The following is a 52,879-nucleotide window of genomic DNA, read 5'->3' on the forward strand; positions in this document are numbered from 1 at the left end:
ATGCCGTAAGTGAATAGAAGATCCAGGTCGATAGAAACCCCGGGATGAGGTACTGCAACAGCGGAATGATGTCCTTGACCAGATCATCCATGATCCGAGACTCCTTTCAGTCATGCCGATCCCGTCACGGGCCGACATTCAAAGCCTAGTCAAGGATCCTGCTGCGCCTCGCGGGCAACTGTCACAGCTCATTGCGAGCGTTTGGCGGGAGTCTCCATCCAATGAAAAAAGGCAGACATCGAACTTCGGTGTCTGCCTTTTTTGAGATCCGGGCGCCCGGTTACAGGCAGTCACGCACCGATTGGCGCAGCGATCCGGACTTGGCCCAAGGCGGCCCCTGATAGAGGGACACTTTGCTGCCGTCCTTGTATTTGACGATATCGAGAATCTCATCCGCCGTGATAATGCTCGGCGCGGTAATCCGGTAGCCGTTGGAAATAGACGTCTGCGAAGTCTTGGCCACGTCCTTCTGCCACAACGGTAACAAACACGCGGCATATTCTTTGGGAGGCTTGTCACTGGTCTTGCTGAGGTTTGGCTCGCCCGGCACCAGCGATGCTGGTAACGAGCAACCCGTCAACAGGGCCAGTGCCAAAGTGCCGATCCATACGCGCATGCTGTTTACCTGTTCCGAAAAAACGTGAATGTACCGTTTAACGGCGTGCACATCCATCGTGGCACCCCGCCGTTACCGGGGTTTGGACAATTTTTTACATCGGTTCAGCCGGGCGTCAGATGGCCTGGCCCCAGGTGGAAAAATGCGACTACTCTTTTCTACCGAGAATGTTCTGGAGGTGATCATGCGGCTCAATGAATACGAACACGAACTTCAACGGGATTTGCAAAGCGTGGCGTCGGACCTGAGATGGTCGGCGGTCGACCTCAAGCGCATTGCCGAACAATTGCGCAAATCAGGTAACGAGGCAGACGCCCAGACTGTGTTGCGATCTTGCACAATCCTGCAAAACGACGAGGAGAGATTGCAGATCTATGCCAGGGAGGTAAAAGCCCGGACCATCAGCCGAATCAAGGTGCACTGACTCCTGATCCAAACAAGAAGCCCCGGTCGAAACCGGGGCTCTTTCGTTATAACGCGTCAACTCACGTTCTGGCTTTGCACCCGCTTGCCGCGTTGCTTGTAACCAGGAAGCGCCGCCGCATAGGCCATCGCTTCCTCCCTGCTGGTGAATGACGCCAACCGGTCGCCCTGAGTGCAAACCCGCCATGGGCCGTTGTTCACGCTGAGCACGTCATAACCGTTCATGTGCAGCTTGTTCAGCATTGGAATGCTCATGAGCACCTCCATTTCGTCAACGGTGTTTTCGGTGTACGGGCTTACCTTACACCCGCTCCCCGCTGCGGTGTAAACCGGATTCGCCCTGGCACATGTCAATTCACTGGCACTTTTTGCTACGCAAATGGCTCCGAATCAAGAGGGAACCTTTAAATCCGCTTGCGGCTCGAATATTGCAGATTGATTACGGATTTATGACACGCATCAACAGGGCAATCATCAAAGCACGCGCCACCGTCATTTGCGAACAGGATCGCCATATCCTCCTGGTACGCAAACCCCGCCATCACTGGTCATTGCCCGGCGGCAAGGTCGAACCCGGGGAAACCCGTGCGGCGGCAGCCGTGCGCGAGTTGCAGGAGGAAACCGGGCTCAATGCGGAGGACGTCCTGTACCTGATGGATTTTCAGGCGGGCAGTACGCGGCATCATGTGTACGAGGCTTCGGTGGTCAACCTCGACGATGTGCGCCCGCAGAACGAAATCGTCGATTGCATCTGGTACCCGCTCGATGCCGTGCACAATCTTGAAACCAATGAAGCGACAAGGCGCATCGTGCAGGCCTTTCAACGGCGTTTATAACGATCAGCCAGCGAACGCCCGGCGACCGGCGCTGATTTCCGTGCGCAACTCACCAATGAAATTGGAAATATCGCGAATCGTCACCAGATGCTCGGGAGAAACGCCGTCTAGCAACAACTCGACACGCCCACTGCCCGGCTCATACACCTTGATCCGCAACAGACCTTGTCCGGTCGGTGTGCAATCACACTTGAACGTGGGGAAGCCTGACTCGACGATCCGGCAGATATCGGCAATGGCAAGCATGGACGGGCGCCTCGCAGGCGGAGAATCGATCCATCGAGCATAGACCCACGGTGTGTTTATTGCCCGCTAGAGAATGCCAAGCCGATCACAACTCACTCATGCCATTCAATGCGCGTCGTGATCCCAGATCCAGTTCCACATTCCGGGCAGATTCACCGGCTCAGCGCTTTGCTGAACCGTACGCGCCAACGCAGCTTTTTCCAGTGCGGCCTGATTGTCGTAGAACGGCTTGTCCGCCAGTCTGACCCCGGTCGCCGCCGCGCTATCGAGCAGAATCTGCAGATATTCGCGAGTGTGGCGCGCGGTGTAGCGATTGAGGTCATGGAACGTCACCACGACCGGAATAACGCCATCCACCGTCGGCAATTGACCCTCGGCGATGCGCTCGCGCACTTCCGATAACTGCCGCAGCATGTTCGCCCGACGCCGAGGGCTGGCGTTGAAGCCCCAGATCTTGCCGTCGTTGGCACTCAGGTCCGTGAGCAAGACGTGCAAGCCGTGTTTTTGATAGGCCGCAAATGTGCGCTTGTCGTAGTTCCAGAACGGTGGGCGCAACAGCTTGGGCGGCGCTCCGGTAATAGCGGCGATGTCAGCACTACCATCGGTCAGCGACTGCTCCAGTTCTTGCGGGTCGAGCGAGCGATGGTTGGTGTGCCAATGAGTCGCGGTGTGGAAAGCGAGAATATGTCCCTCGGCGTGTTCACGACGCATCAGGCTGCGACCGATCTCGCTGTTGCCTGCCCTGGGTGCTCGGGTCTGCACGAAAAACACGGCTTTGATGTCTGCCTGCAGCGGATTGCTTTTGAGGCTGTCGAGCACCGTCGCCGTGGGATTCCAAAACCCTGAAGCGCTGGGGCCATCGTCGAACGTCAGGAGAAAACGTACGGGGGCCTGGGCCATCAGGCGCGTTTCGGTTTGCGTGGTCATTTCAATCGGCGCGGCGATGCAACCGGCCAGACCGAGCGCGATGAGCGCAACACAAAGAAATTTGCATCCGGATGTCATGTCTTGCCCTGAGGCCGAGGCCGTCGTGTTGTCGAATGGCAAAACTCCATCGCCTTTGTCCATCCCTGCGCGGCTATCCGCGAGCGCAGGTTGGATAAGGTACACAGGGTTTGGTTCCGGTGCTGGTTTCAGTGCGTCATCGGCCGGCACATTGGCAGGTCCGACTAGACTCAAATTTCCTCAAGGAGATTTCAGCCATGTGCGGAAGACTCACGCAGTACCGTGGGATTCACGATTTCGTTGCGGTGCTGAGCATCCCCGATGCGTTGATCAATCACGTCGGCGATGCGCCACTGGATCGCTACAACGCAGCGCCCACCACTGCGCTGGCGGTTCTGCACCAGCACGAACAGGCCATTCATGCCGATAATTTGCGTTGGGGCTGGCGCCCGCATTGGGCCAGGGATCGCGCCCCACCTATCAACGCTCGGGTAGAGAAAGTCGCCCACGGCGCGTTCTTCCGGGCGATCTGGCGGCAGCGGCTGATCGTGCCGGTCGACAATTGGTTTGAATGGGTTGATAGCGGGGAAAAATCCCGACAGCCCTGGTTGATTCGTCGGGCGGATCAGGCTCCGGTCTTCTGTGCCGGTATCGGCCAGTTTCCGGCACCGGGGGTTGCGCCAAGGGAGGACGACGGGTTCGTCATCATCACCGCTGACAGCCTGGGCGGCCTGCTCGATATTCACGATCGCCGCCCGGTGGTCTTCGATTCGGCGCGAGCTCGGGAATGGCTTGATCCGGCTACGCCACTGGAGCGCGCCGAGCAGATGCTGCTGTTTGAAGGCGAGCCCAGTGAGGCCTTCGAATGGTACAAAGTCGGCAAAGCGGTCGGCAATACGCGTAATCAGGGTGCGCAATTGATAGAACGAGTCGACTAAATAATTACTTCACTGCTGCGTTAATCAAGCGAGCCCGTCATTGAATCCCGCGCGTTACAAAAAGTGTTTCAACCGCGATACACCCCCCGTAAAACAGCCGTTTGAGCGAATCAACCGCCTGTCAGACATTTCGACAGTCATACATACATTTCCCCGCGCTGCGGATAGCATGCGCGCCGCCTTTCCGATTGGTATACCAGTTGACCAAAGAGTCAAAGAAATCAGGAATCCATCAACAACTTTCAAGCCTTGCAGAGAAATAAGTGAGCGACGATTTTGCAATCAAACAGGTCAGCGGCCTGAAGTGTGTCCATCTGTCCAAGACAGAACGCCTGGAACTCGACTGTTTTATCGGCCATTACATCAAGACCCGAAACCTGCACAGCGTGCCCGATATCGAACGCACCCTGCGCAGCACCCTCGAGGGTTATCCCGGCCATCCGCCGGTGATGGTCAATGAGCTCAATGCGTGGATCGATCGAACGTTGGGGTATCGCGCGACCTACCCGGATTTCACGCAGCTGGCAGACCTCTGAAACGCGAAGAGCCCCGCTGCTGCGGGGCTCTTCGTATGGGTTGTTCAAGGTTTCAGCGGACGCTCCTGATCGCGGTCCGACAGCTCGCGGCTGTCATCATGCTTCCAGGTTTTTTCCTGCCTCTTCTGCTGCTCGATTTCTTCTTCCGTTGGCTCATCATCTTCCGCACGCGTTTGCTCAGTTGCCATGTGCACCTCACCTCAGAACAGTTGATGATCGTTAAAGGCTAGAACACTTTTGCGCGCCCAGATTCACCAACGCATTTTGTCCCGCGCGGCGTACCATAGCGCCATCCACCCTTACGTCAGGAAGACGCCATGCTTTACCGAATCGCCGCCGACGGGCTGGTGCTGTTTCACTTGTGTTTCATCTTGTTCGTACTGTTCGGCGGGCTGCTGGTGCTGCGCTGGCCAAGATTGATGTGGCTGCACTTGCCGGCGGCCGCATGGGGCGTGGCGGTCGAGGTATTGCACCTGACCTGTCCGTTGACCTACTGGGAAAACCTCATGCGCCACGCGGCCGGGCAGACCGAATACGCCGGCGGCTTCATTGAGCATTACATCTGGCCGATCATCTACCCGGCCGGTCTGACGCCGCAGATTCAACTGGCCCTCGGCAGCGTGGTACTGGCGGTCAACCTGTTGGTGTACGCACGACTGCTGCGCTCGTGGAAACTGCGCCGGGCCCGGCGCATTCCGTTTTAACGCGAGGCCGGTTTCAACGTTTCCAGCCACTGCGGATCGAAGCGTGGCTGGTCAGAATCAAGTCCCTGCGCCTGCATCCGCGCCTTGTGCTGTTCGACTTCATCACGCAGTTGTCCATGATCGCTGGAGTTGCCGTCCAGCTCATGCATTTGCAGCAATCCGAGGTGATAGAAACGCAACACCTTCATCGCCGTCGGATCGTTGTTCTGCACCGCCGCTGTCACCTGGTGCATGACATTGGTGATGCTCATCAGATTGCGCTTGAGGCGCCAGCTGTACACCGCCGGGGCCATCCAGGTCTGATGCCAGAAACGCCCGCGCAACAGCGCCGCCGTCAGCAGAAACGCCACGAATACGCCGCCGACATTGAAACGCAGGTTATCCCCGTCGGGTTCACCGAACACTGCCACCGCAACCGACGAAAACAGCATGGCCAGCAGCAGAAACAGCACGGCGATGATGATCGTGCTGCGGCGGGTCTGCTGACGAAAGGTAGCGGGGTCCATCGGCTGAATCTCGAACATCGAAAATGACTTCCTTGAGTGGCAAAACGCGCAACGGAAAAAACTCGCCAGCGCATTATCGCATCGCACCGGGTTTTAGCTATGCTGGGGCTCCTTTTCATCTTTTCAGCGTCCAACGGGGACATGGCGGTATAGCGCAGATCGTGCCATCTTCATTCATGGATACACACTATTCGGATGCCATCCGCTGCGTTGTGGATGACATCGTTTTAAGGATCACTGCATGACCCAACGACACGTAATCAATGCCTCGGTCAGCCCGAAAGGCAGTCTGGAAACCCTTTCTCAACGTGAAGTCCAGCAACTGAGCGAAGCCGGATCCGGCAGCACCTATACCCTCTTCCGCCAGTGCGCCCTGGCCATCCTCAACACCGGCGCGCATGTCGACAATGCCAAGACCATCCTCGAAGCATACAAGGACTTCGAAATCCGTATTCACCAGCAGGATCGCGGTGTACGCCTGGAGCTGCTGAACGCTCCGGCTGACGCGTTCGTCGACGGCGAGATGATCGCCAGCACCCGCGAAATGCTCTTCAGCGCCCTGCGCGACATCGTCTACACCGAGAACGAACTCGACAGCCAGCGCATCGACCTGAGCAATTCCCAAGGCATCAGCGACTACGTGTTCCACCTGCTGCGCAACGCGCGCACCCTGCGCCCGGGCGTCGAGCCGAAAATCGTGGTGTGCTGGGGTGGCCACTCGATCAACACCGAAGAATACAAATACACCAAGAAAGTCGGCCACGAACTGGGCCTGCGCAGCCTCGACATCTGCACCGGTTGCGGCCCTGGCGTGATGAAAGGCCCGATGAAAGGCGCGACCATTGCCCATGCCAAACAACGCATTCACGGCGGTCGCTACCTCGGCCTGACCGAGCCAGGCATCATCGCCGCCGAAGCGCCGAACCCGATCGTCAATGAGCTGGTGATCCTGCCGGACATCGAAAAGCGTCTGGAAGCCTTCGTCCGTGTCGGCCACGGCATCATCATTTTCCCGGGCGGCGCCGGTACGGCCGAAGAGTTCCTCTACCTGCTCGGCATCCTGATGCACCCGGACAACGCAGGCCTGCCGTTCCCGGTCATCCTCACCGGGCCGAAGCATGCCGCGCCGTATCTGGAACAGCTGGATGCGTTTGTCGTCGCGACCCTCGGCGAAGCGGCGAAGCAGCATTACGAGATCATCATCGACGACCCGGCCGAAGTGGCGCGGCAGATGACTCAAGGTCTGAAAGCGGTGAAGCAGTTCCGCCGCGAGCGTAACGATGCGTTCCATTTCAATTGGCTGTTGAAGATCGATGAGGGCTTCCAGCGCCCGTTCGATCCAACCCACGAAAACATGGCCAACCTGAAACTGCATCGCGACCAGCCACCCCATGAACTGGCGGCCAATCTGCGTCGGGCGTTTTCCGGGATCGTCGCCGGTAACGTCAAGGACAAGGGCATTCGCCTGATCGAAGAGCACGGGCCGTATCAGATCCGTGGCGATGCGGCGATCATGCAGCCGCTTGATGCACTGCTCAAAGCCTTCGTCGCCCAGCACCGGATGAAGTTGCCGGGTGGCGCGGCGTATGTGCCTTGCTATCGCGTGGTTGCGTAATTTCAAGTCGTAACGCACACCCAATGTGGGAGCTGGCTTGCCAGCGATAGCGGTCTTTCATTCAACAGAGACGTTGAATCAGATGACGCTTTTCGCGAGCAAGCTCGCTCCCACAGGATTTATGGTGTGGCGCAAATTGTAGTCACAACCTCAATCCCCCTGTGGGAGCGAGCCTGCTCGCGAAGAAGCCCGAAAGAACACATCAATCTTTCGGGCTATCTACCAACCGCCGAGCCAACGCTTTAGCCTGCGCAGCGACGTCCGTCACCGCCGTACTTTCCCACCACATCCCGCGCAACGGCGGGCCCATGGCAAACAACCGAGCGCTCACCTGCCCTTCGGCATTTACCACTGCGCCGTCCTTTGCTGTGATCCCCAGCGCCAGCGGCCCCGGTTGCACCAGTCCCCGCGCCAGCAATTGCTGCGGCAACGGTCGTGCGACTCGCCGCCAATCGTATTCAATGCCGCTGGAGTTGATCAGCGCCGCACCGCTCACTGTAGATGTTTCAGTCTCACCCCGCGGACGGATGCGGATGGTCACAGCATCGCCCGCGCCGGGCTCAATGCCCTTGAAAGACGCGGCGTGAATGTGCAAGCGCCCTTGCTTGTGCAGCCGTTCGATCAACTCGGCGCTCAGTGGCGGCGAACGATGGTGATGACTTTCCCACCATGGCCGTACATGCCGTACGAATTGTCGACGCTGCACGTCAGTCGCCTGACTCCACAACCGCGCGATGTGCGCGCGAACCGTATCCAGCGGCGCCTGCCAGTCGATGCCTTGGGCGACTGCGTCGCGACAATGTCGACGCAACTCGCGCAGCAACTGGCGTGGCGTGCGAATGCTGTGATCTGCTGCCAGAAAATCCACCCACGCCGGCGGTTGACGGCGCACGTGCGGCAGCAGGCCATGCCGGGAGAACACCTCGATCGGCCCGCGATGCCCGGCCTGCTCCAGCGATACCACGGCATCGACCATGGTCAGACCGGAGCCGATGATCAGCACGGTGGATTGCGGGTCGAGTTCGCGCATGGCCGCCACATCCCAGGGATCGAGCGCTGCAGCGTTAAGGCCACTGGATTGCGTCTGCGGCGTGCGAGCGGCGGGAAACATGCCGGTGGCCAGCACCGCCTGCGATCCACGCAGAGTCTGGCCATCGCTCAAGGTGAGCTGCACTGAACCAGCATCAACTTGCAGGTCGACGACCTCGGCACAGAAATGTTCAACGGTCGAAACTTGCAGCGCACCCACTGCCCTGGCTTCGGCCAGACGCTGTTGCACATAGACCCCGAACAGGCCACGCGGCGGAAACAGCTCACTGACCGGCACGTCCTGCTCGGCAGATTCCGGCCAGCCGCCGCCGGCAATATGCGCGGTCAGCCACTGCGTCAGATCATCAGGATTATCCGGGTCGACGCTCATCCGCGCCGCGTTGCCGTTCAGCGTATGTCCCAACTCGACGGCGCTGTAAGCCTCACCACGTCCCAGTTCAGCACGCGGCTCGATGATCGCAATTCTTCGTTGCCCAGGCAGGCGTAACAATTGCACCGCCAGCATGGTGCCACTGAGGCCGCCGCCGATGATCAGGATGTCCGCAGGCTGCTCCATTCAGATCACCACATTACGCACGAACCGCGCAGCCACATCGCCATCGTTGCGGTAGGCATGCGGCTGATTGCTGGCGAACATGAAAAACTCTCCTTTATTGATGTGCTGCGCCTGATCGCCGAGCATCAGTGTCAGGCATCCTTCAAATACGTAGATCTGCTCGCTCCAGCCATCGGCGTCCGGTTGCGACGGGTAGACCTCGCCCGGTTGCAGGCACCACTCCCATTGCTCGACTTCGCGGCTCGCGGTAGCTTTGGACAGTAGCACGGCTCTGCTGCCGGGAATCGTGCCCGCCCAGGCAACCTCGTTGATCCGGCTCGGGTCGCGCGCATCGTGCGCCTGGATCAGATCGCTGAACGCAACGTCAAGCGCTTCGGCGACGCGATCAAGCGTGGTCAGGCTGACATTCTTTTCGCCTGCCTCGATGGCTACCAGCATCCGTCGGCTCACCCCGGATTTTTCCGCCAGTGCGGTCTGGCTCATATCCGCAGCATGGCGCAAGCGTCGAACGTTCTGGCTGACGTGTTGCAGAACGGAGGCTCGCTGAGTCAAATCTTTGTGCACTATATTGCTCACTCGGTGGGGTTGGGCAGTATACTGCGCAACGTTGGCGGCATTGTGCGGCCTCCCTTTTAATGTGCGCAAGGTCATGATGTCGCCAAACAATTCTGCGTCCCCAATCCGCTTCTCCCGCTTCAGCAAAGCCGAGTGCGTGCTGGTGCTGATCACCATGATCTGGGGCGGCACGTTTCTGATTGTGCAACATGCCATGACGGTCAGCGGCCCGATGTTTTTCGTCGGGCTGCGCTTCGCCGCAGCGGCGGCGATTGTCGCGATGTTTTCCTGGCGGCACTTGCGCGAGTTGACCTTGTTCGAAGTCAAGGCAGGGTCGTTCATCGGTGTAGCGATCATGCTTGGTTATGGCTTGCAGACGGTCGGGTTGCAAAGCATTCCGAGCAGTCAGTCGGCGTTCATTACCGCGCTGTACGTGCCGTTTGTGCCGCTGCTGCAATGGCTGGTGCTGGGACGGCGTCCGGGGTTGATGCCAAGTATCGGCATCATGCTGGCGTTTACCGGATTGATGTTGTTGTCGGGTCCTTCGGGGGCGGCGCTGAATTTCAGTCCGGGAGAAATTGCGACATTGATCAGCGCCGTTGCGATTGCTGCTGAAATCATTTTGATCAGCACTTTCGCCGGGCAGGTGGATGTGCGGCGAGTGACGGTGGTGCAACTGGCGGTGACGGCGGTGTTGTCGTTCTTGCTGGTAGTCCCGACAGGTGAAGTGATTCCGGATTTTTCCTGGTTGTTGCTGGCGACCGCTTTGGGCCTGGGCGCGGCGAGTGCGGCGATTCAGGTAGCGATGAACTGGGCACAGAAGAGTGTTTCGCCGACTCGGGCGACGTTGATCTATGCCGGTGAACCGGTGTGGGCCGGGATTGTCGGACGGATTGCCGGAGAGCGCTTGCCGGCAATTGCGCTGGTTGGGGCCGGGTTGATTGTTGCGGCGGTGATTATCAGTGAGCTGAAGACCAAGGGAAGGTCCACCGAGGCAGAAGCTGAGCTGGAGCGGGAAACGCAGGGGTGACCCGCAATCTCTTCTGGCTGCTCGCGAAAGCAGCGCACCATCGTTACCTCTGAAACAACGCCAAACACACAATTCCCAACTACTTTGTAGGATTCTGAGACATCCTCGCGTTTGGTGATCAGGGAGCTGGCACGTATGATGCTTCACAAACTTCCGCAGATTAGAAGCCTATGTCCCTGATAGTTCTACTGCTTCTGCCGTTCATTGGCAGCTGTCTGGCAGCGGTGCTGCCGCACAATGCGCGTAATGCCGAATCCCTGCTGGCGGGCCTGGTCGCTTTGATCGGTACCGTTCAGGTCGCGATGCTGTACCCGCAAATCGCCTACGGCGGCGTGATCCGCGAAGAATTCATGTGGTTGCCGAGTCTGGGGCTGAACTTCGTTCTGCGCATGGACGGCTTCGCCTGGCTGTTCTCGATGCTGGTGCTCGGCATCGGCACACTTGTCTCTTTATATGCCCGTTATTACATGTCGCCGGACGACCCGGTGCCACGCTTCTTCGCGTTTTTTCTGGCATTCATGGGCGCCATGCTTGGCCTGGTGATCTCCGGCAACCTGATTCAGATCGTGTTCTTCTGGGAATTGACCAGCCTCTTCTCGTTCCTGCTGATCGGCTACTGGCACCACCGCGCCGATGCGCGGCGCGGTGCTTATATGGCGCTGATGGTCACCGGTGCTGGCGGGTTATGTCTGCTGGCGGGGGTCATGATTCTCGGCCATGTCGTCGGCAGCTATGACCTCGACAAGGTCCTGGCCGCCGGCGATCTGATTCGCGCACATGCCCTCTACCCCGTTCTTCTGCCACTCATCCTGATCGGCGCGCTGAGCAAAAGCGCGCAATTCCCGTTTCACTTCTGGCTGCCCCACGCCATGGCGGCACCGACGCCCGTCTCGGCCTATCTGCACTCGGCGACCATGGTCAAGGCCGGGGTTTTCCTTTTGGCACGTCTGTGGCCGTCGCTGTCCGGCAGTGAGGAATGGTTCTACATCGTCAGCGGAGCGGGCGCCTGTACGCTGTTGCTCGGCGCGTACTGCGCGATGTTCCAGAACGATCTCAAAGGTTTGCTGGCCTACTCGACCATCAGCCATCTCGGTCTGATCACTTTGCTTTTGGGCCTGAACAGTTCACTGGCCGCGGTGGCGGCGGTGTTTCACATTCTCAATCACGCGACGTTCAAAGCTTCGCTGTTCATGGCCGCCGGCATCATTGACCACGAAAGCGGTACCCGTGACATTCGCAAACTCAGCGGCCTGATCAAGCTGGTTCCCTATACGGCAACACTGGCCATGGTCGCCAGCGCCTCAATGGCCGGCGTGCCGCTGCTCAACGGTTTCCTGTCGAAAGAAATGTTCTTCGCCGAAACCGTGTTCATCAACGCCACGGCGTGGGTCGAAACTACTCTGCCGATCGTCGCGACCATCGCCGGCATGTTCAGCGTGGCCTACTCCCTGCGTTTCACCGTCGACGTGTTCTTCGGCCCCACCGCCACTGACCTGCCGCACACGCCGCACGAGCCGCCACGCTGGATGCGCGCACCCGTCGAGTTGCTGGTCTTCACTTGCCTGCTGGTGGGGATTTTCCCGGCGCAGATCGTCGGGCCATTGCTCGCCGCTGCAGCGCTGCCCGTAGTTGGCGGGGAGTTGCCGGAATACAGCCTGGCCATCTGGCACGGCTTGAACGCGCCGATGATCATGAGCCTGATCGCCATGTCCGGCGGCATCCTCCTATATCTGTTGTTGCGCAAGCAGTTCAAGCTGGGCCGTTTCAAGTACCCGCCGTTGGTGGGCCGCTTCAACGGCAAGCGTTTGTTCGAGCGCAGTCTGGTCGTAATGATGCGCATCGCCCGGCGCGTCGAGCGGCGACTGGGCACCAAGCGCTTGCAGATGCAGCTGTTCCTGATGGTTTCGGCCGCCGTGCTCGCCGGTCTGATCCCGATGCTGCACAGCACGCTGACCTGGGGCGACCGGCCGAAAATCCCCGGATCCATTGTCTTCGTGACGCTGTGGCTGCTGGCGATCGCCTGTGCGCTTGGCGCCGCTTGGCAGGCGAAATATCACCGTCTCGCCGCGCTGACCATGGTCAGCGTCTGCGGCTTGATGACCTGCGTGACCTTTGTCTGGTTCTCGGCGCCTGATCTGGCGCTGACGCAACTGGCAGTCGAAGTGGTGACCACGGTGTTGATCCTGCTTGGCCTGCGCTGGTTGCCGCGACGTATCGAAGAAGTCTCACCATTGCCGAGCAGCCTGCGCAAGGCGCGTATTCGTCGTCTGCGCGACTTGCTGCTGTCGATTGCCGTCGGCGCCGGCATGGCCCTGCTGTCCTACGCCATGCTCACCCGGCAGACGCCGAACCATATTTCCTCGTTCTACCTCAGTCGCGCCCTGCCCGAGGGCGGCGGCAGCAATGTGGTCAACGTGATGCTGGTGGACTTCCGTGGTTTCGATACCCTCGGCGAAATCACCGTGCTGGCCGCCGTGGCGCTCACCGTGTTCGCCCTGCTGCGGCGCTTCCGTCCGCCGAAGGAAAGCTTGCAGTTGCCGGCCCAGCAACGTCTGCTGGCACCGGACGTGGTCACCGATCTGGTCAACCCGCGTTCGGCCAGCGACACCGCGCTCGGCTTCATGATGGTGCCGGCGGTACTGGTGCGCCTGCTGCTGCCTGTCGCCCTGGTGGTCTCGTTTTATCTGTTCATGCGCGGGCACAATCAGCCGGGCGGCGGTTTTGTCGCCGGGCTGGTGATGTCGGTGGCCTTTATCCTGCAATACATGGTTGCCGGCACGCAGTGGGTCGAAGCACAAATGAGCCTGCGGCCATTGCGCTGGATGGGCACCGGGCTGCTGTTCGCCACTGCCACCGGTCTCGGTGCGCTAGTCGCCGGTTATCCGTTCCTGACCACTCACACTTGGCACATCAGCGTGCCGTTGCTCGGTGATATCCATATTGCCAGTGCGCTGTTCTTCGACGTCGGCGTGTACGCCGTGGTGGTCGGATCAACGTTGTTGATCCTCACCGCCCTCGCCCACCAATCGGTGCGCGGCCACAAGACGGCCTCGCTGCCCAAGTCCGTCGCCAGCAAAGGAGCCGTCTGATGGAAGAAGTCATCGCAATCGCCATCGGCATTCTTGCCGCGTCCGGGGTCTGGCTGATCCTGCGCCCGCGAACCTTTCAGGTGGTCATGGGCCTGTGCCTGCTGTCATATGCAGTCAACCTGTTCATTTTCAGCATGGGCAGCCTGTTCATCGGCAAGGAACCGGTGATCAAGGACGGCGTGACCCAGGACTTGCTGCATTACACCGACCCGCTGCCCCAGGCGCTGGTACTGACGGCGATCGTCATCAGCTTCGCCATGACCGCACTGTTCCTCGTCGTATTGCTCGCCTCGCGCGGCCTGACCGGCACCGACCACGTCGACGGCCGGGAGCCTAAAGAATGATGGCGATGACTCACCTGATCGCCGCACCGATCCTGCTGCCGCTGCTGACGGCTGCGATCATGCTGATGCTGGGCGAAAAGCATCGGCCGCTGAAGGCGAAAATCAACTTGTTCTCCAGCCTCCTCGGCCTGTTCATTTCAGTGATGCTGCTGCAATGGACGCAGACCACCGGCGTACCCGGCTCCATCGGCGTGTATCTGCCGGGCAACTGGCAGGCACCGTTTGGCATCGTCCTGGTGGTAGATCGCCTGTCGGCACTGATGCTGGTGCTGACCGGCGTCATCGGCGTCAGCGCGTTGCTGTTTGCCATGGCCCGCTGGGACGGCGCCGGCTCAAGCTTTCACGCTCTGTTTCAGATCCAGCTGATGGGCCTGTACGGCGCGTTCCTGACCGCGGATCTGTTCAACCTGTTCGTGTTCTTCGAAGTGTTGCTCGCCGCGTCCTACGGTTTATTGCTGCACGGCTCTGGCCGGGCGCGGGTATCGTCGGGGTTGCATTACATTTCGATCAACCTGCTGGCATCGTCACTGTTTTTGATCGGCGCTGCGTTGATCTACGGGGTGACCGGCACGCTGAACATGGCCGATCTGGCGATGAAGATCCCGCTGGTGCCGGAAGCCGACCGTGGCTTGCTGCACGCTGGGGCAGGGATTCTAGCGGTAGCGTTTCTGGCCAAGGCTGGCATGTGGCCGCTGAACTTCTGGCTGGTGCCGGCATATTCATCCGCCAGCGCGCCGGTGGCGGCGATGTTTGCCATCATGACCAAGGTCGGCGTCTACACCCTGCTGCGCTTGTGGACCCTGTTGTTTTCCGGCCAGGCCGGCGCCTCGGCATTCTTCGGCGGCGACTGGCTGATTTACGGCGGCATGGCGACCATGGCTTGCGCAGGGCTGGCGATTATCGCCGCGCAACGCCTGGAGCGCATGGCCAGCCTGAGCATTCTGGTGTCGGCGGGGATCCTGCTCTCGGCGATCGGCTTCGCCCAGCCGAACCTGATCGGCGCTGCGCTGTTCTATCTGGTCAGCTCGACCCTGGCGCTGAGCGCATTGTTCATGCTCGCCGAACTGATCGAGCGCTCGCGCTCGGCCAACGAAATTCCGCTGGAAGACGAAAGCGAACTGCTGCCGCGTCCACAGGAATCGCTGCAACCGCCCAAGGGCATCAACCTCGACGACGAGCAGAAAGCCGTGGTCGGCCAAGTCATCCCGTGGACCATGGCCTTTCTTGGTTTGAGCTTTATTGCCTGCGCGCTGTTGATCATCGGCATGCCACCGCTGTCCGGATTTATCGGCAAGCTCAGCCTGATCGGGGCATTGCTCAACCCGTTGGGACTTGGCACTGCGGCGCCGCTGCCTCCCGGCGCATGGGGATTGCTGGCGCTGTTGATCCTGACCGGTCTGGCCTCGCTGATGGCCTTCTCGCGCCTCGGCATTCAGCGCTTCTGGACGCCGGAAGAGCGCCCGTCACCATTGCTGCGCAAACTCGAATGCGCGCCGATTTTCCTGCTGCTCGGGCTGAGCATTGCCCTTACGTTCAAGGCTGAACCGCTGCTGCGCTACACCCAGGCCACGGCCGATGCGCTGAACAATCCGCAGCAATATGTGTTCGCAGTTCTAGGCACTCGGGCGGTGCCGAGCCCGCAAGCCAGAGCCGACATGCTCGAGGTGCAGCCATGAATCGATTGTTCCCGGCACCGTGGTTATCGCTGGCCCTGTGGATTCTGTGGCTGACCCTGAACCTGTCCGTCAGCCCGGGCAATCTGCTGCTCGGTGCCGCGCTGGGTTTCGCTGCGCCGCTGATGATGCGCAAATTGCGGCCGAAACGTGCGCGCATCCGCAACCCCATGGCCATCCTGCGTCTGTTCTTCCTGGTCGGCCGCGACGTCATCATGTCCAACCTGATCGTCGCCTGGGGCGTAGTCAACGCGGGACGTCGTCCGCCCAACTCATGCTTTATCAAGGTGCCTCTGGACTTGCGCGATGCCCACGGTCTGGCGGCACTGGCGATGATCTGCACCGTGGTGCCCGGTACTGTATGGTCGGAACTGGCGCTGGACCGCAGCGTTCTGTTGCTGCACGTCTGGGATCTGCACGACGAAGCGCAGTTCATCGAGCACTTCAAAAGCACTTACGAGCGACCGTTGATGGAGATTTTCGAATGAGCCCATTGCTGTCGAATGCGATTCTGCTGACGCTGTTTCTGTACTGCGTGGCGATGGCGGCGACCCTGGTGCGCCTTTTCAAAGGCCCGTCAGCTCAGGATCGGGTACTGGCGCTGGATTACCTGTATATCGTCGCGATGCTGATGATGCTGACCCTGGGCATTCGTTACGCCAGTGATACCTACTTCGAAGCGGCGCTGCTGATCGCGCTGTTCGGCTTCGTCGGCTCGTTTGCCCTGGCAAAATTCCTGCTGCGTGGCGAGGTGATCGAATGAATACCGAATTGTCTTTATGGGTCGAGATTCCGGTGGCGGTGCTGCTGGTGCTCAGCGGCGTGTTTACCCTGCTGGGCGCAACCGGATTGCTGCGCATGAAGGATTACTTCCAGCGTATGCACCCGCCAGCGCTGGCCTCGACAATCGGTGCCTGGTGTGTGGCACTGGCGTCGATCATTTGCTTTTCAGCGCTGAAGTCCGGGCCAGTGGTGCATGCCTGGCTGATTCCGATTCTGTTGGCGATCACCGTGCCGGTGACCACCCTGCTGCTGGCGCGGGCGGCGTTGTTCCGCAAACGTATGGCCGGGGATGATGTGCCGGCCGAGGTGAGCAGTCGTCAGACTGAAAGTGGTAACTGATGATTTTGTGGCGCCTGTGATGGCGCCATCGCTACAGTAGGAACGCGCCCTCGATTGTGGGAGCGAGCCTGCTCGCGAAGAGGCCAGTCGGGGCGTCGCCAATTCCGGATCGGCTCAAACCCACGCTACTGCCAACAACCCCGCCCCCAGCAGCGCACACAACGGCGAATACACCCAGGTATCCAGCCGCGCAAATCGCGAATCCTTCACTTCCTTGAAGAACCCGACCAGATTCGAATCACCGATCGCCCGAGCGAACATCAGCAACGCGATCGCGCTGATCACCCATTGCAGTGCCTTGTGCTGCACCGCCGGCACGCCCCAACCGACCCGCATACAAACCAGCGCCGCAATTATCAGCAGCGCAGCGGCGACTGCCAGCGTCAGCCAGCCTGAGGGCTTGAAGGCCGGGCGTACCGTGGCGACGAGGCCCGACACCGGCACCTGCGGCACCACCACCGCAGCCGCCCATTGCCCACCCAACGCCCAATACACATGCATCAGGCCGATTGCCGCGAACACAGTCACCAGCCATTGAGCCAACACAAAGGTCATGGTTGAAATCCTTCAAAGGGATTTGAACAAACCATCGTAGTCGGATTTTTTGGCCGTGCACGACCGGTCGGCGGTGCACGGCGTTGACCGCGTTATTTCAGATCAGCCGTCACCTTGTCGGCCACATCCTTGGGCAGCCACGCCTGCCACACATCCGGATGCGCCTTCATGAACGCGACCGCCGCCTCACGAGGCGCGGTGTGCTTGTCACTCATATCCGCCAATGCCTTGTTCAGTGGCTCGATGGGAAAATCGACCTTGCTGAAGAATTCGGCAATTTGCGGGTTCTGCTTTTGAAACGGCGTAGACACGCCAATCGACAGTTTCGATGCCAGCGAGCGGGTTGGTTTCGGATTGGGATTATCGGCGTCTGTCAGCGTCTTCCACGCCTCGGCATCGAACGGCGGCTCTTCCAGTTGCACCAGTTTGAATTTGCCAAGCAGTGGCGTCGGCGACCAGTAATAGAACAGCACCGGTTTGCCGCGACGGATCGAAGAGCTGATCTCGGCATCCAGCGCAGCGCCGGAACCGCTGCGGAAGTTGGTGTAGTCGTCCTGCAAGCCATACGCCGTGAGCTTCTGCTTGTTTACCACTTCCGAGGTCCAGCCGATCGGGCTGTTGAGGAAACGCCCTTTGCCCGGGCTTTCCGGGTCCTTGAATACGTCCTTGTATTTCTTCAGATCAGTGACACTGCGCAGATCCGGCGCCAACGGTTTGATGCCTTTGGCCGGGTCGCCCTTGATCACGTATTCCGGCACCCACCAGCCTTCAGTGGCGCCCTTTACCGTATCGCCCAGACCGACGACCTTGCCCTCGGCTTCGGCCTTGACCCAGACCGGACTGCGCCCGGCCCACTCCTCGCCAATCACCTGGATGTCATTATTGGCCAGCGCGGTCTCAAGGGTAATCGTGGTACCCGGCAAGGTATCGGTCGGCAAGCCGTAGCCTTTCTCGACGATCACCCGCAGCACCTCGGTGATCAGGCTGCCGCTTTCCCAGTTCAGGTCGGCAAAGTGGATCGGCGCCTGTGCCGCCTGCAGCGATTGCGCTGACGTCAGCAAACCAAAGGTGGCCACGCTGGCGGCCAGTAACCGTCGAAATCCGTTCATGCATCACACCTCGTGCTGTTCACAGCAATGGCAGTTGGCCTGACAGAAACGCAAGCCTCTGAATGACTCAGTCAACTGACTTTAGCCGAGGTTCCTGCTTTTTCCGGGGTCCGCTGCGTGCGAGGTTACGTTTCAGACTTTTCCTGCAGGCTTTGCAGCTCACGTCTGACCATGCTGGCGTATGCCGCCGGTTGCAATGCGTAGAGCTGCGAAGCCACCCAACTCAGCCAGGCACCTTGCAGTTCGGCCTTGCGGGCGAACAGGCGCTGAGCGTCTTCGCGTGCGCTGTCGAGATTTTGCGAATGGAAGTGCGCGCGGCTCACTCGCTGGCCTTGAAGGAAATCAGTTCACCTTTGCGCCATTTGGCAGCCTTGGCGGTGACGGCTTTCAAGGTTTTGGTCAGGCCTTCCTGCAATTGTTCATTGGCGGCGAACACCGTGACGACGCTATGACCTTCCTTGAACAGAATCGCGTGACCGTCGGCCGTACTGACAAATGCGTAGTCGCCCAAGCCGTAAACCGTGAGTTTGATGTCGCGAAAGCGAATGTCCATCTTGCCGCCTTCACGGCTGGGCAACACTGACGCGATGAAATGGTCGCCAACCTTGAGTTTGAGCCCCGGTTTGTCATCGACTACCAATGCACTTTCGGTATCGATTTCGGCGATGTAAATGCCTTCGGCGTTTTGCTCGGTGATGTAAACAAAACGTGATTGGAATTGCTTGACCAGCTTTGCACGCAAATCACCCAGCACGAACAAAGCATGCATATCGAGGTTACTGACTGCCAAAGAAACATCCCCACATTTGAAAAACCGTGCAGCGGAAAACACGCACGGCAAAAAACGGCAATGCCGATGAAAACTGCAAAATCACTCAAAAACCCGAAGCGAGCGAAGCGCTCTTGATCGCAAGGTTCGTAGACTACTGGATTGTCATTAGTGAAACCCGCTCCGAAATCGGCAAACCTTGAAGGAAAAAGCCTCAAGTGCGACTGGAGCAAATCTGACTACGAACTTCAGGGAAATTTCTCACGAAAAAAAGCACTTTTCCGACATATCGCTGGCGAAAAATTGCTTTAGATAAGCCCGGTCGTCAACAGGTACTGGCGATTCTAGAGCAGCGATGCTCCTTACGACTACCCGCAACGGCCGTTAAATCCCGGCCGACTGATGAAAAGGACTTCATATGTGCACTTTGACTCATTTTGCCACGTCGGCCGACGCGCGAATCAACACACCTCTGACGATGAAGGTTGCCGACCTAGACAACCTTCCGACATCTTCTAACAATCATCGAACCCCACACTTTCAAGTGGTGCCAGCGGGTATTGCGTTCTTTCACATCAAGGAGATATCCACGGGACGTGTCAGAGGTTTCCGTGGCAATCACAACGAAGCCTGCGCCCTCGCCCGCTCGCTTGAATCAAAAATCGAACTCCACGCCAGCGCCTGCCTCTGATAAGGGGAGTGAACGAACAAGCCGCACCGGCACCGACCCAGGAGTAGATGATGGAACTGCCAACCGAGCTTAACCTGACCACCCTTTTCGAACAGCTGGGCCTGCCCTCGGATGAAGCGTCGATCAATGATTTTGTCGAAGCACATCCGCTGGATCCGGACACTAAACTCATCGATGCCGACTTCTGGTCACCCCAGCAGGCGCAATTACTCAAGGAATGGCTGCGGGCCGATGGCGAAGAAGCGCCGATCGTCGATGAGCTGAACGTACGTTTGCATCGCGGCAAGTAAGTACGATCAGTGCAGGCTGTCGCCGGGCTCGATGTTCAATTGTTCGAGCCAGGCAGCCTTGCACTCCTCCGCTTCATCGCGACTGGCGAAGGCTGTGCCGCGTCGCTCCCCGTTGAGCAAAACTACCCAGCAAACACTGCGCCCCATCGCACGTAAGCCGGCCGGAACACCGCTGCCGATCATCACTGCCACGTCTATCCTGCACTGCATGTGCCCTCCGAAATAATTAGCTACCTAACTAAGTCGTCAGATTAATGCTTTCCGTCGAGAGGAAACAGCAACCGCCGTGCACAGATTCATTGCGTCACCGGTAATAATCTCAGCGCGGATTCTCAGGTTTATAGCCCAGACGCAACCCGCCCCAGTGTCGGCCATTGATCATGATCGGCACCGATAAATCATGCATCAGCTCACCCGTATCGCGCGTGTAAGTCTGCAACAGCACCGGTTGCTGATGGCTGCCGCAGCGGATACCGGTGCGGTCAGCGAATTTGCGTTTGGTGCGATTATTTACCGTGTCGACCTGCACATCGCCGGTCAATGGCTGGCTGAATGCCTGGTTGTGCGTCGGTACATAACCCTGCTGCGTGCAGGCAATCGCAAAAACCAGCCCTTCATGACGCGCCAATAAAGGTTCTTGAATCGCCGGCAAGACCTGATCGGTGTATCGATCAAAGCGGGTTTGAAATTTGGCTGGTTCGGTGCCCGAAATCAGCTGGTAGCTGCGATCGAACAGGTCATCCAGGCTGATCCGCCCCTGCTCGACATCCGCCTCGAAGCGCGCCGCGATCTGGCTCGCACCTTCGCGCGCCAAGTCATAAATGCGCTGGTGATAGTCATCCAGGCCGACCTCGGCCAGGCGCTCGCTGATGGTTTCCGCCTGTCCTTCCATCTGCACAGCGGCCTCGGCGAGGCGGCGGGTCTGCTGATCGCTGATTGCCAGATCGCTGCGCATTTGCTCGATGGCGATGAACAGCGCATCAAGCTGCTCGCGATTGGTTTGCGCACCACGGGCGATTTCGCTGACCTGGGTTTCCACTCCGGCGGCAAGTCGCGCGATATTTTCCAGATGCTGACCGGTGTGCTCGACCTGTTCGACGCCGGTGTGCAGATCGCTCGACAACTCGCGAATCTGCGCCACCACTTGCGCGGTGCGTTGCTGAATGTCAGCAACCATCTCACCGACCTCACCCGTGGCCGCCGCCGTACGCGCGGCCAGTCCGCGCACCTCGTCGGCGACCACAGCGAAACCGCGACCATGCTCACCGGCCCGGGCTGCTTCAATCGCAGCGTTCAACGCCAACAGGTTGGTCTGGCTGGCAATCGACTGGATCACCAGCGTCACCCGCTGAATGTCGTCGCTGCGCACACTCAGGGCCTCGATCAATTCGCGGCTGGCGTTGGCGCGCTGACTGAGTTGCTGCATGCGCGAAATCGAGTCGAGCAGTTCGCTGCGCCCCGCCGCGCTGCTGTGATGCGCTTGGCTGGCGGCATCCAGCGCGTCGCGACTGAGCTGTGAAGTCGCCTGTTCGGTGGCGATCATCACCTCGGCGTTGCTGACGATCTGCGCCGCCGCGTCGAGTTGCGATTCGAGTTTGTTCGCCAGCGCCTTGACCGAGAACGCCACGCCGGCGGCTGACAGTGCGTTGTGACTGGTGGTGTAGGAAAGATCGCGGGTCAGTGCGGACAATGCGCTCGCACTATCGACCGGGACGGCAACAGGAGCGCTGCGCGAACGCAGGCGCGGTAGCCAGACAATCAGTATCGCCAGCGGCATGCCGAGGTAGAGCGACCACTCGGCCATAGCCATGCCGGCCAGCAACAGCATCAGGGCGATGCTTTGCAGGGTCGGCGCGATCCAGCGGTTTTTCGGCAAAAGCACTGGTGCAGGCAGCGCCGCAACCAGAGATCCATCTCTCGTCATCTTGATCACCCCACGTTTGTTCTCATTGTTGTGACTGCATTAAACGCCACTACAACGCCATTATCCATGGTCCGTTAGTCGTGGGGTCTGTGGCAGGTCAATGGAACAACGGGGGAAATAGCGCAGACGAGCAAAAACAAAGATCGCAGCCTCCCGCAACTCCATGTAGAAGCTGCCGAAGGCTGCGATCTCTTGCAGGCGCCCCCCTATTCAGGGGCCGCCATGGAATCAGGCCTGACGCTGGTGCTTGTCGATCTGCTCGTGACGCTCTTGAGCTTCGATGCAGTACTTGGTGGTCGGGCTGATCAGCAGGCGTTTCAGGCCAATGGCCTCGCCGCTGTCGTCGCACCAGCCAAAGCTGTCGTCCTTGATGCGCTCAAGGGCTTGTTCCAGTTGCGGCAGCATGCGCTGGTCGCGATCGATCGCGTTGACCAGCCAAGTGCGCTCTTCTTCAACCGAAGCCGCGTCCGCCGGGTCAGCCGGGGTGTCCAGGCTTTCGATGGCGATACGGTTTTGCTCAATGCGCTCGTGGGTTTCGACTTTCATGTTCTGCAACAGCTCAGTGAAGAAAGCGTGTTGCTCTGCATTCATGTAGTCATCTGCCGGCATAGCCAGCAACTTGTCCTTTGTCATTGATATCTCTATAAAAAAACGTGCATTAAGGCGAATAAGGGAGCGTTTCGGCGAACCGTGTCGGCCGTCGAAAAGGCATCGTTTTATTGCAAACGCCACCCGGCACTCAATTTACGAGGGGCGGCAGTCTAAGGCCCGATCAAGACCTCAGCAACTGTAAATACAGGGAATTTGTCCGACAGGACCTGGAAACTGCTCTGACACAGGCTTCACACGGCCATCGGAGTGCGTTTATAGCAAGAAATTCAGTCCAGCGGCTGTATATAGAAGACAAACGGCTAACCAACCCGCCAGCGACAGCCGGGATTATTCTCGCAAGGTGCATCGTTTCAGCCCGGCAGAGCTTACGCAGCCCTTCTATTATCAGGCCCACTGCGTGCTCAACTCGCCTGAAGGATGCTGCCCATGCCCCGCCCCGCTCTGCCGGCCACAGACGAAATTTCCTTCGCCAGCCCGCCGGTCAACGCCGAGCGCCTGCTGCAAATGATCAGCGAAGAGTACGACGCCCTGCCGCGCCAGCTCAAACGCGTCGCCAGCTACATCAGCCAGCAGAGCGAGCGAATCATGGTCGAGCGCATCAGCGATATCGCCCGCGAGTGCGAAGTGCATCCGTCAGCCATTGTGCGTTTCTCGCAACGTTTCGGGTTCAGCGGCTTCAGCGAGATGCAGGCGCTGTTCCGCAAGGCCTGGACGCACAAAACCACGCCAGCGCAAAACTATCAGCAACGCATCCGCAGCCTGATCGCCAACAACTCGCAGACCGCCAACAGCGGCGACCTGGCCCGCGAATGCATCGACGCAACGCTCTCGGGCATCGAACGCTTGGGCCGCGAACTGGACGAGGTGACGTTCGATACGGCCGTCGATCTCATCGTCAATGCCGACGACATTTACGTTGTCGGGGTCCGCCGTTCGTTCGCCGTCGCCGATTATCTGGTTTACAACCTGCAGCACACGCAGAAGCGCATTCATCTGGTTTCCGGCATCGGCGGCAGCTATCGCGAACAAATGCGCAGCGTGCGCGCCAACGATCTGGTCATCGCCATCAGTTTTGTGCCCTACGCCAAGGAAACCCAACACTGCCTGCGCTTCGCACAGCAGCAGAACGCCAATGCCCTGATCATCACCGACAGCCCTCTGTCGCCACTGGCAAAACTTGCCAACAGCGTGTTGCTGGTCAATGAAGGCAGTGCGCTGGCCTTTCGTTCGCTGAGTGCGACGCTGTGTTTGTGCCAGGCGCTGTTTGTGGCGGTGGCCTATCGGCTGGAACTGAATGTCGATGAGATTCACGAACAACCCGGATTCGACGACTGACAATTGCCTCTCGCTCGGCTAGGTTATGCGTTCCCACCGGTTCGACTTGAAGGAACGCGTCATGAAACTGATCGGCATGCTCGACTCCCCCTACGTGCGCCGCGTAGCGGTATCCGCCAAATGCTTGGGGATCGACCTCGAACACGAGTCGGTCTCGGTGTTCCGCCACTTCGAACGATTCCAGCAGATCAACCCTGTGGTCAAGGCGCCCACATTGATCCTCGACGACGGCGTGGTCCTGATGGACTCGACCCTCATCCTCGATTACCTCGAAGCCAGCTGCGGCAAAAGCCTGCTGCCAAGCGATCTCAAACAACGCGCTAAGGCCCTGCGCCTGATCGGCCTGAGCCTCGCCGCCTGCGAAAAAGCCGTGCAGCTTTACTACGAACGCAACCTGCGCCCGACCGACATTCAATATCAGCCGTGGGTCGAACGCGTCGAAGGCCAGCTCGCCGCCGCATTTACCGCGCTGGAAAAAGAACTTGAACACAGTGACTTGCCTGTCGACGGCTCCCTCGCCCAGGCCGGCATCAGCCTGGCGGTTGCCTGGAGCTTCACCGAACTCGTCGTACCCGATCAGATCGACGCAACACGCTTTGCGCGTATCGCCGAGTACACCGCCTACGCAGAAGGCACCGATGCGTTCATCAACACACCGATGAACTGATCATGAGCTCCACCGACACCGCCGCCCCGGCGTTAAAGGAAATCTTCAACGCCGAGCGCTTGCAGCACATCGCTGACGAAATGAGCGCGGTGTACCCGGCGTTCAAGGCCAAGGCGTTTGTCAAACACGCCCAGGACGGACTCGCTGAACTATCAGTGATGCAACGCATGGCGCGTGTCAGCGAAAGCCTGCATGCCGTGCTGCCGCTGGACTACGAAGATTCCCTCGAAGTGCTGTTCGAACTCGCGCCACGGCTGAACAGCGGCTTCGTCAGCATGTGCCTGCCGCATTACGTCGCGAGCTACGGCGCCCACGCGTTCGACCCCTCAATGGACGCGCTGAAGTACTTCACCACCTTCGGCTCCTCCGAATTCGCCATCCGCTACTTTTTGCGCAGCGACCTCGAGCGCTCGCTGGAACGAATGCATGACTGGACCCGAGACGAAAACCACCACGTTCGACGCCTAGCCAGCGAAGGCAGCCGCCCTCGCCTGCCATGGTCATTTCGCCTGGAAGCGGTGCAGGCTGATCCGCGGCTGGCCGCCGGGATACTGGATCGGTTGAAGGCGGACGAGAGCTTGTACGTCCGCAAGTCGGTGGCGAATCATTTGAATGACGTGACGAAGGTGCATCCGGAGTGGGTGCTGGACACGATTGAAGGTTGGTCGCTGGACAACAAGCATACGGCCTGGATTGCCAAGCATGCGCTGCGCAGTTTGATCAAACAGGGCGACGTGCGCGCGCTGACGGTGATTGGCGCAGGGGCGAAGGCTGAGGTTGAGTTGTTGGATGTGCGGGTCGAGCCGGCGGTGGTGAGGTTGGGGGAAGCGATTACTTTGTCGTTTACGGTGAAGTCCATGGTGGCGCACGAGCAAAGGCTGGTGATTGATTATGCGATTGAGTATGTGAAGGCGAATGGCGGGGTTTCGAGGAAGGTTTTCAAGTTGAAGACTCTGGGATTAGCGGGTTTCGGGACTGAGGTAGTGCGACGGAATCAAGTCATCAAGGATTTTACGACGCGCAAGCATTTTGCCGGGCGACATGGGGTGCAGGTGATGGTTAATGGGGAGGTGTTGGGGAGTGCGGCGTTTGAGGTTTTGATTTGAGGCGTGAGTTGTTTATTCACCAAAACAGCCGGTAGCGGATCAGTGCACTGGCAGCCGTGCATCGATATTGAGCGCGGCGGCACAGTGGACGACTAACGGCTTCAGCGCTTACCAACTTCCGTATGGAATGCCGAATTTCTCGATATAGCGCTTGGACTTTTCGCTGACGGGATAGGCGTAGCGTCCTTGGTTCTTACCTTGGCTAGGTCCTAGCGGTTCGATCTCCGCCTGTGCTCTCGCGACTTTTACAGGATGGTGGCATGAGTCTCTGACCCAAACCTGCACAACGCCGCCAGGCGCCAGGCCCAGATAGACCGATGAAATATAGGTACTTCGCCGCTCTGGTGTTTTCGCGCAGCGCTGCGCGACCGAAGTCCGCATCATTTGCCTGGCTTCTTCGGGTATATCTACCCAAGCCCGATAAGTTTGAGGCTCTACGATGGACTGCCAGCGAACAAAAATTCTTTTTGGGAGATCAGCGCCGACCACGGCTTTTGCGGACGCGCCCACTCCGTCCCAACCACGGGCCGATTCGGTGCCGTCTTCAGGTTGCCCGCCCGATGCCGATCCACCACCGGTACGCAGAAATGTTTTTCCCTTTATATCTTCCACAGCAGTGTCTTCAACCCAGACCTTCATGTAGTTGGGTTCGGTGAAACCGAGTTCCCACCAAGGGGATTTAGGGTCGTTTTTTGCTGACAGCGGGTCGGCATTACAACCAGCCACAAAAAGCGTACACAGCAGTACTGTAAATAACTTCATTACCAAAGCGTCCAGTCCGGTACGTGTGGGTGCTTTACTCGGATTGCATCTTCCGTGGGGGCGTTGATGTAAACAGCTCTGATGCCACTCCCATCTCTCCTGCCAAGCGGATGGTTCCAGTTGGCGGATGTGTGAATGTACTTGAGTTTGAGTATTTGCTCCTCCTCTGGCGTGGTGCTGTAGTCGCCGGAGACAAAACGATCACACATGGGCTTGAGTTCTTCAGGAACGGCGAAGTCTGGCGTCTCGGGAATGTCTTCGAAGAGAACGCCTTTGGCTCTGGCGAGTTGATGCATCACGCGCAGGCTCACTCTCGACAGTAATCCACTCACCGGACGCTTGAGTTGGACGGCCGCATAGACTCGCTTGACTCGAGGACTAAGTCGATCCTGAGGGCTGACCGGTAGCAGTAATGGCGGTGGCGTAACGATTTCGAGATTTTCGAGCGGCCAACCCTTGGCTAGCCACTGATTTCTCACATTGATCGCATCCTGGTAGATCGATGTGGTAGCGACGTCAGTATACGTACCGACCTCTAGCGTCTGCATTGGGCTAACGAGAACACACTCTTCAGCGTCCTCAAGGTAACCTCCACCCACATCGGAATGCACACCCGGCAAGACGATTTCCGGATGATCCATCGCTACTCGATTGAGAGCAAAGTTAGCCCTGCATTCATCCCGCGCAGCCAACTGCACAACGTCGGTGAAATAACGTCGGTCGAGATAGAGTTTGACCCCCGTTGCGACGGCGCTTTTTATGTTGCCCAGATTGGACCATCCAGCAATCGACGGTACCGTGTCGAACAGCCCAATGAAGCCCACGTTGATGTCGCTGTGATACTGATCAACAAAGGTCGAACTGAGGGCATCGGACATACTGCGGAGAATGTCGCCTAAAGGCCCTTGTTTGCCACGCACTATCTCGTTGGCGAAATGTCTGGCGGCTGCGGCACCGCGACTGAAGCCAAACGTGTCGAAAGTCAACGAAGCAATTTCACTACCGGGATTTTTGTCCAATACTTCAGTGATACGCTGCTCGATCACCGCGAAACAGGATTGGACTCGCCCTGCAACGCCGGTTTCACCACGTCCTGTACCGGCGCCGAATTTACTGTCTTCTTCACCTGAACGGGTACCTATACCTTCGACGTAGACCATACCGAAAGCTCTCTTTCGTGGCCCTTCTCCCTCAGCGAGTCGTGTTGCTCCATACAGTTCGCTCAGCTTCTTCACATTGCTGACATCGTTACCATAACTACTATCCGGATCACCCATATAAGGCTGGCAACTGGCGGGAATATCTTCAGGCGCAATCGGATGCTGAGCGCCACACAACAACCCCGCAGCAGAGTTGTTCGCATTGTTGCCCGTGCCATCAAAGAACACCCCGATCCTCAACGCAATCCCGATTTTCTCAGGCGCGCGCGCAGGCTCTTTCCCATGCTTCTCATACTCGGCCCAATGCTGGGCGTGTATGTCGACGGGTTTGGCTTCTTCGTAGCGATAGTTTTTCGGCGGGTTTGGAACGTAGCCACTCAATCCTTGATTCCTTCTGATCCTTGAAGAACGGCCAGAAGGGTGACAGCCGGGAGGGGGCGGTGCAAGCCGTGGCGGTGTGCCAGCCACGGAGCGTCAGTGCGAGCAGGCTCACTCCCAAAGGGGAATGAGCCTGGCTGGGGATGGCGGGTCAAATCGACCGCTGATTCACCCGCGCCATCAACTGTTCAGCGCTTTCCTTGCGCTCGGAATAACGATCGACCAGATGCGCCTGCTGCCCCCGCAGCAGCACGGTAAACTTGACCAGTTCTTCCATCACATCCACCACACGGTCGTAGAACGGCGAGGGTTTCATCCGCCCTTCTTCATCGAACTCCATGTAGGCCTTGGGTACAGAGGACTGATTGGGGATGGTGAACATGCGCATCCAGCGGCCGAGGACGCGAAGTTGGTTGACCACGTTGAACGACTGCGAGCCGCCGCAGACTTGCATCACCGCCAGGGTTTTGCCTTGGGTCGGGCGCACAGCGCCGAGTTCCAGCGGGATCCAGTCGATCTGCGCTTTGAACACGGCGGACATCGCGCCGTGGCGTTCCGGCGAGCACCAGACCTGGCCTTCCGACCACAACACCAGATCGCGCAATTCCTGCACCTTGGGATGGTCGACCGGGACGTCGTCGGGCAATGGCAAACCGGATGGGTTGAAGATCCGCGTTTCGGCGCCAAAGTGTTCGAGCAGGCGCGCGGCCTCCTCGACCAGCAAACGGCTGAACGAGCGCTCGCGGGTCGAGCCGTAGAGAAGAAGGATGCGCGGTTTGTGTTCGCCGACATTCGATGGCTTAACAGCGTCGATCAGGCTTGCGTCGAGGTTGGGCAAATGATTTGTCATGAAGCCTCCTTACAGCGTGCCGATGCGATCGAGTTCGGCTTTCAGTTGCTCACGACTGAGCGAGTGAAACGGCAGATCGAAGAAGGCTTGGCAGCGTTCACCGATGCGCATCAGAGTGGCTTGGAATGCAGCGTCGATTGCCGCTTCGTCGCCCTGCACTTCGGACGGATCTTCCAGTCCCCAATGCGTTTTCAGTGCGGGACCGAAATACACCGGGCAGGTTTCGCCGGCGGCTTTGTCGCAAACAGTGATGACGATAGCTGGCGTTTTTTTTGCGAAGGCATCGTTGCCTTTACTGTGCAACCCGTCGATGGCGATACCGTGCTTTTGCAACGTCGACAGGCTGCGCGGCAGGACCTGGCCTTTGGGAAAACTGCCGGCACTCACCGCTTGGAAACCAGCGGGAGCCAGGTGATTGAACATGGCTTCGGAAAGAATGCTGCGGCAGCTATTGGCCGTGCACATGAACAGGACTCGCATCGATGCGCTCCGTAGAAAGTGGAAGATTCAGCAGCAGGCGCGTTCGCGCACGGGTCGGCCATCCATGTTTTGCAGGCGCGCGGCGTTGTCCTTGAGCCAATCGGCATTGGCCTTGGATGTCAGCTGAAGGATTTCGCCGATCCATGCCGGCAGTTTCGGATTGAGGCGGTAATACACCCACTGGCCCTGACGGCGGTCGAGCAGCAAACCGTTACTGCGCAGTTGCGCGAGATGACGGCTGATTTTCGGCTGGCTGTCGTCGAGCGCACACATCAACTCGCAAACGCAGAGTTCACCTTGCTCGGCGATGAGCAGGATGGCGCGGACGCGGGTTTCGTCGGCGAGGCTTTTGAAGACTTCGGTGGGGGTGATCATGGTGATCGGCTCGCCATATGCGGGAAATCGAATATACGGATATCCATATATTTATCAACCCGCGAAAGCAGCCACGGTGAATAAACGTGTGGGAGCGAGCCTGCTCGCGAAGGCGGTGGGTCAGGCGAGGTTTGCGTATCAGATACACCGCTTTCGCGAGCAGGCTCGCTCCCACAGGGGGATTTGGATGCGCCAGGTTTAACCGCGTAAAAGCCCCTGCTCGGCCTCACACAACCCCACCACATAATCCCAGACCACTCGCAGCCGCACCGATTTATGCAGCTCCCGGCGGGTGCTGATCCAGTAGCTGCGCTCGATGCTTTCATCCGGCAACAGCGCCACCAGATCCGGGTCGGAAGCGGCCATGTAGCAAGGCAACACCGCAATGCCCAATCCTGACCGAGCGGCTTCCTGTTGGGCGATGACGCTGGTGCTGTGAAACACCACGCGCGGGCTGCGGCAGAAGCTGTTGAGGAACATCAGCTCCTGACTGAACAGCAGGTCGTCAACGTAACCGATCCACGCATGTCGGCCCAGGTCTTCGCGGCTGTGCAGTGGCGGTGCGTTGTCGAGGTAGGTTTGGCTGGCGTACAGCGCGAGTCGATAGTCAGTGAGCTTGCGCGTGACCAGCATGTCGGCGGATGGCCGTTCGAGGTGGATGCTGATTTCCGCTTCGCGGTTGAGGATGCTGACAAAGCGCGGTACGGCGACCAGTTCCACTTCCAGCCCCGGATAGCGCTCGAACAGACCGATCATGCGACTGGCGAGGAATTTGATGCCAAGGCCTTCGGTGACGCCGACACGGATCTTGCCCAGCGGCGCGGTGGACTGGGTGATTTCTTCCTGCGCCAGCAGCGCGACGTTTTCCATCGCCTCGGCGTGCTTGAGCAGCGCCTCCCCCGCCGGGGTCATTTCATAGCCTTGGGCGTGCTGGACGAACAGCGCCGTGCCGAGGCTTTTCTCGATCGATTCAATATGCCGCGCCACTGTCGCATGGGTGGTGTTGAGCCGGCGCGCGGCGGTGAGCAGGCGGCCGCTGCGTTGCAGCTCGAGAAAAAAGCGCAGGTCGTTCCAGTCGAACATGGCAGGTCCTTGTCAGCTGTCGTCACTTCGGGCTGTTTGAAAACGCACAGCGGCTGCGCAAAAACTAACATTCTTTTAACGAAAGCTAACAACTAGAGTGTCCGACAATAAAAACAAAAAGCGAGGTCAGGGCATGCACACGTCCCTGGATGAATTCGACTACATCGTGGTCGGCGCCGGCCCCGCCGGGTGCTTGCTGGCCAACCGGCTCTCAGCGGATCCACAGCAACGGGTGTTGCTGCTCGAAGCCGGCGGACGCGACAACTACGCCTGGATTCATATTCCTGTGGGTTACCTGTTCTGCATCGGAAACCCGCGCACCGACTGGTGCTTCAAAACCGAACAACAACCCGGCCTCAATGGCCGCGCGCTGAGTTATCCGCGCGGCAAGGTGCTGGGCGGCTGTTCGTCGATCAACGGCATGATCTACATGCGCGGCCAGGCCGGCGACTATGACGGCTGGGCGGCCGCAGGCAATCCGGGCTGGGCCTGGAAAGACGTGCTGCCGCTGTTCAAACAGAGCGAAAACCACTTTGCCGGCGGCGCTGAATTTCATGGCGATCAGGGTGAATGGCGGGTCGAGCAGCAGCGCCTGTCGTGGCCGATTCTGGATGCCTTTCGCAGCGCCGCCGAGCAAAGCGGCATCGCCAGCATCAATGACTTCAACCAGGGCGACAACGAGGGCTGCGGCTACTTTCAGGTCAACCAGAAAGCCGGGGTGCGCTGGAACGCGGCCAAGGCCTTTTTGAAACCGCTGCGCAGCCGGGCGAACCTGACCGTGCTGACCGGCGTCGAGGTTGATCGTGTCTTGCTGGAGGACGGCCGCGCGGCGAAAGTCAGCGCGCAGCATGAAGGCCAGACCAGACAGTTCAAGGCGCGCAAGGAGATTGTCTTGTGCGCCGGCTCGGTCGGCTCGCCGAGCATTCTGCAGCGCTCCGGGATCGGTCCGCGGCCGCTGCTCGAACGCTTAGGGATAGGCGTGATTCATGAGCTGCCGGGGGTCGGCGGCAACCTGCAGGATCACCTGCAACTGCGCCTGATCTACAAGCTGGAAAACGCCCGTACCCTGAACCAGATCGCCGGCAGCGTGTGGGGCAAGATGGGCATGGGCCTGCGTTATCTGTACGACCGCAGCGGGCCGTTGTCGATGGCGCCGAGTCAGTTGGGCGCGTTTGCCCGCTCCGGTCCCGAGCAAACCTCGGCGAACCTGCAATATCACGTGCAACCGCTGTCGCTGGAGCGCTTTGGCGAGCCGTTGCACAGCTTCCCGGCGTTCACCGCCTCGGTGTGCGACCTGCGCCCGCAGAGCCGTGGGCGCATCGAGATTCGCTCCGCCGATCCGCAAGCGGCGCCGCTGATCCAGCCCAATTACCTCAGCCATCCAGAAGATCTGCGCGTCGCCGCCGATGCGATTCGCCTGACTCGGCGCATCGTCAGCGCCCCTGCCCTGCAAGCGTTCAAACCGGTCGAATACCTGCCCGGCGACAGCTTGCAAAGCGAAGAACAATTGCATGAAGCGGCGGCGAAAATCGGCACGACGATTTTCCATCCGGTCGGCACCTGCCGCATGGGCAACGACGGTGACGCAGTGGTCGATGCGCAATTGCGCGTGCATGGCGTGCCGGGTCTGCGCGTTGCCGATGCGTCGATCATGCCAAGAATTACCTCGGGCAATACCTGTTCGCCTACGCTGATGATTGCCGAGAAGGCGGCACAACTGATTTTGTCCAGATCTGCAGATATCTCCCCTGTGGGAGCGAGCCTGCTCGCGAATGCGGTAGCTCACTCAGCCTAGAAGTTGACTGACAAAAAGCTTTCGCGAGCAGGCTCGCTCCCACAGGAATCATCACCAGACTCAGGCATCGCGCATCACCGGACACGCAACACCAGTGGAACAACAAAAACAATCACTGTGAGGGATACCGATATGTCAGAACACGTTCAGCCGCTGGACGCTGCGGGCAGCGCCGAGACCAGCAACGCCACGCAGAAAGTCATCTTCGCCTCGTCACTCGGGACGGTGTTCGAGTGGTATGACTTCTTCCTCTACGGCGCCCTCGCGGCGGTGATCAGCAAGCAGTTTTTTGCCGGGGTCAACGACACCACGGCATTCATCTTCGCGCTGATGGCGTTCGCCGCCGGCTTCATCGTACGGCCGTTCGGCGCGTTGGTGTTCGGCCGTCTGGGTGACATGATCGGACGCAAATACACTTTTCTGGCGACGATCATTCTGATGGGCGTGGCGACGTTCTGCGTCGGCCTGCTGCCGACCTACGCCAGCATCGGCATCGCCGCGCCGATCATTCTGGTGGTGCTGCGCATGCTTCAGGGCCTGGCGCTCGGTGGCGAATACGGCGGCGCGGCGACCTACGTGGCCGAGCACGCGCCCATCGGCAAACGCGGCTTCCACACCAGTTGGATTCAATCCACCGCGACCCTCGGCCTGCTGCTCTCGCTGCTGGTAGTGCTCGGTTGCCGCTACTTCACCGGCGACCAGTTTGAAGTCTGGGGCTGGCGCATTCCGTTCCTGCTGTCGATCGTGCTGCTGGGCATCTCCACCTGGATTCGCCTGAGCCTGCACGAGTCGCCGGCCTACCTGAAAATGAAGGAAGAAGGCAAAACCTCGAAGGCGCCGATCCGCGAATCCTTCGGCAAATGGGAAAACCTGAAAGTCGTGCTGATCGCGCTGTTCAGCATCAACGCCGGGCAAGCGGTGACCTTTTACGCTGCACAGTTCTATGTGCTGTTCTTCCTCACCCAGTTCCTGAAAATGGACCCGGCGGTGGCCAACAGTCTGCTGATCATCAGCGTGGTGATCGGCGCGCCGTTCTTCATCTTTTTCGGCTGGCTCTCGGACAAGGTCGGACGCAAACCCGTGCTGATGCTCGGCCTGCTGCTGGCGACCGCACTGTACTTCCCGATCTTCAAGTCCTTGGCCCACTACGCCAACCCGGCGATCGATCAGGCCAGCCGTCAGGCGCCGATCACCGTCCTCGCCGACCCCGCCACTTGCACCTTCCAGTTCGATCCGGTGGGCAAGGCCAAATTCGACAGCCCCTGCGACAAGGTCAAAACCTTCCTGGTCAAACAAGGCCTGCCCTACTCCAGCGTCGCAGCACCTGCGGGCAGCGCCGTGCAAGTGAGTGTCGGCGACGTGAAGCTGGATGGTTTCGATGAGGCGGCACTGCGCGGCGCGATCACCCTCGCCGGCTACCCGCAACAAGCCGATATGCAACAGATCAACAAACCGATGATCGTCGCCCTGATCGTCGCGCTGATCATCATCTCCGCCATGTGCTACGGGCCGCTGGCGGCGCTGATGGTCGAACTGTTCCCGACCCGCATTCGCTACACCTCGATGTCGCTGCCCTACCACATCGGCAACGGCTGGTTTGGCGGCTTCCTGCCGACGGTGTCGTTCGCGCTGGTGGTGTACACCGGGGATATTTTCTACGGGCTGTGGTATCCGGTGCTGATCACCGGGGTGAGCCTGGTGGTGGGGATGATCTGTCTGCGTGAGACGAAGAATATCGATCTCGACAAGAACTGAAAAACCCGCTGCCACAATGGCGAGGGAAGCGATTCTCTCGCCATTTTTTGCTCAGGCGTCCGCCTTGATCACTTCGAATTTCACCTGGTCCGGATAAAACGCCACGTAGTCGCGGATCGGTGCGACGGAGACCTTCGGGTTTTCGTACGTCCACACCGCGTTGGCACCCTCATGTCCGGGCACTTGCAGGCTGAAATAGTTGGCGTCGCCCTTGTACGGGCAATAGCTGGTGTGGTCGGTGCGGGCGAAGTATTTTTCGTCGATGTCTTCGCGCGGGATGTAGTACACCGGCGGATAGTTGGCCTCATTGAGGATCAGCGCGTGGGAGGACGCGGCGACCTGGATGCCGTGGAATTTCACCAGCAGGCAGCCGCTGAGTTGTTCAACGCTGATCACGGGGCTGGGGCTTTTCATGGGGTTCTCCTGAAGACGGCGAAGAGACCGGTTCAGGTATAGCTGATGGTTGCGCAGCTCGACTGGATTACGGCCGAACGGCTAAACCTCCTGCAACGCTTTTATCTGTATATCCATACAGATAAAAGTTGCTCGCGTCGCAGACTCCAGCCATCCTGTGCGCTCCCACAAACCAACCAGCGATGGTAGCTATGCGGCTGTACCTCTGTGAAAAACCTTCCCAGGCCAAAGACATTGCGGCCGTGCTCGGCGCCAGGCGTCGCGGCGACGGCTGCTGGTTGGGGACGGACCTCACAGTGACCTGGTGCATCGGCCATTTGCTCGAAACCGCGCCGCCGGATGCCTACGACGCGCGCTACAAGCGCTGGGTGCTGGCTGATCTGCCGATCATTCCCGACAAATGGAAAATGACCGTCAAGCCGCGCACCGCCAGTCAGTACAAAGCGGTGAAACGTCTGCTTGGCGAGGCCAGCGAACTGATCATCGCCACCGACGCCGACCGTGAGGGCGAGATGATCGCCCGGGAACTGGTCGAGCACTGCCGCTATCGCGGGCCGATCCGCCGCTTGTGGCTGTCGGCGCTGGACGAGGCATCGATTCGCAAGGCCTTGGCCGCGCTGAAACCGGGAGCCGAAACATTCAGCCTGTATCACTCGGCGCTGGGCCGTTCACGCGCGGACTGGCTGATCGGCATGAACATGAGTCGACTGTTCACCTTGTTGGGCCGGCAGTCGGGTTATCAGGGCGTGCTGCCTGTGGGCCGAGTGCAGACTCCCACCCTGCGACTGGTGGTCGACCGCGACCGCAGCATCGCCGACTTCGTCCCCGTACCGTTCTGGGCAATCGACGTGGATTTGCTGCACAACGGCACGACATTTACCGCACAGTGGCGCGCACCATCAGACGTTTGTGATGATCAGGATCGCTGCCTGAATCAGGCGTTGGCGCAGCAAGCGGCAGCGGCGATCAGTAGTGCAGACAGCGCACGGGTGATCAAGCTGAAAACCGAGCGCATGCGCGAAGTCGCGCCCCTGCCCTTCGATCTCGGCACCTTGCAGGAAGTCAGCTCGAAAAAGCTTGGCCTTGGCGCGCAGGAGACCCTCGACATCGCCCAGGCCCTTTACGAAACCTACAAAGTCATCACCTATCCGCGCAGTGATTGCGGCTTTCTGCCGTTGAGCCAATACAGTGAGGCGCCATCGATCCTCACCGCATTGCGTCAGGCCGATCCGAGCCTTGAAGTGTTGCAGGGTTCTCTCGAACCGCAGCGGCGCTCGCGAGCCTGGAATGACGCCAAGGTCAGCGCTCACCACGGCATCATTCCCACCATCGCCGCGAAGAACCTCGAACGTCTGACCGGCAAGCATCGCGCGGTGTACACGCTGATTCGTGCGCGCTACCTGGCGCAGTTCCTGCCCAATCACGAATACGATCGCACCCAGGCCGATTTCGATTGCAACGGGCAGGCGTTGCGCGCGGTCGGCAAGCAGATCATCGAAGCGGGCTGGAAGCGCGCATTGCCCGAAGCACTGGCACCGGCCAGGGGCCGCGAAGCCCCCGCGCCGCAAACCTTGCCGACCCTCAGCCAAGGCGTCGAATGCGCTGTGGCGAAAGTGAATCTCAAGGATCTGTGGACGCAGCCACCAAAACCCTACACCGAAGGCGATCTGATCAAGGCGATGAAGAACGTCGCCAAACTGGTCGAGGATCCGCTGCTCAAACAGAAACTCAAGGACACCACCGGCATCGGCACCGAAGCCACCCGCGCGTCGATCATTCAGGGTTTGCTAGATCGCGGTTATCTGGTCAAGAACGGCAAGGCGCTGGCGGCGACACCTGCGGCATTCAGCCTGATCGATGCAGTGCCGCGCGCGATCGCCGATCCTGGCACTACGGCGATCTGGGAACAGGCGCTGGACATGGTGCAGAGCGGCGAGATGAGTCTGGAAGAATTCGTCACCAAACAGGCCGCGTGGATGAGCAAGCAGGTCAGCCGCTGCTCAGCTCTCAGCCTGACCATCAGCGGCCCGCCGCCAGCCGGCAAAGCCGCAGCGCCGTGGAAGAAAAAGCGCAAGTCGACTGCCAGCAAAGCCGCCGGTACGCGCAAACGCACGGCGCGTCCGACGACTCGCTGAATCCCTTGAGGTTCCCTTCTCGACGTTGCTGAAACGGATCTTTTCTCATTCCAAAACAGCTTTGTCCGACAATATGTAGTGCTTGAAAATAATCACTACAAAACCGTTGACGGCATCGTTTTGCTTTTGCATGATGAAGACGTTCCCCGATCGGGAGCACTGGTAACACGCTTGAGCAAACTCGTCTGACCGCCGAGTTGTTTTTTCCGGATACACGCTGCCCACAAGGCAGATTGAAGAAGCTGACCTGGCCTGAACGTCCAGTACAAGGACGAGAAGCGCTGGCGAAAATTCTCAAGACGCTTGTGGCCGACACTGGATTGTCGTCAAGGAGCCTCCCGGTTTTCGCTGCTTCTCCTCGTTGTGACGCTATTGCGTAGCAGTTATTCAACACGACTACATGCAACAGATGCATGACCCCGTACTTCATACGGGCGAGCGCTGACGTCCTGGTTTCGGTGCCAGGGATCAACTAACCGATGGGCTACCTGTATTAGCGAATCAACTTTGAAAGATCACCAGACTGGTCAAGGGGCATAACAATGAATCTGAACAATCAACCCACCATCGAAGAACTGGCTCGTATGTTCGCGGCGCAGAAAGACAGCCACGACAGCCATATTCTCTGGATCAGCAAGTCGGGCCAGGTACACATCGACTGCCTGTCGCCCCACGCTGGCGAAGAGGAATTCGACCGCAACCACCAAAACCTGCTGGCCCGCCTGAAGATGTACCGCCGCGGCCACGGTTATGTCGGCAAGAAGGCTGCGGCCGACAAGGACTTCATTGGCAGTGTGCTGCAGACGCTGAAACAGGCGTGGGATTCGATGCAGAATCAGAATGAAGTTCGGGTGATTGATCGGTTGTATTGAGTTGTAGGTTATTTAACTAAGGGCCTGCTTCCGATTGGGAGCAGGCCCTTTGTTGTTCTTTTGAGTTTTGCGGCGTGAGTGCCCCCGTCGCCCCTCACCCCAGCCCTCTCCCGAGGGAGAGGGAGCCGACCGAGTTGCCTCAGCTCAACCGTAGACCTGAATGACCGTGGCGATTATGAGTCAACGAAGCTCGTTCAGGTCGGAGTAACTTGACCAAACACCTCGGTCAGTCCCCTCTCCCGCTGGGAGAGGGTTAGGGTGAGGGGCTTTTCATGCCGAGCACCAGCTCCACAAACGCCAACGCCGCCGCACTGTGATAATTATTTCTGCGCCGCAACAACGCCGCGCCACGCTGTGGCGCCTCGCCTTCGACCCGCAAGCGGCGCAACGCGCGGTCTTCGCTGGCAATCGCCTCGGGCAGCATTGTCGCCAGCGGCGCATGCCGCACCACTTCCAGCAGCGTACTCACCGAATTCACTTCAATCCGCACCTGCGGCGTAATCCCGTGCTCACGGAAATACTCATCCACCAATAACCGCGTAATGAAGCCCGGCGCCAGCAAGGCGAAGTCCATTGAAGCCAATTCCGTCGACGTCAACACCGAAGGGCTGTCATAGAGCGGATGCCCAGGCCCGACCATGATCCCCAGCGTCTCGGTAAACGCCGGTATGCATTCGATATCGGCATTGCGCACCGGCGTAAACGCGATCGCGACATCCAGCGAGTCATCCGCCAGCCCTGCCTCGATGTCGTCCATCGACAACTCGAAGATCTCCAGACGAATCCCGGGAAACCGTGCCCCGTAGTCGCGCACCAGTGGCCCGACCAGATACGCCATGAACGTCGGCGTCATCGCCAGGCGCAGCGTGCCGCGGGACAAGTCCTTCACGTCGTGCAAGGCGCGCTGCCCGGCCTCCAGCTCCACCAGCACGCGCCGCGCGCACTCGATGTAAGCCACGCCGGCATCCGTCGGCTTCACCGTGCGCGAGGTGCGATCGAACAGGCTCACGCCGAGGGTTTGTTCCAGTTGCCGAATCTGTTGCGACAGGGTCGGCTGCGACACATGCAGCGCTTCGGCGGCGCGGGTGAAGCCGCCGTGATCGGCAACGGCGAGCAGATAACGCAAATGTCGCAACAGCATGAACACCCCATCTATAGGCCGGACTTATGCGAAGCATTGTATATCGGTCTTGGACGCTATGGATTGGCCGGCGCAACATTGCTTCCACACAGCAAGCCAAACCTTGAAAGGAGTGACACCATGCAACAGTCCCACGCCTACAACGACAACAGCCTGGCCCTGACCACCCGCGTTCTCGACGCCAAGGCGAAAAAAGATCTGTCGTGGCAGGATCTTGCTGACGGCGCCGGCCTCAGCCTGGCCTACGTCACCGCCGCCCTGCTCGGCCAGCATCCGCTGCCGGAAAACGCTGCTCGAGTGGTCGGCGACAAGCTTGACCTCAGCGCAGATGACGTCGCCGCTCTGCAGATCATTCCTTTGCGCGGCAGCCTCAGCGGCGTGCCGACCGATCCGACCATCTACCGTTTTTACGAAATGATCCAGATCTACGGCACCACGCTGAAAGCGCTGGTTCATGAACAGTTCGGTGACGGCATCATCAGTGCGATCAACTTCAAACTGGACATCAAGAAAGTCGAAGACCCGGAAGGCGGCTCCCGCGCGGTGGTGACGCTCGACGGCAAGTTCCTGCCGCTGCGTCCGTTCTGATGCGCCCGGCCCGCATCCTGCGTGCGGGCCATCTCATTTCTGCCACGAGGACATGCCATGAAAGCCCTGATCGACGGCTTCCTGAAATTCCAGAACGAAGCCTTCCCGCAACGCAGCGAACTGTTCAAACATCTGGCCACGACTCAGCAACCCGGCACGCTGTTCATCACCTGTTCCGACAGTCGCGTGGTGCCTGAGCTGCTGACCCAGCAAGAGCCCGGCGAACTGTTCGTGATCCGTAACGCCGGCAATATCGTTCCCTCCTACAGCCCGCATCCGGGCGGGGTCTCGGCGACGGTGGAGTATGCGGTGGCGGTACTGGGGGTGACCGATATCGTGATTTGCGGCCACTCCGATTGCGGCGCAATGACGGCGATTGCCCAGTGCAAATGCATGGATCACCTGCCCGCCGTCAGCGGCTGGCTACAGCATGCCGAGTCGGCGAAGGTGATGAACGAAGCGCGCGTGCATGGCAGCGACGCGGCGAAATTGAGCTCGATGGTGCGCGAGAACGTGATTGCGCAACTGGCAAATATTCAAACTCATCCGAGTGTGCGCCTGGCGCAGGAGCAAGGGCGGCTGAATCTGCATGGCTGGGTGTATGACATCGAGACCGGCTCGATCGACGCGCTGTCGAACGACCGCCGCACGTTTGTGCCGCTGGTCGAGCAACCTGAGACTTGCGCGATCAGCGCTAAGACTTCCAACGCAGCCTGACGCCCCGGCCGATGATCGTTCCCACGCTCCGCGTGGGAACGCAGCCCGTGACGCTCTGCGTCACTGGACGCGGAGCGTCCCTAGAGGCATTCCCACGCGGAGCGTGGGAACGATCAGATCAAAAGATCGCAGCCTTCGGCAGCTCCTACACGGCGCGGTCCGGGTTTCAAGTCAGCGTTTCACCGTGAGATCAACCTGAGTCATCCGGCTACGCACGGTAAACACGCCATCCCCGGAAAGAATCGCACTGCGCGCAAACAGGCGCCCGCTCTCCCAGTTCGAAAGACCCAGCTCAGGCTTGTTCAACGCGTACTGACCATCGACCCATCGGGTGATGCCGTTGCCTACGAACGGCGCATTCACTGCGTTGTAGAAACGTTCCTGAACCGCCGCATCCGCGCTGATCAACGACACGGTGAATTGCGGGCTGTAACGGTTGAAGAGCGCAATCGCCTGATCCAGATCGTCAACAATCATCAGGCTGACTTCCGGGGTTTCTTCCCATTCCCACTCGCGGCCCAGCTCCGACTCGGGCAAAGACTCGGCCAGCGCTTCGGTCTGGTAACCCTCGGCGCGATAAACCTCGACCGTTGCGTTTTGCCATTCGCTTGGCAGGCAACTTTCACTGCCCGCGACGATGTGCAATTTGCAGCCTTGGCCGCGCGCAGTACCGGCGTCTTTCAAGGCATCGAGGAACAGCGGCACCAGCTCATCGGCGCGTTCGCGCTGAATCAGGCAGACGTTCAGGGTGTTGCAGACCTTGCGGTCCAGCGAGTTGCGCACCACTGCCGCGAAGCGAGTGGCGTCGGCGTCACGGTCGGCGATCAGCCACGCGCCGCCGGTGCCGTGCAGGCTGACGGCAGTGCCGGCCTGCTGGGCGATGCTGCCCAACTGACTGACCGCACGGCCCGAGCCGCGCGCCACCGCCAGCGACAGACGCCGGTCGGCGAACATCGCCCAACCGGCGGCGTGATTGACGCTTTCAACCAACGACACCGCGCCAACCGGCAAGCCGGCTTCGGCCAGTGCCGGGTTCAAGGCGTGAGTGACGATGGCTTGCGCAGTGCCCAACGCATCGCTGCCGATGCGCAGCACAGCCGTATTACCGGTGCGCAACACCCCGGCGGCGTCGGCAAATACGTTGGGTCGGCCTTCGAAGACAAAGGCGACAATGCCCAGCGGCGAGACCACTTGCTCAACCTTCCAGCCATCGTGCTCGACACTGCTGATCACTTTGCCCCGGGTCGGTGGCGCATCACGCCAGGCGCGCAGCCCGGCGATCATGTCGCGGCGCATGCGTTCATCAGCGAGCAAGCGTGTGGTCGAGCGGCCGCGTGCCTTGGCTCGCTCCATGTCGGCGCGGTTGGCGGCTTCGATCTGCGTCCAGCATTCAGGGTTTTCCAGGCGCTGAGCGAATAGATCGAAGAACCGGCTGATGGCTTCATCGGAGACCGCCGACAACGCTGTGAATGCCGCAGCCGCACGCTCGATTGCCACCGAGGCGGCCTGTTGATCGGCCACGGGGATCAGCAACAACTCGCCACTGACCTGCTCGACCAGCAGATGGTCACCGGGCTGAAACCGCGCGGCCAGTTCGGGGCTGACCACGGTGACGCGGTTACCGGCGAAAGGGATCGGCGTGCCAGCGACTAGACGTTCGAGCGCAAGAGACATGAAGCGGATTCACCATGCAGAGGGCGGCCGGAAAATGTATAGAACACGATCCTGCAAAGCAACACTGCACCCGGGGGGAGCGAGCCTGCTCGCGAAAGCGGCCAGTCAGACGACATCGATGCTGAATGTACCGGCCTCTTCGCGAGCAGGCTCGCTCCCACACTGGAAATCGTGGTGTGTCTTCAGAACACCGACCAGCCAATCCGCGAGCTCAGCAACTCCAGCGCCGCCATCCCCGCCAGCGAGTTGCCGGCGGTATTCAGCTCCGGCGACCACACGCACACACTGAACTGCCCCGGCACCACCGCAACGATGCCGCCGCCGACCCCGCTCTTGCCCGGCAGGCCGACGCGATAAGCGAAGTTGCCCGCCTCGTCATACAGACCGCTGGTGGCCATGATCGAATTGACCTGCTGGGTCTGGCGGCGCGTCAGGATCTGCTCGCCGCTGTGCTTGCAGAACCCGTCATTGGCCAGAAAGCAGAACGCCCGGGCCAGATCGATGCAGTTCATGCGCAGCGCGCAGTGGCTGAAATAGCTGCGCAACACCGCTTCGACATCGTTGTGAAAGTTGCCGAAAGACTGCATCAAATACGCCATCGCCGCATTGCGCGCGCGGTGCTGGTATTCGGAGTCGGCGACCTTGCCGTCGATCATGATCTGCGGGTTGCCCGACAGGCGTCGGACGAAGTCGCGCATCGACAATGTCGGCGCAGCGAAGCGCGACTGGTTGATGTCGCAGATCACCAGCGCCCCGGCATTGATGAACGGGTTACGCGGGCGGCCGCGCTCGAATTCCAGTTGCACCAGCGAGTTGAACGGCTGGCCAGAAGGCTCGTGGCCAAGCCGTTCCCAGATCGCTTCGCCGGAGTGATCGATGGCCTGCACCAGGCTGAACACCTTGGAAATACTCTGCACCGAGAACGGCGTTTCAGCGTCGCCGGCGCAATACATTTCGCCGTCGTTACTGTACACGGCGATGCCCAACTGGTTGGCCGGCACCGTGCCGAGGGCGGGAATATAGTCAGCAACTTTGCCCTGCCCGATAAGGGGCCGGACCGCGTCAAGGATCTCGTTCAACAGCGCTTGCATGCCGGGTTCCGAAAGTCTCGCCCCATGGGATCGCGGGGACACTGGGGCTAGACGCTGCGCCCGCCGGTCGCATCACACCGGCAAGCATCAGGCAGAATGTTCTAGGCTGAAGCGGACCATTAGACACCGGAGAGCACCATGCACCTCGAAGGCTCCTGCCATTGCGGCGAAGTCACGTTCAGCCTCGACAGCGCCCATCCTTATCCCTATCAACGCTGCTATTGCTCGATCTGCCGCAAGACCCAGGGCGGCGGCGGTTATGCGATCAACCTTGGCGGCGACGCGACCACTCTCAAGGTTCGCGGACGCAAAAACATCAGCATCTATCACGCGAAGATGAAAGCTGAAGGCGATAAACGCGCCCATCGCAGCAGCGCCGAGCGCCACTTCTGCTCACTGTGCGGCAGCGGCCTGTGGCTGTTCAGCCCGGAGTGGCCAGAGCTGATTCATCCATTCGCCTCGGCGATCGATACGCCGCTGCCGGTGCCGCCGGAACGCACACATCTGATGCTAGGTTCGAAAGCGCCGTGGGTTGAAGTCGAGGCGAAGCCGAAGGATCAGCAGTTTGATGTATATCCCGAAGAATCGATTGCCCAGTGGCATGAGCGACTCGGTGTAACTCGCTGAACACCCGCCCTTCGCGAGCAGGCTCGCTGCCACATTTGGATTGCGATCACCTGTGGGAGCGAGCCTGCTCGCGAAGGGGCCGGGTCAGGCAATATCAATCAGTCCAGATGCGCCCAAGTCATCCTGAACAGCGCCCCACCCCACACCGAATCGCCAACTTCAACCTGCCCGCCATGGGACTGCGACACCCGCCGCACCAGCGCCAGGCCCAACCCAAAACCACCGGTGCGCCGATCCCGGCTGGCATCCAGTCGGGAAAACGGTTCGAAGATTTTCTCCCGTCCCTCCAGCGGCACGCCCGGGCCGTCATCACTCACCCGCACTTCATAGTCATCGCCATTGCGCAGCAGCGACACCTCGACACGCTGTTCGGCATAGCGAATGGCATTGCGCAAAAGGTTGATCACCGCCCGCGCCATGAAGCGCGGTTCGATGCTTACCGTGTCGACCTGGCAACCGGCGATCGACAACTGCACCCCCACTGCTTCGGCTTCAAGCGCCACACTGCCGACGACGCTGTCGAGCCAATCGGCTGCGTGAATATTTTCCCGTTTGATCACCGTCGCGCCATGCTCCAGGCTGGCGTAGGTCAGCAATTCCGAGACCATCTCCTCCAGCTCACCAAGGTCGGCATACATGTCGGCGATCAGCTCGCGATTCTGGCTCGCGTCCGGTTGCTGCTTGAGCTGATCGAGCTCAAACGAAAGCCGCGCAATCGGTGTGCGCAATTCGTGGGACACCGCGTTGGTCAGTTCGCGCTGGTTGGCGATCAAGCCCTCGATGCGCGCCGCGATCAGATTGAAGTGCTCGGCCAGATCGCGGATGTTCGAGCGCCGCGACAACTGAATGCGCACCGACAGATCGTTGTCGCCGAAACGCTCGGCCGCCAGCCGCAGCTTTTCCAGGTCGCGCCAGTGCGGGCGCACCCAGAAAAACAGAACGATGCCGATCAACACCGCGAGCATCATGTACGCCGCGGTGATGTAGAACGGCATCAGGCTCGGCTCTGGCGGCAGCTTGATGCTGAGCAGCTGCGAGCCGCCATCGATGTTGCTGATGAACTGCGTGTAATCGTCGCGGATCACCAACAGGTTCCGCGCGAGCTCGGCTTTTTCCTGCGGTGTCAGGGCCAGTTGATCGGCCTCGACCAGACCCAGCGACAGACCGTAGTGCGCACGCAATGAATCGAGTTTCTGTTCACGCTCGGCGCCTTGGCGGCCTTGCAGATGATCGACCAGCGACCACGCCTGACCACGCACGGCTTCACGGTTGTAATCCTGCGTCTGGCTGTCGAGCAACGCGTTGAAGGTGTGCTCGACCGCCTGCAAGGCCAGCACCAGACCCACCGTCATCACCAGAAACAGGCCGAGGAACAAGCGCAGCATCTACAGCTCCCACGCGAACGGATTGAACAGATAGCCCTTGCCCCACACGGTCTTGATGCACACCGGCTCGCGGGGATTGTCCTTGAGCTTGTTGCGCAATTTGCTGATGTAGACGTCGACGCTACGGTTGAGGCCGTCGAAGGCAATGCCGCGCATGCGATTGAGAATGTCATCGCGGGAAAGAATCTTGCCTGCCGCGCTGGCAAGCAACCAGAGCAATTCGAACTCCATGGTGGTCAGCTCGATCAGCTCACCGGTCAGGCGCACTTCCCGGCAACTGCGGTCGATGCTCAATTGCCCGAACTCGAGAAAACTCACCACGCCGCTGTCCGGCGTCTGCCGCCGTTGCAACGCCCGCAGCCGCGCGAGCAATACCGGCGGTTTGATCGGTTTGATCACGTAATCGTCAGCGCCGGACTCCAGACCGAGAATGTGATCGAGATCGTCTTCCTTGGCCGTGAGGATCACGATCGGCGTGTCCGAAACACTGCGAATTTCCCGGCAGACCTGCAAACCGCTCTGCCCCGGCAACATCAGGTCGAGCACCAGCACTTTCGGCTTGAATTCCAGGAATGCAGCCATGGCCAGATCACCGCGATGCACCGTGCGCACCTCGTAGCCGTGTTGTTCTAGAAAGTGTGCGATCAGTGCGGCGAGACGCTCATCGTCTTCGACCAGCAGAACTTTGCCGAAACCCAGGTTATCCATAACAACCGTTGCCAAGCCAAACGTGGAAGGGCCGATATTATGCTGGCATTCATCGAACAGGCGATGACGGCAGACAGCAAAAACCGGCCACTCGGGCCGGTTTTCGGTGATGTTTCATACTCTTAAGAGTTTTTAACAAATTCAGGCGGGCACACCGCTGTGGAAACGGAATTCCTCGTCCGGCGATTCGATCAGTTCCTGCTCGGCCGCACGGACGCGCTCGATCACCTGCGCGACATCCTTGGCATCACCATACTGATAGGCCAGTTTCAGATAACCCTGAAAGTGCCGCGCCTCGCTTTTCAGCAAACCGAAATAGAACTTGCCCAGTTCTTCGTCCAGATGCGGCACCAATGCTTCAAAGCGTTCGCAACTGCGCGCTTCGATGAAAGCACCAACCACCAGCGTATCCACCAGTTTCACCGGTTCGTGGCTGCGCACCACCTTGCGCAGGCCCGAGGCGTAGCGGCCGGCGTGCAGCTGACGCAACTCGATCTTGCGCCGTTTCATGATGCGCATGACTTGCTCGTGGTGCACCAGTTCTTCCCGGGCCAGGCGCGACATCATGTTGATCAGGTCGACATGGGCGTGGTACTTGGCAATCAGGCTCAGCGCCGTGCTGGCGGCCTTGAACTCGCAGTTCTTGTGATCGATCAGCAGGGTTTCCTGATCGGCCAGTGCCGCCTGGACCCAGGCGTCGGGCGTGCGGCAGCCAAGGAATTCGTGGATTTCGGGAAGGATCATGGGGCTCACGGTAAAAGGTGTTCGAGCGAAGGGCGCCGATTATACCGGCCTGCCCGCAGACCACCAGCGGCGGCTGTTGATATGCATCAAGTCGCAGACGTTCGGGTAGCAACTATAGTTGTGCAACGCCGTGCCTTTTCTTTGCTGGAGACTCCGCTCATGCAAGCCATTCGCAGCATTCTGGTGGTCATCGAACCTGAACATGCAGAAAGCCTGGCGCTCAAGCGCGCCAAGCTGATCGCCGGTGTCACCCAGGCCCATCTGCATCTGCTGGTGTGCGACAAGAAGCATGACCACGCCGGCCTGCTCAGCGTGCTCAAGGCGGCATTGCTCGCCGAAGGCTACAGCGTGACCACCGAACAGGCGTGGAACGAGAGCCTGCACGAAACCATCATCGATGTGCAGCAGGCCGAAGGTTGCGGTCTGGTGATCAAACAGCACTTCCCCGACAGCTCGCTGAAAAAGGCCCTGCTGACCCCGGCCGACTGGAAGCTGCTGCGCCACTGCCCTACCCCGGTGCTGCTGGTCAAAACCGCCGGTTCGTGGAAGGACAAAGTGATCCTGGCTGCGGTCGATGTCGGCAATGCCGACGGTGAGCATCGGCATTTGCACAGCATCATCATCGATCACGGCTATGACATCGCCAGTCTGGCCAAAGCGCACCTGCATGTGATTACCGCGCATCCGTCGCCGATGCTCTCGGCCGCGGACCCGACGTTCCAGCTCAAATCGACCATAGAAGCCAAATACCGCGAGCAGTGCCGGGCGTTTCAGGCGGAGTTCGATGTCGATGACGAGCACCTGCACGTCGAGGAAGGCCCGGCAGATGTGCTGATCCCGTTCATGGCGCACAAGCTCCAGGCCGCGGTAACGGTGATTGGCACAGTGGCACGCAGTGGTTTGTCAGGCGCGCTGATCGGCAATACCGCTGAAGCGGTGCTGGATACGCTGGAAAGCGATGTGCTCGTGCTCAAGCCGCAGGAGGTTGAGGATCATCTGGTGGAACTGACGGCAAAACACTGAGGATCGCCATGCCTGACTGGCGCTTTCGCGAGCAGGCTCGCTCCCACATCTGGAATGCATTTCCCTGTGGGAGCGAGCCTGCTCGCGAAGCTTTTGCTGTTCAGGCGCCGAAGGCGTCTTTCAGAAAGCCCGGGGCGATGTAGCGCTGATAATGCGCTTCCGACAGCAGGAAGAATTCCCGATCAATGGCATCGCGCAGTTCCGGCAGGTTCCAGTCGCGGAACTCCGGCAGCAATACCATCCCGTACGCCTCAAGATTAATGATCACCCGCGCGCCCCGGGCAATCAGCTGATAGGCCCAGCAATATTCCGACTGATGCGGTACGAAGCGGATCTTGCGCTGTTCCAGCTGCTCGCGCAGGCGCGCCGGATCGAAGATCTCGACCTTGCTTGCCATCACTTGTGACAGCAATTGCTCCAGACGCAGCCACACCGCACGCTTTTCCTCCTCGTTGTACCCGTTCCAATGGATCACTTCGTGGTGGAAACGCTTGCAGCCACGGCACACAAGGTCACCGTAAACGGTGGAGCAGAGGCCGACGCAGGGGGTCTTGATGGTCTGATTGGGCATAAATGGGCAGAACACTGAAACGCGGAACAGGCCGGCATGTTAGCCCTTTGTCGGGCATTGATCACCCCTCAAACAGCAAGGTCTCGCCAGCGTCGCAGGTTTGCTCCGGCCGCGCTGATTGCCACGAAAGTCCAATAGAGCGCGACTTACCTTTAAATTTTTTTTGCCGTAGAATCAGCCAGCCTTTTAAGGCGCCAATGTCCGTTAGAAGCTGTTTTCAAAGCGTCACGAGCACAGTCGTTCCTTCAGAGCGGTGTTGGCGAAGGGTTTTTCCAGCGGGGAAAAGCCCAACGCCAACCCTCATCAGCTCCCCGTTCTGCAGGCGTAAAACTTTGAAAGCAGCTTCTGTAAGGAATTGCCGGTAATTCTGGCCGAACGACCCACAACGTCGTGAGGCGCATGAGTACGGCAATTTCGGGATGAGCGTCCCGGACACCCATTTGGGACCACTGATGAGGGTAATAACTGTGCTTGAAGCCTACCGCAAACATATCGAAGAGCGTGCAGCCCTGGGTATCGTTCCCCAGCCGCTTAACGCCGAACAAACAGCAGGCCTGATCGAGCTGCTGAAGAACCCTCCGGCTGGCGAAGAAGCTTTCCTCGTTGACCTGATCACCAATCGCGTACCACCTGGAGTGGACGAAGCCGCTTACGTCAAGGCCGGTTTCCTGTCTGCCCTGGCCAAGGGCGAAGCCACCTCCCCTCTGCTGGACAAGAAACGCGCTGTCGAACTGCTCGGCACCATGCAGGGCGGCTACAACATCGTCACCCTCGTGGAACTGCTGGACGACGCCGAGCTGGCGCCAGTCGCCGCCGAAGAACTCAAGCACACCCTGCTGATGTTCGATGCCTTCCACGACGTCGCTGAAAAAGCCAAGAACGGCAACGTTCACGCCAAGGCCGTGCTGCAATCCTGGGCTGACGGCGAGTGGTTCAAGAAGCGCCCGGTCCTGGCCGACAAGATCAGCCTGCGCGTATTCAAGGTCACCGGCGAAACCAACACCGACGACCTCTCCCCTGCGCCAGACGCCTGGTCGCGTCCTGACATCCCGCTGCACGCCCTGGCCATGCTGAAAATGGCCCGTGACGGCATCGTTCCGGACGAGCAAGGCAAGACCGGCCCGATGAAGCAGATCGAAGAAATGCGCGGCCAGGGCTTCCCGATCGCCTACGTCGGTGACGTGGTCGGTACCGGTTCCTCGCGTAAATCGGCGACCAACTCGGTGCTGTGGTTCTTCGGCGACGACATCCCGTACGTGCCGAACAAGCGCGCTGGCGGTTTCTGCTTCGGCAGCAAGATCGCTCCGATCTTCTACAACACCATGGAAGATGCCGGCGCCCTGCCGATCGAGTTCGACGTGTCGAACATGAACATGGGCGACGTGATCGACCTGTACCCGCACGCTGGCAAAGTCTGCAAGCACGGTACCGACGAAGTCATCACCACTTTCGAAATGAAAACCCCGGTGCTGCTGGACGAAGTCCGTGCCGGCGGTCGTATTCCGCTGATCATCGGCCGTGGTCTGACCGAAAAGGCTCGCGCCGAACTGGGTCTGCCAGCGTTCGATCTGTTCAAAAAGCCTGAAGCTCCAGCTGAAAGCACCAAGGGTTTCACCCTGGCGCAGAAAATGGTCGGCAAGGCCTGCGGTCTGGCAGAAGGCCAGGGCGTGCGTCCTGGCACCTACTGCGAACCGAAGATGACCACCGTGGGTTCTCAGGACACCACCGGTCCAATGACCCGTGACGAACTGAAAGACCTGGCGTGCCTGGGCTTCTCCGCTGATCTGGTGATGCAGTCGTTCTGCCACACCGCGGCCTATCCAAAGCCGATCGACGTGACCACCCACCACACCCTGCCTGACTTCATCATGACCCGCGGCGGCGTCTCCCTGCGTCCGGGCGACGGCATCATCCACTCGTGGCTGAACCGCATGCTGTTGCCGGACACCGTCGGTACCGGTGGTGACTCGCACACCCGTTTCCCGATGGGCATCTCGTTCCCGGCCGGTTCCGGTCTGGTCGCGTTCGCTGCAGCCACTGGTGTAATGCCACTGGACATGCCGGAATCGATCCTGGTGCGCTTCAAGGGCAAGATGAAACCTGGCATCACCCTGCGTGACCTGGTTCATGCCATTCCGTACTTCGCTATCCAGAACGGTCTGCTGACCGTCGAGAAGAAAGGCAAGAAAAACGCCTTCTCCGGCCGCATCCTGGAAATCGAAGGCCTGGAAGGTCTGACCCTGGAGCAGGCGTTCGAACTGTCCGACGCCTCGGCCGAACGTTCGGCTGCCGGTTGCACCATCAAGCTGTCGAAAGAGTCGATCACCGAGTACCTGCAGTCCAACATCACCCTGCTGCGCTGGATGATCGGCGAAGGCTACGGCGATGCGCGTACCCTGGAACGTCGTGCTCAAGCGATGGAAGCCTGGATCGCCAATCCTGAGCTGATGGAAGCCGATGCCGACGCCGAATACGCCGAAGTCATCGAAATCGATCTGGCCGAGATCAACGAGCCTGTGCTCTGCGCGCCGAACGATCCGGACGACGCCCGTCTGCTGTCCAGCGTTGCTGGCGAGAAGATCGACGAAGTGTTCATCGGTTCGTGCATGACCAACATTGGTCACTTCCGCGCTGCCGGTAAACTGCTGGATCAGGTCAAGGGTCAGCTGCCAACCCGTCTGTGGCTGTCGCCGCCGACCAAGATGGACGCTCACCAACTGACCGAAGAAGGCTACTACGGCATCTACGGCAAGGCCGGCGCACGCATGGAAATGCCAGGCTGCTCGCTGTGCATGGGTAACCAGGCTCGCGTTGAGCCGAACAGCACCGTGGTCTCCACGTCGACCCGTAACTTCCCGAACCGTCTGGGCGACGGCGCGAACGTCTACCTGGCCTCGGCCGAGCTGGCGTCCGTTGCTTCGATCCTGGGTCGCCTGCCGACCGTCGAGGAGTACATGGAATACGCTGGCAAGATCGACAGCATGGCGGCCGATGTCTACCGCTACCTGTCCTTCGACCAGATCGCCGAGTTCCGTGAAGCTGCTGCGAACGCCAAGATCCCGGTCGTTCAAGCCTAACGCTGCAAGGCAATAAAAAACGCCGCCCATCGTGAGATGAGCGGCGTTTTTTTTGATCGTTCCCACGCTCCGCGTGGGAATGCAGCCCCGGACGCTCTGCGTCCCCAAGCGTGACGCAGAGCGTCACAAGAGGCATTCCCACGCAGAGCGTGGGAACGATCAGTCATTACACAGCCAGCTTGTAAACCAGCGCCGAAATCGCCACCAGTCCCACCGCGGTAACAAACACGTTCGACGCCTGACCGCGATAGCGCGCCATCGCTGGCACTTTGCGAATCGCGTACATCGGCATCAGGAACAGGATTGCCGCAATCACCGGCCCACCGACGGTTTCGATCATGCCCAGGATGCTCGGATCAAGCGTTGCGACGATCCAGCAGATCACCAGCATGAACGCCGCCACGATGCGATCCAGCGCCTTGGCGCCCGGACGCCTCCCGCTCTTGACGATCAGGCCCTTGAGGCCTTCGCTGGCCCCGATGTAATGACCGAGGAACGACTTGGAGATCGCCACAAACGCAATCAACGGCGCCGCAAACTCGATGGTCGGGTTGCTGAAGTGGTTGGCCAGGTACGACAGGATCGACAGATTCTGCTCTTTCGCCTCAGCCAGTTGCTCCGGCGACAGGGTCAGCACGCAACTGAATACGAAGAACAGCACCAAAATGACCATCAATGCATGAGCGCGCGCGAGGATCTGTGAGCTGCGCTCGTCGGCGTGCACACCGTAACGACGCTTCTGGTCCATCGCGAACGCCGAGATGATCGGCGAATGGTTGAACGAGAACACCATCACCGTAATCGCCAGCCACAGCGTGTGCAGCAGCGCTGACGGCGCCGGCACTTGCGACGCGGTGGCGAGGATGCCGCCATTCCAGTGCGGAATCAGGTACACGGCGAGGAACAGCAGCGCGACGATGAACGGATAGACCATCAGGCTCATGGCCTTGACGATCGCCTGCTCACCGCAACGCACGACGGCCAGCAGGCCGAGAATCAGCACGAACGACAGCAACGCGCGCGGCGGCGGCGTGATGTGCAGTTGGTGTTCGAGGAAACTGGCGACCGTGTTGGTCAGGCCGACGCTGTAGATCAGCAGGATCGGGAAGATGGCGAAGAAGTACAGCAGCGTGATCAAGGCACCGGCCTTGATACCGAAATGCTGCTCGACCACTTCAGTGATATCGGCACCTTCGCGACCGGACAGCACAAAACGGGTCAGGCCACGGTGCGCGTAAAACGTCATCGGGAAGGCCAGCAGCGCGAGGATCACCAGCGGCCAGAAGCCCCCCAGCCCTGCGTTGATCGGCAAAAACAGGGTGCCGGCGCCAATGGCCGTCCCAAACAGTCCCAGCATCCAGGTGGTGTCCTGGCGATTCCAGCTCGAAAGTTCAGCGGGTGCTGCTGCGTCGAAGCGCTTTTCGAGGCTATTGGCCTGATCATTCATCCGGTCGGATCTCCGCTTTCCGGTCACTTGCCACTCGGTCAGGACGCGTCGGTAAAAAACCGACAGACATGCTCCGGCCGAAACAGGGGCGCGATTCTCCGTGATAAATCAATGCAAGCAAAGACTTAGCTGAGGAATGGTTGTGCGGAGCAGACCGATGGGGAGTCGTTTTCGGAATGCTTTTT

The 52,879-nt window shown here is 59.6% G+C and carries 57 protein-coding genes; 27 read left to right on the top strand and 30 right to left on the bottom strand.

Features of this window, described 5'->3' with window-relative positions; genetic code table 11:
- Window positions 1-280: 280 nt before the first annotated feature.
- A complete protein-coding gene (locus tag V8J63_RS16935; protein ID WP_024013232.1) occupies window positions 281-616 on the bottom strand; it encodes a hypothetical protein in 336 nt (111 codons plus the stop codon).
- 184 nt (window positions 617-800) lie between these two features.
- Between V8J63_RS16935 and V8J63_RS16940 the strand changes: the two genes are divergently transcribed.
- On the top strand, window positions 801-1,040 hold the full coding sequence (locus V8J63_RS16940) for a hypothetical protein (protein WP_038862200.1): 240 nt from the start codon (window positions 801-803) through the stop codon (window positions 1,038-1,040).
- 56 nt (window positions 1,041-1,096) lie between these two features.
- On the opposite strand, the gene V8J63_RS16945 is transcribed toward V8J63_RS16940, so the two are convergent.
- Complete coding sequence (locus tag V8J63_RS16945) at window positions 1,097-1,294, bottom strand: DUF2188 domain-containing protein (RefSeq protein ID WP_336464371.1); 198 nt, start codon at window positions 1,292-1,294, stop codon at window positions 1,097-1,099.
- A 218-nt stretch (window positions 1,295-1,512) separates the two neighbouring features.
- Here V8J63_RS16945 and V8J63_RS16950 point away from each other — a divergent pair, with 218 nt between their 5' ends.
- Window positions 1,513-1,875: an NUDIX hydrolase gene (locus tag V8J63_RS16950; RefSeq protein ID WP_336464434.1), complete on the top strand. Its 363-nt coding sequence runs from the start codon at window positions 1,513-1,515 to the stop codon at window positions 1,873-1,875.
- Window positions 1,876-1,878: 3 nt separating this feature from the next.
- Here the strand turns inward: V8J63_RS16950 and V8J63_RS16955 are convergent, their stop codons facing one another.
- Window positions 1,879-2,121, bottom strand: coding sequence for a DUF1652 domain-containing protein (locus V8J63_RS16955; protein ID WP_016775073.1), 243 nt, complete (start codon window positions 2,119-2,121; stop codon window positions 1,879-1,881).
- A 105-nt stretch (window positions 2,122-2,226) separates the two neighbouring features.
- Complete coding sequence (locus V8J63_RS16960) at window positions 2,227-3,126, bottom strand: polysaccharide deacetylase family protein (RefSeq protein ID WP_336464372.1); 900 nt, start codon at window positions 3,124-3,126, stop codon at window positions 2,227-2,229.
- 197 nt (window positions 3,127-3,323) lie between these two features.
- Here V8J63_RS16960 and V8J63_RS16965 point away from each other — a divergent pair, with 197 nt between their 5' ends.
- Both V8J63_RS16965 and V8J63_RS16970 read left to right on the top strand, forming a co-directional pair.
- Window positions 3,324-4,004, top strand: coding sequence for an SOS response-associated peptidase (locus V8J63_RS16965; protein WP_323168118.1), 681 nt, complete (start codon window positions 3,324-3,326; stop codon window positions 4,002-4,004).
- A 263-nt stretch (window positions 4,005-4,267) separates the two neighbouring features.
- Window positions 4,268-4,540: a hypothetical protein gene (locus tag V8J63_RS16970; RefSeq protein ID WP_016775076.1), complete on the top strand. Its 273-nt coding sequence runs from the start codon at window positions 4,268-4,270 to the stop codon at window positions 4,538-4,540.
- A gap of 44 nt (window positions 4,541-4,584) precedes the next feature.
- On the opposite strand, the gene V8J63_RS16975 is transcribed toward V8J63_RS16970, so the two are convergent.
- Entirely contained in the window at window positions 4,585-4,728 is a 144-nt protein-coding gene (locus V8J63_RS16975; RefSeq protein WP_164488351.1) for a hypothetical protein, read from the bottom strand.
- A gap of 129 nt (window positions 4,729-4,857) precedes the next feature.
- Here V8J63_RS16975 and V8J63_RS16980 point away from each other — a divergent pair, with 129 nt between their 5' ends.
- The gene (locus V8J63_RS16980; RefSeq protein ID WP_041480792.1) at window positions 4,858-5,244 is read left to right on the top strand and encodes a DUF2784 domain-containing protein; all 387 of its coding nucleotides are present in this window, start codon (window positions 4,858-4,860) and stop codon (window positions 5,242-5,244) included.
- On the opposite strand, the gene V8J63_RS16985 is transcribed toward V8J63_RS16980, so the two are convergent.
- Window positions 5,241-5,768, bottom strand: a complete 528-nt coding sequence (locus V8J63_RS16985) for a DUF3087 domain-containing protein (protein ID WP_038860192.1) — start codon at window positions 5,766-5,768, stop codon at window positions 5,241-5,243. The genes V8J63_RS16980 and V8J63_RS16985 overlap by 4 nt on opposite strands.
- Before the next feature lie 223 nt (window positions 5,769-5,991).
- Between V8J63_RS16985 and ppnN the strand changes: the two genes are divergently transcribed.
- On the top strand, window positions 5,992-7,365 hold the full coding sequence (gene ppnN, locus V8J63_RS16990; RefSeq protein ID WP_122612505.1) for a nucleotide 5'-monophosphate nucleosidase PpnN: 1,374 nt from the start codon (window positions 5,992-5,994) through the stop codon (window positions 7,363-7,365).
- Window positions 7,366-7,567: 202 nt separating this feature from the next.
- Here ppnN and V8J63_RS16995 read toward each other — a convergent pair whose 3' ends face one another.
- Together V8J63_RS16995 and V8J63_RS17000 are read right to left on the bottom strand one after the other, a co-directional pair.
- Window positions 7,568-8,971 (bottom strand): FAD/NAD(P)-binding protein, encoded by a 1,404-nt coding sequence (locus V8J63_RS16995; protein ID WP_336464374.1) that lies wholly within the window; start codon window positions 8,969-8,971, stop codon window positions 7,568-7,570.
- Window positions 8,972-9,535, bottom strand: a complete 564-nt coding sequence (locus tag V8J63_RS17000; RefSeq protein WP_024013243.1) for a helix-turn-helix domain-containing protein — start codon at window positions 9,533-9,535, stop codon at window positions 8,972-8,974.
- Between the two features lie 85 nt (window positions 9,536-9,620).
- Between V8J63_RS17000 and V8J63_RS17005 the strand changes: the two genes are divergently transcribed.
- From V8J63_RS17005 to V8J63_RS17035, 7 genes are all read left to right on the top strand, one after another.
- Window positions 9,621-10,556, top strand: coding sequence for a DMT family transporter (locus V8J63_RS17005; protein ID WP_336464376.1), 936 nt, complete (start codon window positions 9,621-9,623; stop codon window positions 10,554-10,556).
- 170 nt (window positions 10,557-10,726) lie between these two features.
- Window positions 10,727-13,645, top strand: a complete 2,919-nt coding sequence (locus V8J63_RS17010; protein WP_336464378.1) for a monovalent cation/H+ antiporter subunit A — start codon at window positions 10,727-10,729, stop codon at window positions 13,643-13,645.
- Window positions 13,645-13,989, top strand: a complete 345-nt coding sequence (locus tag V8J63_RS17015) for a Na+/H+ antiporter subunit C (protein WP_016775082.1) — start codon at window positions 13,645-13,647, stop codon at window positions 13,987-13,989. The genes V8J63_RS17010 and V8J63_RS17015 overlap by 1 nt, the downstream gene beginning before the upstream one ends.
- On the top strand, window positions 13,986-15,665 hold the full coding sequence (locus V8J63_RS17020) for a monovalent cation/H+ antiporter subunit D (protein WP_130901914.1): 1,680 nt from the start codon (window positions 13,986-13,988) through the stop codon (window positions 15,663-15,665). The genes V8J63_RS17015 and V8J63_RS17020 overlap by 4 nt, the downstream gene beginning before the upstream one ends.
- The gene (locus tag V8J63_RS17025; RefSeq protein ID WP_130901913.1) at window positions 15,662-16,150 is read left to right on the top strand and encodes a Na+/H+ antiporter subunit E; all 489 of its coding nucleotides are present in this window, start codon (window positions 15,662-15,664) and stop codon (window positions 16,148-16,150) included. The genes V8J63_RS17020 and V8J63_RS17025 overlap by 4 nt, the downstream gene beginning before the upstream one ends.
- Window positions 16,147-16,425 carry a K+/H+ antiporter subunit F gene (locus tag V8J63_RS17030; protein WP_336464379.1) on the top strand — a complete coding sequence of 93 codons (279 nt, stop codon included), beginning with the start codon at window positions 16,147-16,149 and terminating at the stop codon, window positions 16,423-16,425. Before V8J63_RS17025 ends, V8J63_RS17030 begins: the two co-directional genes overlap by 4 nt.
- The gene (locus V8J63_RS17035) at window positions 16,422-16,784 is read left to right on the top strand and encodes a Na+/H+ antiporter subunit G (RefSeq protein ID WP_130901912.1); all 363 of its coding nucleotides are present in this window, start codon (window positions 16,422-16,424) and stop codon (window positions 16,782-16,784) included. The genes V8J63_RS17030 and V8J63_RS17035 overlap by 4 nt, the downstream gene beginning before the upstream one ends.
- A gap of 114 nt (window positions 16,785-16,898) precedes the next feature.
- Here the strand turns inward: V8J63_RS17035 and V8J63_RS17040 are convergent, their stop codons facing one another.
- From V8J63_RS17040 to V8J63_RS17055, 4 genes are all read right to left on the bottom strand, one after another.
- The gene (locus tag V8J63_RS17040; protein ID WP_130901911.1) at window positions 16,899-17,339 is read right to left on the bottom strand and encodes a DUF3995 domain-containing protein; all 441 of its coding nucleotides are present in this window, start codon (window positions 17,337-17,339) and stop codon (window positions 16,899-16,901) included.
- Between the two features lie 92 nt (window positions 17,340-17,431).
- The gene (locus V8J63_RS17045) at window positions 17,432-18,448 is read right to left on the bottom strand and encodes an ABC transporter substrate-binding protein (protein WP_076562406.1); all 1,017 of its coding nucleotides are present in this window, start codon (window positions 18,446-18,448) and stop codon (window positions 17,432-17,434) included.
- A gap of 125 nt (window positions 18,449-18,573) precedes the next feature.
- Window positions 18,574-18,771: a hypothetical protein gene (locus tag V8J63_RS17050; RefSeq protein WP_016775089.1), complete on the bottom strand. Its 198-nt coding sequence runs from the start codon at window positions 18,769-18,771 to the stop codon at window positions 18,574-18,576.
- The gene (locus V8J63_RS17055; RefSeq protein WP_024013252.1) at window positions 18,768-19,217 is read right to left on the bottom strand and encodes a hypothetical protein; all 450 of its coding nucleotides are present in this window, start codon (window positions 19,215-19,217) and stop codon (window positions 18,768-18,770) included. Before V8J63_RS17055 ends, V8J63_RS17050 begins: the two co-directional genes overlap by 4 nt.
- 478 nt (window positions 19,218-19,695) lie before the next feature.
- On the opposite strand from V8J63_RS17055, the gene V8J63_RS17060 reads away from it, so the two are divergent.
- Together V8J63_RS17060 and V8J63_RS17065 are read left to right on the top strand one after the other, a co-directional pair.
- A complete protein-coding gene (locus V8J63_RS17060) occupies window positions 19,696-19,908 on the top strand; it encodes a hypothetical protein (protein ID WP_397427861.1) in 213 nt (70 codons plus the stop codon).
- Window positions 19,909-19,958: 50 nt separating this feature from the next.
- Window positions 19,959-20,198, top strand: a complete 240-nt coding sequence (locus tag V8J63_RS17065) for a DUF2789 family protein (protein ID WP_016775092.1) — start codon at window positions 19,959-19,961, stop codon at window positions 20,196-20,198.
- Between the two features lie 6 nt (window positions 20,199-20,204).
- Here V8J63_RS17065 and V8J63_RS17070 read toward each other — a convergent pair whose 3' ends face one another.
- The 3 genes from V8J63_RS17070 to V8J63_RS17080 all read right to left on the bottom strand — a co-directional run bounded on the left by V8J63_RS17070 (window position 20,205) and on the right by V8J63_RS17080 (window position 22,755).
- Entirely contained in the window at window positions 20,205-20,408 is a 204-nt protein-coding gene (locus V8J63_RS17070) for a hypothetical protein (RefSeq protein WP_130888768.1), read from the bottom strand.
- A 109-nt stretch (window positions 20,409-20,517) separates the two neighbouring features.
- Window positions 20,518-22,122 carry a methyl-accepting chemotaxis protein gene (locus V8J63_RS17075; RefSeq protein WP_336464380.1) on the bottom strand — a complete coding sequence of 535 codons (1,605 nt, stop codon included), beginning with the start codon at window positions 22,120-22,122 and terminating at the stop codon, window positions 20,518-20,520.
- Window positions 22,123-22,350: 228 nt separating this feature from the next.
- Complete coding sequence (locus V8J63_RS17080; RefSeq protein ID WP_016775095.1) at window positions 22,351-22,755, bottom strand: TraR/DksA family transcriptional regulator; 405 nt, start codon at window positions 22,753-22,755, stop codon at window positions 22,351-22,353.
- Window positions 22,756-23,160: 405 nt separating this feature from the next.
- Between V8J63_RS17080 and V8J63_RS17085 the strand changes: the two genes are divergently transcribed.
- The 3 genes from V8J63_RS17085 to V8J63_RS17095 all read left to right on the top strand — a co-directional run bounded on the left by V8J63_RS17085 (window position 23,161) and on the right by V8J63_RS17095 (window position 25,842).
- Window positions 23,161-24,069 carry a MurR/RpiR family transcriptional regulator gene (locus V8J63_RS17085; RefSeq protein ID WP_130888770.1) on the top strand — a complete coding sequence of 303 codons (909 nt, stop codon included), beginning with the start codon at window positions 23,161-23,163 and terminating at the stop codon, window positions 24,067-24,069.
- Between the two features lie 61 nt (window positions 24,070-24,130).
- Complete coding sequence (locus V8J63_RS17090; protein ID WP_130888771.1) at window positions 24,131-24,736, top strand: glutathione S-transferase; 606 nt, start codon at window positions 24,131-24,133, stop codon at window positions 24,734-24,736.
- Window positions 24,737-24,738: 2 nt separating this feature from the next.
- A complete protein-coding gene (locus V8J63_RS17095) occupies window positions 24,739-25,842 on the top strand; it encodes a DNA alkylation repair protein (protein ID WP_336464382.1) in 1,104 nt (367 codons plus the stop codon).
- A 108-nt stretch (window positions 25,843-25,950) separates the two neighbouring features.
- Here V8J63_RS17095 and V8J63_RS17100 read toward each other — a convergent pair whose 3' ends face one another.
- From V8J63_RS17100 to V8J63_RS17125, 6 genes are all read right to left on the bottom strand, one after another.
- Window positions 25,951-26,604 (bottom strand): DUF2931 family protein, encoded by a 654-nt coding sequence (locus V8J63_RS17100; RefSeq protein WP_073471173.1) that lies wholly within the window; start codon window positions 26,602-26,604, stop codon window positions 25,951-25,953.
- Window positions 26,604-28,145 carry a phospholipase effector Tle1 domain-containing protein gene (locus V8J63_RS17105; protein WP_125926949.1) on the bottom strand — a complete coding sequence of 514 codons (1,542 nt, stop codon included), beginning with the start codon at window positions 28,143-28,145 and terminating at the stop codon, window positions 26,604-26,606. Before V8J63_RS17105 ends, V8J63_RS17100 begins: the two co-directional genes overlap by 1 nt.
- A gap of 148 nt (window positions 28,146-28,293) precedes the next feature.
- On the bottom strand, window positions 28,294-28,992 hold the full coding sequence (arsH, locus tag V8J63_RS17110; RefSeq protein ID WP_071172766.1) for an arsenical resistance protein ArsH: 699 nt from the start codon (window positions 28,990-28,992) through the stop codon (window positions 28,294-28,296).
- A gap of 9 nt (window positions 28,993-29,001) precedes the next feature.
- Window positions 29,002-29,472, bottom strand: coding sequence for an arsenate reductase ArsC (locus V8J63_RS17115; RefSeq protein ID WP_130901909.1), 471 nt, complete (start codon window positions 29,470-29,472; stop codon window positions 29,002-29,004).
- Window positions 29,473-29,499: 27 nt separating this feature from the next.
- Complete coding sequence (locus tag V8J63_RS17120) at window positions 29,500-29,847, bottom strand: metalloregulator ArsR/SmtB family transcription factor (RefSeq protein ID WP_130926383.1); 348 nt, start codon at window positions 29,845-29,847, stop codon at window positions 29,500-29,502.
- Between the two features lie 198 nt (window positions 29,848-30,045).
- A complete protein-coding gene (locus V8J63_RS17125; RefSeq protein WP_016775104.1) occupies window positions 30,046-30,930 on the bottom strand; it encodes a LysR family transcriptional regulator in 885 nt (294 codons plus the stop codon).
- Between the two features lie 133 nt (window positions 30,931-31,063).
- Between V8J63_RS17125 and V8J63_RS17130 the strand changes: the two genes are divergently transcribed.
- Both V8J63_RS17130 and V8J63_RS17140 read left to right on the top strand, forming a co-directional pair.
- Window positions 31,064-32,725, top strand: coding sequence for a GMC family oxidoreductase (locus V8J63_RS17130; protein ID WP_264365420.1), 1,662 nt, complete (start codon window positions 31,064-31,066; stop codon window positions 32,723-32,725).
- A 132-nt stretch (window positions 32,726-32,857) separates the two neighbouring features.
- Window positions 32,858-34,480: an MFS transporter gene (locus tag V8J63_RS17140; protein ID WP_024013261.1), complete on the top strand. Its 1,623-nt coding sequence runs from the start codon at window positions 32,858-32,860 to the stop codon at window positions 34,478-34,480.
- Between the two features lie 51 nt (window positions 34,481-34,531).
- On the opposite strand, the gene V8J63_RS17145 is transcribed toward V8J63_RS17140, so the two are convergent.
- The gene (locus V8J63_RS17145) at window positions 34,532-34,894 is read right to left on the bottom strand and encodes a DUF427 domain-containing protein (RefSeq protein WP_039763140.1); all 363 of its coding nucleotides are present in this window, start codon (window positions 34,892-34,894) and stop codon (window positions 34,532-34,534) included.
- Between the two features lie 191 nt (window positions 34,895-35,085).
- Between V8J63_RS17145 and V8J63_RS17150 the strand changes: the two genes are divergently transcribed.
- Entirely contained in the window at window positions 35,086-37,029 is a 1,944-nt protein-coding gene (locus V8J63_RS17150; RefSeq protein WP_336464383.1) for a DNA topoisomerase III, read from the top strand.
- 542 nt (window positions 37,030-37,571) lie between these two features.
- The gene (locus V8J63_RS17155; protein ID WP_041480831.1) at window positions 37,572-37,901 is read left to right on the top strand and encodes a hypothetical protein; all 330 of its coding nucleotides are present in this window, start codon (window positions 37,572-37,574) and stop codon (window positions 37,899-37,901) included.
- A gap of 253 nt (window positions 37,902-38,154) precedes the next feature.
- Here V8J63_RS17155 and cynR read toward each other — a convergent pair whose 3' ends face one another.
- Window positions 38,155-39,042: a transcriptional regulator CynR gene (gene cynR / locus V8J63_RS17160; RefSeq protein WP_130888779.1), complete on the bottom strand. Its 888-nt coding sequence runs from the start codon at window positions 39,040-39,042 to the stop codon at window positions 38,155-38,157.
- A 120-nt stretch (window positions 39,043-39,162) separates the two neighbouring features.
- Between cynR and cynS the strand changes: the two genes are divergently transcribed.
- Window positions 39,163-39,630: a cyanase gene (gene cynS, locus V8J63_RS17165; protein WP_336464384.1), complete on the top strand. Its 468-nt coding sequence runs from the start codon at window positions 39,163-39,165 to the stop codon at window positions 39,628-39,630.
- Window positions 39,631-39,687: 57 nt separating this feature from the next.
- Window positions 39,688-40,347 (top strand): carbonic anhydrase, encoded by a 660-nt coding sequence (locus V8J63_RS17170; protein ID WP_336464385.1) that lies wholly within the window; start codon window positions 39,688-39,690, stop codon window positions 40,345-40,347.
- A gap of 171 nt (window positions 40,348-40,518) precedes the next feature.
- Here V8J63_RS17170 and V8J63_RS17175 read toward each other — a convergent pair whose 3' ends face one another.
- Both V8J63_RS17175 and glsB read right to left on the bottom strand, forming a co-directional pair.
- Window positions 40,519-42,021: an aldehyde dehydrogenase family protein gene (locus V8J63_RS17175; protein ID WP_336464386.1), complete on the bottom strand. Its 1,503-nt coding sequence runs from the start codon at window positions 42,019-42,021 to the stop codon at window positions 40,519-40,521.
- A gap of 182 nt (window positions 42,022-42,203) precedes the next feature.
- The gene (glsB, locus tag V8J63_RS17180; protein WP_073471184.1) at window positions 42,204-43,112 is read right to left on the bottom strand and encodes a glutaminase B; all 909 of its coding nucleotides are present in this window, start codon (window positions 43,110-43,112) and stop codon (window positions 42,204-42,206) included.
- 138 nt (window positions 43,113-43,250) lie between these two features.
- Here glsB and V8J63_RS17185 point away from each other — a divergent pair, with 138 nt between their 5' ends.
- Window positions 43,251-43,739, top strand: a complete 489-nt coding sequence (locus tag V8J63_RS17185) for a GFA family protein (RefSeq protein WP_024013270.1) — start codon at window positions 43,251-43,253, stop codon at window positions 43,737-43,739.
- Window positions 43,740-43,837: 98 nt separating this feature from the next.
- On the opposite strand, the gene V8J63_RS17190 is transcribed toward V8J63_RS17185, so the two are convergent.
- The 3 genes from V8J63_RS17190 to V8J63_RS17200 form a co-directional block, all read right to left on the bottom strand.
- Window positions 43,838-45,124 (bottom strand): ATP-binding protein, encoded by a 1,287-nt coding sequence (locus V8J63_RS17190; RefSeq protein WP_336464387.1) that lies wholly within the window; start codon window positions 45,122-45,124, stop codon window positions 43,838-43,840.
- Window positions 45,125-45,832 (bottom strand): winged helix-turn-helix domain-containing protein, encoded by a 708-nt coding sequence (locus V8J63_RS17195; RefSeq protein ID WP_130901900.1) that lies wholly within the window; start codon window positions 45,830-45,832, stop codon window positions 45,125-45,127.
- Window positions 45,833-45,973: 141 nt separating this feature from the next.
- On the bottom strand, window positions 45,974-46,576 hold the full coding sequence (locus tag V8J63_RS17200; RefSeq protein ID WP_016775115.1) for a tRNA-(ms[2]io[6]A)-hydroxylase: 603 nt from the start codon (window positions 46,574-46,576) through the stop codon (window positions 45,974-45,976).
- A gap of 159 nt (window positions 46,577-46,735) precedes the next feature.
- On the opposite strand from V8J63_RS17200, the gene V8J63_RS17205 reads away from it, so the two are divergent.
- Complete coding sequence (locus V8J63_RS17205) at window positions 46,736-47,599, top strand: universal stress protein (protein WP_336464389.1); 864 nt, start codon at window positions 46,736-46,738, stop codon at window positions 47,597-47,599.
- A gap of 100 nt (window positions 47,600-47,699) precedes the next feature.
- On the opposite strand, the gene V8J63_RS17210 is transcribed toward V8J63_RS17205, so the two are convergent.
- Window positions 47,700-48,170, bottom strand: coding sequence for a DUF1289 domain-containing protein (locus tag V8J63_RS17210; protein WP_024013275.1), 471 nt, complete (start codon window positions 48,168-48,170; stop codon window positions 47,700-47,702).
- A 467-nt stretch (window positions 48,171-48,637) separates the two neighbouring features.
- On the opposite strand from V8J63_RS17210, the gene acnB reads away from it, so the two are divergent.
- Complete coding sequence (gene acnB / locus V8J63_RS17215; RefSeq protein WP_024013276.1) at window positions 48,638-51,247, top strand: bifunctional aconitate hydratase 2/2-methylisocitrate dehydratase; 2,610 nt, start codon at window positions 48,638-48,640, stop codon at window positions 51,245-51,247.
- 166 nt (window positions 51,248-51,413) lie between these two features.
- Here acnB and V8J63_RS17220 read toward each other — a convergent pair whose 3' ends face one another.
- Complete coding sequence (locus V8J63_RS17220) at window positions 51,414-52,694, bottom strand: HAAAP family serine/threonine permease (RefSeq protein ID WP_024013278.1); 1,281 nt, start codon at window positions 52,692-52,694, stop codon at window positions 51,414-51,416.
- Between the last annotated feature and the right edge of the window lie 185 nt (window positions 52,695-52,879).

The organism is Pseudomonas sp. CCNWLW23, from assembly GCF_037095675.1.
GTDB classification, from domain to species: domain Bacteria; phylum Pseudomonadota; class Gammaproteobacteria; order Pseudomonadales; family Pseudomonadaceae; genus Aquipseudomonas; species Aquipseudomonas atacamensis.

Excerpts from the sequence above, each read along its gene's own strand:
- V8J63_RS16935 (WP_024013232.1), bottom strand. The coding sequence starts at position 616 with ATGCGCGTATGGATCGGCACTTTGGCACTGGCCCTGTTGACGGGTTGC.
- V8J63_RS16940 (WP_038862200.1), top strand. The coding sequence starts at position 801 with ATGCGGCTCAATGAATACGAACACGAACTTCAACGGGATTTGCAAAGC.
- V8J63_RS16945 (WP_336464371.1), bottom strand. The coding sequence starts at position 1,294 with ATGAGCATTCCAATGCTGAACAAGCTGCACATGAACGGTTATGACGTG.
- V8J63_RS16955 (WP_016775073.1), bottom strand. The coding sequence starts at position 2,121 with ATGCTTGCCATTGCCGATATCTGCCGGATCGTCGAGTCAGGCTTCCCC.
- V8J63_RS16960 (WP_336464372.1), bottom strand. The coding sequence starts at position 3,126 with ATGACATCCGGATGCAAATTTCTTTGTGTTGCGCTCATCGCGCTCGGT.
- V8J63_RS16965 (WP_323168118.1), top strand. The coding sequence starts at position 3,324 with ATGTGCGGAAGACTCACGCAGTACCGTGGGATTCACGATTTCGTTGCG.
- V8J63_RS16975 (WP_164488351.1), bottom strand. The coding sequence starts at position 4,728 with ATGGCAACTGAGCAAACGCGTGCGGAAGATGATGAGCCAACGGAAGAA.
- V8J63_RS16980 (WP_041480792.1), top strand. The coding sequence starts at position 4,858 with ATGCTTTACCGAATCGCCGCCGACGGGCTGGTGCTGTTTCACTTGTGT.
- V8J63_RS16985 (WP_038860192.1), bottom strand. The coding sequence starts at position 5,768 with ATGTTCGAGATTCAGCCGATGGACCCCGCTACCTTTCGTCAGCAGACC.
- ppnN (WP_122612505.1), top strand. The coding sequence starts at position 5,992 with ATGACCCAACGACACGTAATCAATGCCTCGGTCAGCCCGAAAGGCAGT.
- V8J63_RS16995 (WP_336464374.1), bottom strand. The coding sequence starts at position 8,971 with ATGGAGCAGCCTGCGGACATCCTGATCATCGGCGGCGGCCTCAGTGGC.
- V8J63_RS17005 (WP_336464376.1), top strand. The coding sequence starts at position 9,621 with ATGATGTCGCCAAACAATTCTGCGTCCCCAATCCGCTTCTCCCGCTTC.
- V8J63_RS17010 (WP_336464378.1), top strand. The coding sequence starts at position 10,727 with ATGTCCCTGATAGTTCTACTGCTTCTGCCGTTCATTGGCAGCTGTCTG.
- V8J63_RS17015 (WP_016775082.1), top strand. The coding sequence starts at position 13,645 with ATGGAAGAAGTCATCGCAATCGCCATCGGCATTCTTGCCGCGTCCGGG.
- V8J63_RS17020 (WP_130901914.1), top strand. The coding sequence starts at position 13,986 with ATGATGGCGATGACTCACCTGATCGCCGCACCGATCCTGCTGCCGCTG.
- V8J63_RS17025 (WP_130901913.1), top strand. The coding sequence starts at position 15,662 with ATGAATCGATTGTTCCCGGCACCGTGGTTATCGCTGGCCCTGTGGATT.
- V8J63_RS17030 (WP_336464379.1), top strand. The coding sequence starts at position 16,147 with ATGAGCCCATTGCTGTCGAATGCGATTCTGCTGACGCTGTTTCTGTAC.
- V8J63_RS17035 (WP_130901912.1), top strand. The coding sequence starts at position 16,422 with ATGAATACCGAATTGTCTTTATGGGTCGAGATTCCGGTGGCGGTGCTG.
- V8J63_RS17040 (WP_130901911.1), bottom strand. The coding sequence starts at position 17,339 with ATGACCTTTGTGTTGGCTCAATGGCTGGTGACTGTGTTCGCGGCAATC.
- V8J63_RS17045 (WP_076562406.1), bottom strand. The coding sequence starts at position 18,448 with ATGAACGGATTTCGACGGTTACTGGCCGCCAGCGTGGCCACCTTTGGT.
- V8J63_RS17055 (WP_024013252.1), bottom strand. The coding sequence starts at position 19,217 with ATGCATGCTTTGTTCGTGCTGGGTGATTTGCGTGCAAAGCTGGTCAAG.
- V8J63_RS17060 (WP_397427861.1), top strand. The coding sequence starts at position 19,696 with ATGAAGGTTGCCGACCTAGACAACCTTCCGACATCTTCTAACAATCAT.
- V8J63_RS17065 (WP_016775092.1), top strand. The coding sequence starts at position 19,959 with ATGGAACTGCCAACCGAGCTTAACCTGACCACCCTTTTCGAACAGCTG.
- V8J63_RS17070 (WP_130888768.1), bottom strand. The coding sequence starts at position 20,408 with ATGCAGTGCAGGATAGACGTGGCAGTGATGATCGGCAGCGGTGTTCCG.
- V8J63_RS17075 (WP_336464380.1), bottom strand. The coding sequence starts at position 22,122 with ATGACGAGAGATGGATCTCTGGTTGCGGCGCTGCCTGCACCAGTGCTT.
- V8J63_RS17080 (WP_016775095.1), bottom strand. The coding sequence starts at position 22,755 with ATGACAAAGGACAAGTTGCTGGCTATGCCGGCAGATGACTACATGAAT.
- V8J63_RS17085 (WP_130888770.1), top strand. The coding sequence starts at position 23,161 with ATGCCCCGCCCCGCTCTGCCGGCCACAGACGAAATTTCCTTCGCCAGC.
- V8J63_RS17090 (WP_130888771.1), top strand. The coding sequence starts at position 24,131 with ATGAAACTGATCGGCATGCTCGACTCCCCCTACGTGCGCCGCGTAGCG.
- V8J63_RS17095 (WP_336464382.1), top strand. The coding sequence starts at position 24,739 with ATGAGCTCCACCGACACCGCCGCCCCGGCGTTAAAGGAAATCTTCAAC.
- V8J63_RS17100 (WP_073471173.1), bottom strand. The coding sequence starts at position 26,604 with ATGAAGTTATTTACAGTACTGCTGTGTACGCTTTTTGTGGCTGGTTGT.
- arsH (WP_071172766.1), bottom strand. The coding sequence starts at position 28,992 with ATGACAAATCATTTGCCCAACCTCGACGCAAGCCTGATCGACGCTGTT.
- V8J63_RS17115 (WP_130901909.1), bottom strand. The coding sequence starts at position 29,472 with ATGCGAGTCCTGTTCATGTGCACGGCCAATAGCTGCCGCAGCATTCTT.
- V8J63_RS17120 (WP_130926383.1), bottom strand. The coding sequence starts at position 29,847 with ATGATCACCCCCACCGAAGTCTTCAAAAGCCTCGCCGACGAAACCCGC.
- V8J63_RS17125 (WP_016775104.1), bottom strand. The coding sequence starts at position 30,930 with ATGTTCGACTGGAACGACCTGCGCTTTTTTCTCGAGCTGCAACGCAGC.
- V8J63_RS17130 (WP_264365420.1), top strand. The coding sequence starts at position 31,064 with ATGCACACGTCCCTGGATGAATTCGACTACATCGTGGTCGGCGCCGGC.
- V8J63_RS17140 (WP_024013261.1), top strand. The coding sequence starts at position 32,858 with ATGTCAGAACACGTTCAGCCGCTGGACGCTGCGGGCAGCGCCGAGACC.
- V8J63_RS17145 (WP_039763140.1), bottom strand. The coding sequence starts at position 34,894 with ATGAAAAGCCCCAGCCCCGTGATCAGCGTTGAACAACTCAGCGGCTGC.
- V8J63_RS17150 (WP_336464383.1), top strand. The coding sequence starts at position 35,086 with ATGCGGCTGTACCTCTGTGAAAAACCTTCCCAGGCCAAAGACATTGCG.
- V8J63_RS17155 (WP_041480831.1), top strand. The coding sequence starts at position 37,572 with ATGAATCTGAACAATCAACCCACCATCGAAGAACTGGCTCGTATGTTC.
- cynR (WP_130888779.1), bottom strand. The coding sequence starts at position 39,042 with ATGCTGTTGCGACATTTGCGTTATCTGCTCGCCGTTGCCGATCACGGC.
- cynS (WP_336464384.1), top strand. The coding sequence starts at position 39,163 with ATGCAACAGTCCCACGCCTACAACGACAACAGCCTGGCCCTGACCACC.
- V8J63_RS17170 (WP_336464385.1), top strand. The coding sequence starts at position 39,688 with ATGAAAGCCCTGATCGACGGCTTCCTGAAATTCCAGAACGAAGCCTTC.
- V8J63_RS17175 (WP_336464386.1), bottom strand. The coding sequence starts at position 42,021 with ATGTCTCTTGCGCTCGAACGTCTAGTCGCTGGCACGCCGATCCCTTTC.
- glsB (WP_073471184.1), bottom strand. The coding sequence starts at position 43,112 with ATGCAAGCGCTGTTGAACGAGATCCTTGACGCGGTCCGGCCCCTTATC.
- V8J63_RS17185 (WP_024013270.1), top strand. The coding sequence starts at position 43,251 with ATGCACCTCGAAGGCTCCTGCCATTGCGGCGAAGTCACGTTCAGCCTC.
- V8J63_RS17190 (WP_336464387.1), bottom strand. The coding sequence starts at position 45,124 with ATGCTGCGCTTGTTCCTCGGCCTGTTTCTGGTGATGACGGTGGGTCTG.
- V8J63_RS17195 (WP_130901900.1), bottom strand. The coding sequence starts at position 45,832 with ATGGATAACCTGGGTTTCGGCAAAGTTCTGCTGGTCGAAGACGATGAG.
- V8J63_RS17200 (WP_016775115.1), bottom strand. The coding sequence starts at position 46,576 with ATGATCCTTCCCGAAATCCACGAATTCCTTGGCTGCCGCACGCCCGAC.
- V8J63_RS17205 (WP_336464389.1), top strand. The coding sequence starts at position 46,736 with ATGCAAGCCATTCGCAGCATTCTGGTGGTCATCGAACCTGAACATGCA.
- V8J63_RS17210 (WP_024013275.1), bottom strand. The coding sequence starts at position 48,170 with ATGCCCAATCAGACCATCAAGACCCCCTGCGTCGGCCTCTGCTCCACC.
- V8J63_RS17220 (WP_024013278.1), bottom strand. The coding sequence starts at position 52,694 with ATGAATGATCAGGCCAATAGCCTCGAAAAGCGCTTCGACGCAGCAGCA.